This window comes from Pseudanabaena sp. FACHB-1998, from assembly GCF_014696355.1.
Lineage (GTDB): Bacteria > Cyanobacteriota > Cyanobacteriia > Pseudanabaenales > Pseudanabaenaceae > Pseudanabaena.
The window spans coordinates 288,358-338,458 of record NZ_JACJQA010000028.1 but is presented as its reverse complement, the minus strand read 5'-3'; the positions used below and the strand labels follow the sequence as shown (position 1 = coordinate 338,458).

45 protein-coding genes and 1 pseudogene (1 of these 46 cut by a window edge) are annotated in these 50,101 nt (G+C 42.6%); 19 read left to right on the top strand and 27 right to left on the bottom strand.

Going from position 1 to position 50,101, the window contains the following annotated elements:
• The 5 genes and pseudogenes from H6F42_RS12975 to H6F42_RS12955 all read left to right on the top strand — a co-directional run.
• Positions 1-495 (top strand): annotated as a pseudogene (locus tag H6F42_RS12975) (hypothetical protein); the annotation flags it as partial.
• Positions 413-1,021 (top strand): hypothetical protein, encoded by a 609-nt coding sequence (locus tag H6F42_RS12970; RefSeq protein ID WP_190399772.1) that lies wholly within the window; start codon positions 413-415, stop codon positions 1,019-1,021. The pseudogene H6F42_RS12975 and the gene H6F42_RS12970, both read left to right, overlap by 83 nt.
• A 212-nt stretch (positions 1,022-1,233) precedes the next feature.
• Positions 1,234-1,395, top strand: coding sequence for a DUF433 domain-containing protein (locus tag H6F42_RS21910; RefSeq protein WP_347272307.1), 162 nt, complete (start codon positions 1,234-1,236; stop codon positions 1,393-1,395).
• A 140-nt stretch (positions 1,396-1,535) separates the two neighbouring features.
• Positions 1,536-2,690 carry an AAA family ATPase gene (locus tag H6F42_RS12960; RefSeq protein ID WP_190399771.1) on the top strand — a complete coding sequence of 385 codons (1,155 nt, stop codon included), beginning with the start codon at positions 1,536-1,538 and terminating at the stop codon, positions 2,688-2,690.
• Between the two features lie 2 nt (positions 2,691-2,692).
• Positions 2,693-5,056 carry a DUF5682 family protein gene (locus H6F42_RS12955; RefSeq protein ID WP_190399770.1) on the top strand — a complete coding sequence of 788 codons (2,364 nt, stop codon included), beginning with the start codon at positions 2,693-2,695 and terminating at the stop codon, positions 5,054-5,056.
• Positions 5,057-5,146: 90 nt separating this feature from the next.
• Here the strand turns inward: H6F42_RS12955 and clpX are convergent, their stop codons facing one another.
• The 4 genes from clpX to H6F42_RS12935 form a co-directional block, all read right to left on the bottom strand.
• Positions 5,147-6,484, bottom strand: coding sequence for an ATP-dependent protease ATP-binding subunit ClpX (clpX, locus tag H6F42_RS12950; RefSeq protein ID WP_190399769.1), 1,338 nt, complete (start codon positions 6,482-6,484; stop codon positions 5,147-5,149).
• A gap of 17 nt (positions 6,485-6,501) precedes the next feature.
• Complete coding sequence (gene clpP / locus H6F42_RS12945) at positions 6,502-7,173, bottom strand: ATP-dependent Clp endopeptidase proteolytic subunit ClpP (protein WP_190399792.1); 672 nt, start codon at positions 7,171-7,173, stop codon at positions 6,502-6,504.
• 249 nt (positions 7,174-7,422) lie between these two features.
• Entirely contained in the window at positions 7,423-8,832 is a 1,410-nt protein-coding gene (gene tig, locus H6F42_RS12940; RefSeq protein ID WP_190399768.1) for a trigger factor, read from the bottom strand.
• 262 nt (positions 8,833-9,094) lie between these two features.
• On the bottom strand, positions 9,095-9,493 hold the full coding sequence (locus H6F42_RS12935; RefSeq protein ID WP_190399767.1) for an FHA domain-containing protein: 399 nt from the start codon (positions 9,491-9,493) through the stop codon (positions 9,095-9,097).
• 394 nt (positions 9,494-9,887) lie between these two features.
• Here H6F42_RS12935 and H6F42_RS12930 point away from each other — a divergent pair, with 394 nt between their 5' ends.
• Positions 9,888-10,988 carry an FAD-dependent oxidoreductase gene (locus tag H6F42_RS12930; protein ID WP_190399766.1) on the top strand — a complete coding sequence of 367 codons (1,101 nt, stop codon included), beginning with the start codon at positions 9,888-9,890 and terminating at the stop codon, positions 10,986-10,988.
• A 49-nt stretch (positions 10,989-11,037) separates the two neighbouring features.
• Here the strand turns inward: H6F42_RS12930 and H6F42_RS12925 are convergent, their stop codons facing one another.
• Positions 11,038-11,694, bottom strand: a complete 657-nt coding sequence (locus H6F42_RS12925) for a Uma2 family endonuclease (protein WP_242018427.1) — start codon at positions 11,692-11,694, stop codon at positions 11,038-11,040.
• A gap of 204 nt (positions 11,695-11,898) precedes the next feature.
• Between H6F42_RS12925 and H6F42_RS12920 the strand changes: the two genes are divergently transcribed.
• From H6F42_RS12920 to petG, 4 genes are all read left to right on the top strand, one after another.
• Positions 11,899-12,348: a DUF3531 family protein gene (locus H6F42_RS12920; protein WP_190399765.1), complete on the top strand. Its 450-nt coding sequence runs from the start codon at positions 11,899-11,901 to the stop codon at positions 12,346-12,348.
• Between the two features lie 46 nt (positions 12,349-12,394).
• Positions 12,395-12,778, top strand: coding sequence for a lactoylglutathione lyase (gloA, locus tag H6F42_RS12915; protein WP_190399764.1), 384 nt, complete (start codon positions 12,395-12,397; stop codon positions 12,776-12,778).
• Positions 12,779-12,860: 82 nt separating this feature from the next.
• Positions 12,861-14,336 (top strand): SGNH/GDSL hydrolase family protein, encoded by a 1,476-nt coding sequence (locus H6F42_RS12910; protein ID WP_190399763.1) that lies wholly within the window; start codon positions 12,861-12,863, stop codon positions 14,334-14,336.
• Between the two features lie 94 nt (positions 14,337-14,430).
• Positions 14,431-14,529 carry a cytochrome b6-f complex subunit V gene (petG, locus tag H6F42_RS12905; RefSeq protein ID WP_071590170.1) on the top strand — a complete coding sequence of 33 codons (99 nt, stop codon included), beginning with the start codon at positions 14,431-14,433 and terminating at the stop codon, positions 14,527-14,529.
• Between the two features lie 147 nt (positions 14,530-14,676).
• Here petG and H6F42_RS12900 read toward each other — a convergent pair whose 3' ends face one another.
• Positions 14,677-15,018: a hypothetical protein gene (locus H6F42_RS12900; RefSeq protein WP_190399762.1), complete on the bottom strand. Its 342-nt coding sequence runs from the start codon at positions 15,016-15,018 to the stop codon at positions 14,677-14,679.
• A gap of 248 nt (positions 15,019-15,266) precedes the next feature.
• Between H6F42_RS12900 and H6F42_RS12895 the strand changes: the two genes are divergently transcribed.
• A complete protein-coding gene (locus H6F42_RS12895) occupies positions 15,267-16,109 on the top strand; it encodes a photosystem II manganese-stabilizing polypeptide (protein ID WP_190399761.1) in 843 nt (280 codons plus the stop codon).
• 75 nt (positions 16,110-16,184) lie between these two features.
• On the opposite strand, the gene H6F42_RS12890 is transcribed toward H6F42_RS12895, so the two are convergent.
• The 8 genes from H6F42_RS12890 to H6F42_RS12855 all read right to left on the bottom strand — a co-directional run bounded on the left by H6F42_RS12890 (position 16,185) and on the right by H6F42_RS12855 (position 25,412).
• Positions 16,185-16,883, bottom strand: a complete 699-nt coding sequence (locus H6F42_RS12890; protein ID WP_190399760.1) for a DUF3226 domain-containing protein — start codon at positions 16,881-16,883, stop codon at positions 16,185-16,187.
• The gene (locus H6F42_RS12885; RefSeq protein ID WP_190399759.1) at positions 16,876-17,988 is read right to left on the bottom strand and encodes an ATP-binding protein; all 1,113 of its coding nucleotides are present in this window, start codon (positions 17,986-17,988) and stop codon (positions 16,876-16,878) included. Before H6F42_RS12885 ends, H6F42_RS12890 begins: the two co-directional genes overlap by 8 nt.
• An 83-nt stretch (positions 17,989-18,071) precedes the next feature.
• Positions 18,072-20,048: a prolyl oligopeptidase family serine peptidase gene (locus tag H6F42_RS12880; RefSeq protein WP_190399758.1), complete on the bottom strand. Its 1,977-nt coding sequence runs from the start codon at positions 20,046-20,048 to the stop codon at positions 18,072-18,074.
• A gap of 128 nt (positions 20,049-20,176) precedes the next feature.
• Positions 20,177-20,860, bottom strand: coding sequence for an HpsJ family protein (locus H6F42_RS21750; protein ID WP_242018437.1), 684 nt, complete (start codon positions 20,858-20,860; stop codon positions 20,177-20,179).
• 98 nt (positions 20,861-20,958) lie between these two features.
• Positions 20,959-21,684 carry a cyanoexosortase A system-associated protein gene (locus H6F42_RS12870; protein ID WP_190399756.1) on the bottom strand — a complete coding sequence of 242 codons (726 nt, stop codon included), beginning with the start codon at positions 21,682-21,684 and terminating at the stop codon, positions 20,959-20,961.
• A gap of 24 nt (positions 21,685-21,708) precedes the next feature.
• Positions 21,709-22,590, bottom strand: coding sequence for an archaeosortase/exosortase family protein (locus tag H6F42_RS12865; RefSeq protein WP_190399755.1), 882 nt, complete (start codon positions 22,588-22,590; stop codon positions 21,709-21,711).
• Between the two features lie 172 nt (positions 22,591-22,762).
• Positions 22,763-25,132, bottom strand: coding sequence for a ComEC/Rec2 family competence protein (locus H6F42_RS12860; RefSeq protein ID WP_190399754.1), 2,370 nt, complete (start codon positions 25,130-25,132; stop codon positions 22,763-22,765).
• A gap of 4 nt (positions 25,133-25,136) precedes the next feature.
• Complete coding sequence (locus tag H6F42_RS12855; RefSeq protein WP_190399753.1) at positions 25,137-25,412, bottom strand: hypothetical protein; 276 nt, start codon at positions 25,410-25,412, stop codon at positions 25,137-25,139.
• 192 nt (positions 25,413-25,604) lie between these two features.
• On the opposite strand from H6F42_RS12855, the gene H6F42_RS12850 reads away from it, so the two are divergent.
• Positions 25,605-26,723 carry a tetratricopeptide repeat protein gene (locus H6F42_RS12850; RefSeq protein ID WP_190399752.1) on the top strand — a complete coding sequence of 373 codons (1,119 nt, stop codon included), beginning with the start codon at positions 25,605-25,607 and terminating at the stop codon, positions 26,721-26,723.
• A gap of 275 nt (positions 26,724-26,998) precedes the next feature.
• Complete coding sequence (gene acs / locus H6F42_RS12845) at positions 26,999-28,969, top strand: acetate--CoA ligase (protein ID WP_190399751.1); 1,971 nt, start codon at positions 26,999-27,001, stop codon at positions 28,967-28,969.
• A 29-nt stretch (positions 28,970-28,998) separates the two neighbouring features.
• Here the strand turns inward: acs and hemG are convergent, their stop codons facing one another.
• The 9 genes from hemG to H6F42_RS12800 all read right to left on the bottom strand — a co-directional run bounded on the left by hemG (position 28,999) and on the right by H6F42_RS12800 (position 38,177).
• The gene (gene hemG / locus H6F42_RS12840; protein WP_190399750.1) at positions 28,999-30,438 is read right to left on the bottom strand and encodes a protoporphyrinogen oxidase; all 1,440 of its coding nucleotides are present in this window, start codon (positions 30,436-30,438) and stop codon (positions 28,999-29,001) included.
• Positions 30,439-30,587: 149 nt separating this feature from the next.
• Positions 30,588-30,809, bottom strand: a complete 222-nt coding sequence (locus H6F42_RS12835; RefSeq protein WP_190399749.1) for a DUF2811 domain-containing protein — start codon at positions 30,807-30,809, stop codon at positions 30,588-30,590.
• A 510-nt stretch (positions 30,810-31,319) separates the two neighbouring features.
• A complete protein-coding gene (locus H6F42_RS12830; RefSeq protein ID WP_190399748.1) occupies positions 31,320-31,754 on the bottom strand; it encodes an NfeD family protein in 435 nt (144 codons plus the stop codon).
• Between the two features lie 23 nt (positions 31,755-31,777).
• Complete coding sequence (locus H6F42_RS12825; RefSeq protein ID WP_190399747.1) at positions 31,778-33,115, bottom strand: MlaD family protein; 1,338 nt, start codon at positions 33,113-33,115, stop codon at positions 31,778-31,780.
• Between the two features lie 5 nt (positions 33,116-33,120).
• A complete protein-coding gene (locus H6F42_RS12820) occupies positions 33,121-33,867 on the bottom strand; it encodes an ATP-binding cassette domain-containing protein (protein WP_242018426.1) in 747 nt (248 codons plus the stop codon).
• 275 nt (positions 33,868-34,142) lie between these two features.
• Positions 34,143-34,958, bottom strand: coding sequence for a phosphate ABC transporter ATP-binding protein PstB (gene pstB / locus H6F42_RS12815; protein ID WP_190399745.1), 816 nt, complete (start codon positions 34,956-34,958; stop codon positions 34,143-34,145).
• A 114-nt stretch (positions 34,959-35,072) separates the two neighbouring features.
• The gene (gene pstA, locus H6F42_RS12810) at positions 35,073-36,044 is read right to left on the bottom strand and encodes a phosphate ABC transporter permease PstA (RefSeq protein ID WP_190399744.1); all 972 of its coding nucleotides are present in this window, start codon (positions 36,042-36,044) and stop codon (positions 35,073-35,075) included.
• Complete coding sequence (gene pstC, locus H6F42_RS12805) at positions 36,037-36,999, bottom strand: phosphate ABC transporter permease subunit PstC (protein ID WP_190399743.1); 963 nt, start codon at positions 36,997-36,999, stop codon at positions 36,037-36,039. Before pstC ends, pstA begins: the two co-directional genes overlap by 8 nt.
• 77 nt (positions 37,000-37,076) lie before the next feature.
• Positions 37,077-38,177 carry a PstS family phosphate ABC transporter substrate-binding protein gene (locus H6F42_RS12800; protein WP_242018425.1) on the bottom strand — a complete coding sequence of 367 codons (1,101 nt, stop codon included), beginning with the start codon at positions 38,175-38,177 and terminating at the stop codon, positions 37,077-37,079.
• Positions 38,178-38,552: 375 nt separating this feature from the next.
• On the opposite strand from H6F42_RS12800, the gene H6F42_RS12795 reads away from it, so the two are divergent.
• Positions 38,553-38,846 carry a DUF3181 family protein gene (locus tag H6F42_RS12795; RefSeq protein WP_190399742.1) on the top strand — a complete coding sequence of 98 codons (294 nt, stop codon included), beginning with the start codon at positions 38,553-38,555 and terminating at the stop codon, positions 38,844-38,846.
• Positions 38,847-38,862: 16 nt separating this feature from the next.
• Positions 38,863-40,152, top strand: coding sequence for an ATP-binding protein (locus H6F42_RS12790; protein WP_190399789.1), 1,290 nt, complete (start codon positions 38,863-38,865; stop codon positions 40,150-40,152).
• A gap of 176 nt (positions 40,153-40,328) precedes the next feature.
• Here the strand turns inward: H6F42_RS12790 and H6F42_RS12785 are convergent, their stop codons facing one another.
• Both H6F42_RS12785 and H6F42_RS12780 read right to left on the bottom strand, forming a co-directional pair.
• Positions 40,329-41,009: an ATP-dependent Zn protease gene (locus H6F42_RS12785; protein ID WP_190399741.1), complete on the bottom strand. Its 681-nt coding sequence runs from the start codon at positions 41,007-41,009 to the stop codon at positions 40,329-40,331.
• A gap of 2 nt (positions 41,010-41,011) precedes the next feature.
• Entirely contained in the window at positions 41,012-41,965 is a 954-nt protein-coding gene (locus H6F42_RS12780; RefSeq protein WP_190399740.1) for a M15 family metallopeptidase, read from the bottom strand.
• A gap of 264 nt (positions 41,966-42,229) precedes the next feature.
• Here H6F42_RS12780 and ilvN point away from each other — a divergent pair, with 264 nt between their 5' ends.
• Complete coding sequence (gene ilvN / locus H6F42_RS12775; RefSeq protein WP_190399739.1) at positions 42,230-42,769, top strand: acetolactate synthase small subunit; 540 nt, start codon at positions 42,230-42,232, stop codon at positions 42,767-42,769.
• 162 nt (positions 42,770-42,931) lie between these two features.
• Here the strand turns inward: ilvN and H6F42_RS12770 are convergent, their stop codons facing one another.
• On the bottom strand, positions 42,932-44,626 hold the full coding sequence (locus H6F42_RS12770; RefSeq protein WP_190399738.1) for an AarF/UbiB family protein: 1,695 nt from the start codon (positions 44,624-44,626) through the stop codon (positions 42,932-42,934).
• Positions 44,627-44,825: 199 nt separating this feature from the next.
• On the opposite strand from H6F42_RS12770, the gene H6F42_RS12765 reads away from it, so the two are divergent.
• Complete coding sequence (locus H6F42_RS12765) at positions 44,826-45,866, top strand: alpha/beta fold hydrolase (RefSeq protein ID WP_190399737.1); 1,041 nt, start codon at positions 44,826-44,828, stop codon at positions 45,864-45,866.
• 228 nt (positions 45,867-46,094) lie between these two features.
• On the opposite strand, the gene H6F42_RS12760 is transcribed toward H6F42_RS12765, so the two are convergent.
• Positions 46,095-47,477: a hypothetical protein gene (locus tag H6F42_RS12760; protein WP_190399736.1), complete on the bottom strand. Its 1,383-nt coding sequence runs from the start codon at positions 47,475-47,477 to the stop codon at positions 46,095-46,097.
• Between the two features lie 633 nt (positions 47,478-48,110).
• Here H6F42_RS12760 and H6F42_RS12755 point away from each other — a divergent pair.
• Together H6F42_RS12755 and guaD are read left to right on the top strand one after the other, a co-directional pair.
• Positions 48,111-48,740: a ribonuclease D gene (locus H6F42_RS12755; RefSeq protein WP_347272306.1), complete on the top strand. Its 630-nt coding sequence runs from the start codon at positions 48,111-48,113 to the stop codon at positions 48,738-48,740.
• 266 nt (positions 48,741-49,006) lie between these two features.
• A protein-coding gene (guaD, locus tag H6F42_RS12750; protein WP_190399734.1) for a guanine deaminase crosses the window boundary here: on the top strand, positions 49,007-50,101 show its 5' portion. It continues 240 nt past the right edge of the window; the window shows 1,095 of its 1,335 coding nt (coding positions 1-1,095); the start codon lies at positions 49,007-49,009; its stop codon lies beyond the right edge, outside the window.

Here is a 50,101-nt window from a genome sequence, read left to right as displayed (position 1 = left end):
AATTCATCTAGCAATTCTTTGCGAATATTCATCGGTTTTTGTGTTAGTTATTGTGTGGCTAGATTATCTCTCTGCATACATCCCAGACTTTACACATTTCACTTTACACTCTCGTTTTTGAAGGGACTTGATTTTCCTGTCTTAATCACCAAGCAAGTTTTTAAAAACAAAAATCAATCTACAGGGATTTTGTATTTAGCTTGCAGTAATCTCGACCTAACCGCAACTGACATCAACACAATCTATCAAAAACGATGGAAAGTTGAAGAATTTCACAAGTCTTTAAAATCTAATCTGGCTCTTGCTAAGTCGCCCACGGGCATTGCTCATACTCAGAAAAATCATATCTTTGCTTGCTTTTTTGCTTTTGTTAAGCTAGAGCGCCTTCGGATCAAAACTAAACTCAATCACTTTGCTCTCAAGTCTAAACTCTACTTCAATGCTATTAGGGCTAGTTTCTCTCAACTCCAAAAACTGGCTATTCCTTCCACGTAACATCAGTTCTTTATTTGAAACAGGTGAATTTTTAGTCAAACCTTACAAGGTTGTCTGGAAATCGATCGCTACAGAATTGTGTTGTGCTGTGCAAGGTGCGTTTAAACATGAATTGTTGACTAATACAATTGTGATCCCAGATCATAAACTTGTGATTATTCCCTTTGAAGATTCGGTGGAAGCTCATTATGTTTGTGGATGTTTAAACTCTAGTCCTGCTAGATTTGTCGCTAGTACATATATTGTCAGTACGCAAATTTCTACTCACATCCTTGAATATATTAAAGTTCCTAAATTTAGTGAAAGCAATCCACTGCATCTACAAATTGCTGAAATATCTGAGCAATGTCATGAACAAACTAGTAATAGGAATATCGAACAAGTATTGAATTTAGAAGCAGATCTAGATAGATGTGCTTCTAAATTATGGAAACTTACTGATAAAGAATTGAAGGCAATACAAGACGCTTTGATAAATTCACAGAAATCCAAAAATAGTAAACCAAAGATTGTTGATGAAGATTAGGGTAGTTTAGAATGTTTCTAAACATGAAAATCGCTTAAAACTTGAGGAGAGGAAACAGCAGGAAGAAGGCGATCGCTTACGTTCTCTAATCTCTACCAAAAAACAAGAATTTGAAAAATCTCTTTCTATTTAATCCAGAGTAAAATCGTCTCGCCCCATTCAACAAGGAATATCTAAATATGCTATTACAACGCATCACCATAGACTAGAATATCTGTCATGGCAAACCCTGCATCAGAGGTTTGCGCTATCCCGTTGAGATGATCTTAGAACTCCTCAGTTCAGGCATGACCACCGAAGAAATACTAGAAGACTATGACGATCTAGAACGAGATGATATTTTTGCAGTCCTAGCCTATGTCACTAAAACTTAACTAAGTAAAGAGCATCCACAAAGTTCTTGTATGAAATTCTGTAAAGAACTAGAAGCATTGCTCATCATTCCAAACATTTTGTTAAAATGAGTCGGATCAAAAGACTAAAGGGAACTTAATTCCCTTGATCGTATATTTCTATGAGTACGGAAAAACCAGCCAAGACTTCTAAAACCGCCAAGGCAAAAGTAGACAATACCACAGTAACTACCTCAGTATCAAACCTATTGCGCGAACATGCCGAAAATCAATTTGCGGAAGAATTAGCAGAACTAGCCAAGATTGATACGAAACAACGTCCTCCCAATTGGAAGTTATCGCCTTGGGCTGTGTCTACCTATCTGCTCGGTGGCAAGCTAGATAACGGCTTTGAGGTTTCTCCGAAATATATTGGCAACAAACGTATTATTGAAATTGCGATCGCCACTCTCACCACCGATCGCGCCCTGCTACTATTTGGAGTTCCAGGAACCGCTAAATCTTGGGTGTCAGAACATTTAGCCGCCGCTATTTCTGGTGATTCCACATTGCTGATTCAAGGCACAGCAGGAACTAGCGAAGAAGCAATCCGCTATGGTTGGAACTATGCCCGTCTATTAGCCGATGGTCCCTCAATGGCGGCGCTAGTGGCGAGTCCGATGATGCGAGCGATGGCGGATGGCAAAATTGCGCGAGTCGAAGAATTAACCCGCATTCCTTCTGATGTACAGGACACTTTGATTACGATTCTCTCAGAGAAGACTTTACCGATTCCTGAACTTAATTCGGAAGTACAGTCCACAAGGGGATTTAATGTAATTGCCACAGCAAATAATCGCGATCGCGGCGTGAATGAGCTATCTAGTGCGTTAAAGCGGCGCTTTAATACCGTGATTCTACCAGTACCCGATAGCGCCGATGAAGAAGTGGATATTGTCCAACGTCGTGTGGAAAGTCTCGGTCGCGCCCTCGAATTACCCGCCGAACCTCCCGCCCTCGAAGAAGTGCGCCGCATTGTTACCATCTTCCGTGAACTGCGAAATGGCGTGACCAGTGATGGCAAAACTAAGCTCAAATCCCCCAGCAGTACCCTCAGCACCGCCGAAGCGATTTCGGTTGTGAATGGCGGTTTAGCTCTGGCGGCTCACTTTGGAGATGGTTATTTACGGGCTGGGGATGTGGCTTCTAGCCTGATTGGTGCAGTGATCAAAGATCCCGTACAGGATCAGCTTGTTTGGAAAGAATATTTAGAAACAGTAGTTAAGGAACGGGACAACTGGAAGGATTTATATCGTGCTTGTCGGGAGGCTGATTAAACTTGAACAGCGATCGCCAAACCTCCAATTATAGAGAGAAAGTCCATATTTTCGGCATTCGCCATCATGGTTCGGGTTCGGCGCGGAGTTTATGCCAAGCCCTCGATCAACTGCAACCTGATGCCATTCTGATTGAAGCGCCGCCCGATGCTCAGGCTCTGTTACCTTTTGTGATGAGTGAGGCGATGCACCCACCTGTTGCTATCCTCATCTATGAAGAGCGATCACCCGAAAATTCGGTCTATTATCCCTTTGCGATCTTCTCTCCCGAATGGCAAGCGATTCGCTATGGCTTAGAGCGTGATATTCCGATCAAGTTTATGGATCTGCCCCAAGCTCATCGTTTAGCTTTTAAAAAAGAAGAACAAGAAGAACCTAAAGTTAAGCCTGAGTCCATTGAAACAGAGCCAGAAAGAAGTTCTCAAGAAGATATCCAGCTAAATTCTGAAACACCTCTCGAACTAAATCCTGAATCTGATTTAAGACTCTATCGCAAAGATCCCCTCGGTTGGCTGGCAGAAGTGGCTGGCTTTAGTGATGGTGAGCGCTGGTGGGAATATATGGTGGAACATCGGCGCGATAGTCATGAACTGTTTGCGGCGATTTTAGAAGCGATGACGGCTCTAAGAGAAGAATTAGATGCTGCCGAAGATTTTGCAGAAAGTATGGGCGATCGCCTAATCGAAGAATTGCGTGAAGCGTATATGCGGCAAACTATTCGCACCGCTCTATCCGAAGGCAAAGAACGTATTGCGGTCGTCTGTGGAGCTTGGCACGCTCCTGCCCTCGTAAATTTACCTTCTACCAAAAACGATGCCAATCTTCTTAAAGGCTTACCCAAAGTCAAAGTAGAAGCAACTTGGATTCCTTGGACTTACGGAAGATTAGCGATCGCCAGTGGATATGGAGCAGGCGTAGTTTCCCCAGGATGGTATGACCATCTCTGGCATAACTTCCAGCATAGTTCGAGTCAAGTCGCAATTCGTTGGATTACCCGCGTCGCCAGACTCTTACGCACCAAAGATATTGATGCTTCTTCCGCAAGTGTGATCGAAGCAGTGCGCCTTGCGGAAGCATTATCGGCAATGCGCGATCGCCCCTTAGCGGGATTACCCGAACTCACCGAAGCCATTCAATCGGTATTGTGTTTTGGCGATCCCTTACCGATGCAGTTCATTCATCAGGAATTGATTGTCGGCGATCGCATGGGGAGAGTCCCTGACGATACGCCAATGGTTCCGTTGCAACAGGACTTAATCCGTCAGCAAAAGCGGCTCCGTCTCAAGCCAGAGATCAAAGCCCTAGAGTTAGATTTGCGTAATGCTAATGACTTAGAGCGATCGCATTTACTCTATCGCTTAGCCTTGCTCGATATCCCTTGGGGAAAAACTCAGTACAGCAATAGCAAAGGAACCTTTAAAGAACCTTGGCAATTACAATGGGAACCAGAATTTGCGGTCAGATTAATCGAGGCGGGTGTATGGGGACAAACGATTATCGAAGCGGCGACAGCGTTCACCCGTGATAAAGCCAATGCATCGAAGGATTTACCCACGCTCACGAAACTAGTGGATAAAGTTCTACTTGCTAATCTTGGAGAGGCAGCTAGTTACTTGATGGTGCGCCTCCAAGCAGAAGCAGCGATCGCTTCGGATATCTCTCACCTGATGCAAGCCGTCCCCCCCCTCGCTAACCTTTTGCGCTATGGCAACGTCCGCCAGATCGATACTAATATTGTTTCCCAACTGATGGATGGCTTAATTACCCGTATTTGTGTGGGGTTGCCCGTTGCTTGTGCTTCCCTCAACGATGAAGCGGCGGCGGCGATGTATGAATTAGCGATTGCCGTTAATCGGGCGATCCTGCTCTTACAGAATTCTGAATATGCCGCAGCATGGCACGGTGTTCTCTCTCAACTTGCTGATCAGTCAGGACTGCATGGACTGTTGGGAGGTTGCTGTTGTCGCTTGCTCCTTGATGCTGGTATATTTGCGGCTGATGATGTGGAAACGCGCATGGGCTTATTTCTATCTCTCGCCAATGAACCGAGCCAAGCCGCCGCATGGGTGGAAGGTTTACTTAAAGGTAGTGGTTTAGTATTACTCCACGACGATTGCCTCTGGCAAGTGCTTGATAACTGGGTAACAAAACTTTCAACGGATACTTTTGATTTAGTTTTGCCTTTACTTCGGCGTACCTTTGCCACTTTCCCTGCACCCGAACGTCGCCAAATGGGAGAGCGTGTCAAACGCAATCAATCAAATCAAATCGAGGTAAACAGTACTGCTAATTTCTCTAATCTCGATCTTGAAAGAGCCGATGCAATTTTACCTATGATCGCGCAATTGCTGGGAATTAAGATGTAGCGGATTAGATAGAGAGTGGAAGGTGAAGCGTGTAAAATCTGGGATTTATACAGAATACCCCGTCCGCTTGCGACGGGGTAATTCATTTCTTTAGGCTGTTTCAGGTTTTGGCATTGATGCGGGATGTTGCAAAATTTCGGCAGTCGATAGCTTTTCGACCATTTCGCGAGTGATTAAACAACGAGTCACATCCTTCCGTGAAGGTAACTCATACATCATATCTAGCATCAACTGCTCGACGATACCGCGCAAAGCTCTTGCGCCTGTCTTACGTCGGTAGGCTTCCTTCGCGATCGCCTGTACTGCATCCATCTGAAACTCAAGTTGGACATTATCCATCTTTAAGAGCTTTTGATATTGCTTGATCAAGGCACTACGAGGCTCGGTCAAAATTGCCATTAGAGCCTTTTCGTCCAGAGGATCAAGTACGGCGGTAACAGGCACACGACCGATAAACTCAGGAATCATGCCAAATTTTACGAGATCATCGGGCTGAAGATTTTTAAGAATTTCGGCTGTGCGCTTTTCGCGAGGAATTGACTCACCTTGCTGCACAAAGCCCATTGATTTCTTACCAATACGTTGCTCGATCAGCTTTTCCATGCCCCCAAAAGCACCACCGCAAATAAACAAAATATTTTTGGTGTCAATCTGGATGCAGTCTTGGTAAGGATGCTTACGTCCACCTTGGGGCGGCACGTTGGCGATCGTTCCCTCTAGCATTTTGAGTAAAGCTTGCTGTACGCCTTCCCCTGAAACATCACGAGTGATCGATGTATTTTCGCTCTTACGGGCAATTTTATCGATTTCATCAATATAAATAATGCCGCGCTGAGCCTCTTCGACATCAAGATCAGCAACTTGCAATAGCCGCAGTAAAATATTCTCTACATCTTCGCCCACATAGCCCGCCTCGGTGAGGGTCGTGGCATCAGCAACCGCAAATGGCACATCTAGCATTTCCGCTAAAGTTTGTGCCAATAGGGTCTTACCGCAACCCGTCGGACCAATCAGCAGAATGTTCGATTTTTGCAGTTCAACGCCATCTTCAAGTTGACCTTTACTCGTTGAATCAACGAAACTGAGGCGCTTGTAATGGTTATAAACTGCCACGGACAAAACTTTTTTTGCCTCGTCTTGTCCAACTACGTTTTCATCAAGATAACGCTTGATGTCACGGGGCTTGGGTATTTGATTAAGGTTGAGATTTGCCGCAGTCTTGGTTTTACGCTTCTCATTGGCAGGGTCTTTGCGCTGGGTAGCTTGGGGGGGAGCGCTATTAAACAACTCTTCGTCAAGGATTTCATTACATAAATCCACACACTCATCGCAAATGTATACCCCTGGTCCAGCAATTAGCTTGCGTACCTGCTCCTGCGATTTCCCGCAGAAGGAACATTTTAGATGAGAGTCATATTTACTGGGCATAAGCTATCTCGCTGTGGCTAGACTAGGGATAGGACAGATGATTGAGGGCTATTGGCATTAGTTAAAACGCGATCAATTAAACCATATTGTTGAGCTTCGGCGGGAGACATGAAGAAATCGCGCTCAGTATCTTGCTCAATTTGCTCAAGGGGTTTACCTGTGCTAGCCGCTAACATTTCATTAAGCGATCGCTTAATATACAAAATTTCTCTGGCTTGAATTTCGATATCAACAGCTTGTCCTTGAGCGCCACCGAGCGGTTGATGGATCATGATGCGGGCGTTAGGCAAAGACATCCGTTTACCTTTAGCACCAGATGCTAAGAGAAATGCGCCCATGCTCGCGGCTAACCCCATACAAATTGTGCAAACGTCAGGACGAACATGGTTCATCGTGTCGAGAATTGCCATGCCTGAGTAAACGGAGCCACCGGGGGAGTTGATATACAGATAAATATCTTTTTCAGGATCTTCAGCTTCTAAAAATAAAAGCTGCGACATAATTAAGTTTGCCGAGGTGTCATCCACTTGCGAACCCAAGAAAACAATCCGTTCGCGCAGTAAGCGCGAGAAAATGTCAAATGCTCTCTCGCCTTTACCTGATTGTTCGACTACCATTGGTACGACCTGATTTTGGGTCGAGGCGATCGCAAAATTATTTGATGTTAATTGACTAGATAAAGAGAACATGCGTTTTGAATTCACCATGATTTTGATGCACTAGCCCAAGGAAACTTGGAATTTGTCTACCTATCCAAAAGCTATTATGCCTTAAAAATTGTAGTGGTATGTGAGTTAGGTATTTCCGCAACCTGAATTTTTAAAGAATCATATTAAAACCACATTAAATAAGGGGGCTTTAAGCCCCCTTATTTAATGTGGTTTTACCCAATAAAGAAATGGCGTAGCCATTTCTTTATTGGGTATTAGTTTGTATATTTAGGCTTCTTCAGAAGTAGCATCGACGGTAACTACATCGCTGTCGTCTTCTGGGGCGATCGCCTCTAAAGTTTCCGCAGGGGGCGTGAGGGAGCCTTGCTCAACTAGCTCAATCTCTGAATGTTCGATGAGCCACTCCACCGAGGTTTCGGTCAAGATTTCTTCGCGAATTAAGCTCTTCAGTCTGGCGGGATCAATATTAGGATCTTTGAGCTCAGCTAAAGTATTCGCAACTCTCTCGTTTAATGCGGCTTCATCAACGGTAAGGTTTTCTTGCTTGGCGATTTCATCGAGAGCGACCTTGCGTCTGATCCGATTAACGGCTTCAGGTTGATTAAGGCGACGCATTTCTTCAACTAATTCCTTAGTGAAAAGTTGCTTTGCCATCGCGGGATCGATGCGATCTTGCAGATAGCTAGCTTGCTGTCTGACAAGGAAATCTAGTTCTTGCTGGATTAAAGTTACAGGCAATTCAACCTCAAGTTCGGCGGTTAGCGCCTCAAGCACAGCACGCTCTTTATTAGCTTTAGTCTTAGACTCCGCTTCATCGGTAACGCGCTTTTCTAGGAGTTCACGCAATTCAGCGATCGTTTCTTTGTCACTAATCGACTGGGCGAACTCATCATCAAGGGGTGGTAGTTCCCGACCCTTGATCGACTTGATCGTAATTACATATTTAATTTCCTTGCCGACATATTCTTCGGGGTAATAGTCTTGAGGGAAAACAGATTCGACTTCAATAACTTGGTCGATCGCTGCGCCAATGATTGCTTGCACAACTTCAGGGATGAAAGCTTTTTCATCAACATCTAACTGAAAGTCATCTTCGCCTGCTTCGGGGAGTTCTTCGCCTGTAGCGCGATCAAGTACTTTGAGATCGACGGTGACTACATCATCTGCCTCAACAGGACGATCTTCAATGGGGACTAAGGTAGACTTGCGGACTTGAAATTCACGCAGGGTGCGATCGACTTCTGTAAGATCAGGCTTAATTTCTTCAGCTTTAACCGTAAAGCCTTGATATTTGGCAAGGCTAACTTCAGGCTCCACATCGATCGCCGCCTTAAAGGATAGCTCCTGTCCGGGGGTGAAGGTTTGGACTAGGGTTTCAATATCGGTGATTAGTTGAAAGCCGCCCAAAGCCTTTTCTTTAACTTCTTTGTTTTCACTAAGGGCTTCGTTTAAGGTTTTTTCTAGTAGCTCTTCAAGAACATTTGCTTTGAGTCGCTGACTACCAACTTGTCTGAGTACAAGCTGCTGTGGGGCTTTGCCTTTACGAAAACCGGGGACTTGCATCGTCCGTGTCAAGTCTTTGACAATGCGATCGTATATTGCTTGAGACTTTGTCCCTTCTACTTGAATGTCAAAACCAATTTGACTAGCGGGAAGCTTCTCTAGAGTGACCTTCATTATTTAAATATGCCTAGATTAAGTATGCCTAGATTGAATATATCTAGAAATCAAAAAACATTTTTGGGATTTGTGACAACTTCTGTCAACGCTGTCAGCAAGTGTCAAGTTATGCCAAGTCTATAATATTACGATATTGTTGATACTTTAAAACCAAATAATTTTGAGAAAAACTTACAAACTAAGCTTTTCTCAAAACTATTTAGATACCCTCCCAGAAGCTAATTTGCCCTCGTCGAGAGCAAATTAGCTTCTTGAGTGTTTACTTGCGAGCCATAAAAGTGGGGCGACCATCGGTTGGCTTGTGGGGTGTGGCAGGCTGGGTGGCAACTTCATTATGGGAAGGTGTCATCGATTCCGAGCCATCTAGCAAAATTTGCAACTTGGGACCAGTGGTAGCAAGGCGAATAGTTACGCCACTCTGAACTCGTGTTTTGTCAATTTGCTGTTCCTCGATATATGTCCCATTTGCCCCAATATTAACAATTTCCCAATATAAAGAATGACGATGTAGTTCGACATGGTATCGCGAAACAACAGAGCTATATAGAATCACGTCATTGTCGCCAGAGCGTCCGATCTTGATCACAGGCTCCGATTCAAATTTCCATGTTTGGATAGGAATAGCTTCGACAGGATGCAGCAAATTAAGCGTAATCACGATTTTTATGCAAAAATTTTGCGGGTTTAAAAGTTTTTGACTGCAAATGCTACAGGATTTGCATTGATTCAAATCTATGTCAAAAGTTTAATATCAAAAGTCTATCACTGACTTTCGGAAATTGTTAATCGCAGCAATCAAAACCTCAGATAAAAGTTGCGGCGCTTTGAGCCGCTACTTTTATAGCTGTGGTCACTTGCATTAGCACAAATCAAACCCCAGAAGCGAGTTGCGGCGCGAAGCGCCGCAACTCGCTTCTGGGTGTGTGTCTTAACAAGAATGGCAACAGCTATATCTGGGGTTTAAGGGACTTGCAGTAAAATAAGGAACTGATTTTTTGAGGCGCGGCAAGCTACACCTCAAAAAATCAGTTCCTTATTTATTTTAGATATCCATGACGACTGTCACAATTATTGGCTGTGGGGCGATCGGGGCGATGCTTGCCTACGAGCTAAGTAAAGATTTAGATGCTAATGCGCTAGAGGTGACAGTGCTAGAGGCTCAGTCTCAACCAGCGATGCAAGCCACAGGGGCTTCTTTGGGGGTATTGATGGCGGCTTCTAGCTCCAAAGCAAAGGGGGGATTGGTTAGTTTACGCTTGGCTAGTTTGAGGAGATTCGATCGCCTCATTACCGAGTTAACCCAGCAAACTAATCGCCAAATACTCTACAACCGCCATGGCATTTTAAATTTATCGCGATCGCCTGAGGCGGAGATTAAAGCGCGATCGCTGATCGAAATTCGCAAAGCACAGGGCTTTGAATTGCAATGGCTTGAACAAGATGACATGTCTCAACGGTTTCCGCAGTGGTTAGCCGATGGTGGTTTATTTAGTCCTTGCGATCGGGCGGTGCATCCCAAGCAATTAGTTGAGGCTCTAGTGGAAGCGGCTACTCAAAATGGGGTGAAATTTTGTTGGAATGTACCCGTTCAGGATTTGGGAAATATTAAAAGCGATCGCCTTGTAATTACTGCGGGCTTGGGTAGCAATGCCTTAGTTGCGCCTTATTTACCCAAATCAGAGCAAGATTTGTTAATACCTGTGGGCGGTCAAGCTTTATTAGTCAAAGTGCCTGACTTACATCTCCAAAATATTATTCATGCCGAGAATGAGGATAGCTCGGATATAAATTCCGATATAAATATTGTGCCGCTAGGCGGCGATCGCTACTGGATCGGCGCAACGCTGGAATTTGAATATGAGGTATTGCCACGCCCCGCAAATGTGCAGTTTTTGTTAGATCAGGCGATCGCTTGGTGTCCTGCTTTTGCTCAGGCAGAAGTTTTAGAGACATGGGCTGGCGATCGACCTCGCCCCCAGTGTGTAAAAGCGCCAATTTTAGGTTTTTTGCCTAATCATCCCCGCATTTTGCTAGCAACAGGGCATTATCGTAACGGGGTAATGATGGCGGCGGTAACGGCACAAATTACAAAAGATTTACTGCTATATGGTTCTAGCGATCTGCCTTGGCAATCCTTTGCCCTCAGTCCGTAAAGATTTTGCAATTTAACAAAGAAGAAAAAGGGCATAGCCCTTTTTCTTCTTATTCGCTGAAATCAATATTTTCGTAAAGGAGGGACAATCGGAATTGCAAATCTATGCGGGTGATATGAATTAGCGGATCGTTAGCCTCAAAATTTTCTCCATCGATCGCAACGGATACATATTCCCAAGCTCGATCATCACGGCGTTGGTAGATCTCGATTCTGGGACGCTCTGGCGTAATTAATATATAAGTTTGTAATGTATCGAGAAGCATATAACTTTGCTGCTTGATGCCGCGATCGCGTGCTTCGGTAGCAGGAGATAGCACCTCCGCGATCAGGCAAGGATATTGCAAAAAATCATGGGCAAAGCGATCGCGCTCATCGCAAGTAACCACCAAGTCTGGATAGTAGTATTTCCCAGATTCTGTCATTACTTTTGCATCGCTAATAGCAACCTTGCAGCCTTTACCGCGCAATTGGGGAATCAGTAATGCTGAAAAATTTGCGGCAACTTGGCTATGGGGAATGGTTCCTCCCGTCATGGCGATAATTTCCCCATTCTCATACTCATGCTTAAGCTCTTGCTTGGCTTCCCATTCGAGATATTCAGATGCCAACAATATTGGGAAATCGGTTAATTGATCAATTTGCCGATCAATTTGGGGTTGGGCAATCATAATGTAAGCCTCGCCATCTTCAATTTGCCTGAGCATTTGACTGATCTACAAGCAATTTCTGCTCAAAATCGAACCAAGAATTTTTTTGAAAGTGTTGTAAAGCAACACTTTCAAAAAAATTCTTGTGGTTCGTTTGAGCAGAAATTGCTGTAGATCCAAAACGATTGGTAATCGCTATGGACTAAAATTAAGCTGATTAATGTATCCTATCGAGATTTTTGCAAGATCTGCAAGTTGATTATGGAAGTTAGATTTCGAGAATGTGATTGGTTTGACCTGTGGATCTGGATAAAATTTAATGAAACGCCTTCTCAGCAAGAAAAGCAACTATTAGACGAAGTATTTAATTCTTGGTTTTTACTTGGTAAATTGGGTGGTTTCAATGCTTGCAACATGCAAGTTTTAGAATCTGGTATTGACGTTAGCTACTTTGACTATGACAACCAAGCCGCCGATGACGAGATGATGTCGGTAATGCACAACATGACTGACCTAGAGTACGAAAACGATTGGGCAAGGTGTTGGGTTGACCTAGGAACTACCGACGCGATTGCGATCGATACCTTAGTTAATGCTTTGCGCCAGTTTGATAAAGAATATGTGGCGATCGAAGAAGTGATTATCGGTGGTCAAAACTCTGACTGGTTAGTTGAACCCAAGAGTCTGGATGATGAAGATTATGATCGTTAACTAAATATGCTTCGTATATTTCTAACAAAACTTAGAGGAAATCCACATGCGCGTTTTACATACAATGGTTCGGGTTGGTAACTTAGAGCGATCGCTAGATTTTTATACTACTGTCCTTGGCATGAAGGAACTGCGCCGTAAGGATTACCCCAATGGACGCTTTACCCTCGCCTTTGTCGGCTATGGTGATGAATCTAGTAATGCTGTCATTGAGCTAACCCACAACTGGGATACCGAAACCTATGAAATTGGTACTGGTTACGGTCATATCGCCCTAGGCATGGAAAATATTTATGCCGCTTGCGAAGCCATTCGCGAAAAGGGCGGCAAAATCACCCGCGAACCAGGGCCTATGAAGCATGGCACAACCGAGATCGCCTTCGTTGAAGATCCCGATGGATACAAGATTGAATTAATTCAACTTAAATAAAAATAAGAGAGGTCGCAAAGCGCTCTCTCTTATTTGGTAAAAATTGTTATAAGCTAAAAAGCTGCACACCTGTAGCCTCGTCATGCGTAGACCCCGATACACCCCTTCTTGGCATTCCAAACGCAAATCATCTTGGTTGCGAAACACTCTATTACTGATTCTGATTGGTTTACCCTTGCTGTTAATTTTGGCAGAGCTAATCGCACGAGGAGCAGTTTTAGCAACAGGCAGTACTAATCAACTTGCTCCTAACAAAAGTATTGCGATCGCCCAATCCTATGCCTTTAAATTACAGGATGTCAATGGTAATAGCTATCCTGGGCTACCAGATGAAGGTCGCTTACAAGTGCGGCGGAGTCCTCTTTTGGGCTATGAGTTGCTACCTAGTCAAAGTAGCGATTATTGGCAAATCAATGACCAAGGCTTTCGCCAAGATTCTTCAGTACCCATTGATAAATCCGCCAACGAGATCCGCGTATTTATAGTTGGTAACTCCACCGCTTTTACCAACATGGCGGAAAAAAATCAGAAAGCCCTAGCATTTAAAATTGAAAAACTGCTAAACGATCGCGTCCGAGCTCAAAACGCTAACCCTGAAAAGTTTAAGCCCAAAGAAATACCCTACTTTGCCGATCAGGTAGAAGCCATGAAAGCCCTACCTCCACGCATTCGTGATGGTAGCTATCGCGTAATCGCGGCGGCAGTACCGGGTTATAGCTCTGGCAATGAACTCGCGTTAGTAGCCCATCGAGTTACCGCCTATAGTCCCAATGCCTTAATAATTCTTGATGGTTATGAGGATTTGCGACTATCGAGCAATCAGCCAGCCCATGAGATTGGCAATGTTGAGCAGATGTTGCGCGATCCGATCGCTCAATATCGTCAACACCAAACCCAACAATTTAATAATTGGCTAAACTCGCTATACCTAGTCAAAGCTTGGCAAAAATGGGTAGTTCCTGCGGACATCACAACTTTTAGTTCTGATTACCAGATTTTTAATGCCGAGCAGTTTAGCAAAGATCCTAAAGAGTTACAAAAGAGGATCGATCGCTATATCTACAACACCAAGCAAATGACTAAGCTAGTTGCCGATATTCCTTCTCTAATCGTGCTTCAGCCTGAGATTACAGGCAAGCAAAAGTCTTTGACCAAGGAAGAAGAAGGGATTGTGAAATCTTTGGGCAAGGAATATAGCGATCGCCTTGCTAATTCCTACAAGGTTATCGATAGCGCTCTAAATAAAAACTTTCCCAACACTAAATTCCTCAACTTCTATCAGCTATTTCAAGATGCTAATCAGCAAGCCTTTGTAGACCCCATACATTTAACTGAAGCGGCTAACGATATCATGGCGCAAAAGTTATACGAAAATGTTGAACGCCTATTTTCCGTGCAACCCGCACCCAATAGCCCTCAAACGGGTGATGTGCCTCCCCCAGCCCCCGCAGCACCACCCGCCCCAGTACCTTCTGTAACTGCTCCCGAAAAGCCCCCTGAGAATACTCAACCTCCCGCAAGTCTCTCGGAAACCTTACAACGAGTTCAAGGACAATAAGTTTAGGGCGCGGCAAAGCCACGCCTTAAACTTATTGTCTTTTACAGCCCGAACTCAGGCTAAAATATTAAGTTAGTGAGTTTAATAAATCTTTATGGTAGAACCAATTTTGTCAGGCATTTGCCTCGGTCTTATTTTCATTACCCTTGGTGGGCTGTTTTTTGCGGCTTATCAGCAATATCGCCGAGTCTAGAAAATTCACAACAGATTTTCTAACGCTTGATTAAGCAAAAGGGTGGGCAAATGCCCACCCTTTTGCTTTAAGTATCTAAAAACCACCAAACCCTGTGGCGCACGCTGCGCGTGCGCCACAGGGTTTGGTTAATGGCGTAGCCATTTTTTAGGTTGATTCTTCCACATCTTCTTCTTCTTGCTCAAGATATCGGCAAATTTCATGAACTTTCATCCGATAAATATGCGGCCATCCCCCATTTGTCTCGATATCACGAAGTAAATTGAATAATTCATGACGACTGATGGGCAACGCTGGCTGAAACAAATCGTCTCGAATACGTTTATGAGTTGCCTCTAAGATGCGTAAAATTTGCAAAAGCCCCACAGGATTTTCCTGTTGCTCTGTTGCAATTTGCCAAATGCGATCGCTGATGGCTTCAATGTCAGATAAATCGGTAATTTGCTCCTGTTGCGATTGGTTCTGTGATTGGATTTCAGTTTGTGCCAAGCTAAGTACCCTCGTACGCGATAATATTGTGGTTGGAATTTTTATAAATTTAAGTCTTTAGCGTGCTTACCTCTATGGCTAGTCTAAAGCACCACAAACTCCTTAACGATCTCAATCTAAAATACCAAACCAGATCGTATTTTTAGATGCGTTAAATGGTAGTGATTATAGAGGTTAGTCTGAATTTTGCTTCGTTCTAACCAGAGAAGCCCTAAAATACTTCCCGTTAAATTAAGAAGAGGTTATTTATGAAATTTCGTAGTTTTACGAAAGCAATTTTTACATTGTGTATCAGTTTTTGTATGTTAGTCGCAGGTGCTTTGTTTTCTAGCAATGCGATCGCTGCTGTCCCTCCTGGCTTGACTTACGACCAAATTGTAAATACAGGCTTAGCCAACAAGTGTGGCGATATTTTGGGGACTGCTCGTGGCGGACGTAACTTTATTCCCGTTGGCTCAGGTCAGTCTGTCGAAATTACTGAGCTTTGCCTAGAGCCTACCTCATTTTTTGTTAAAGAAGAATCTAACAATAAGCGCAAAAAGCCTGAGTTTGTAGCTAGCAAGTTAATGACTCGCTCAACCTCTAGCCTGGACTTCGTAAAGGCAACCGTTACTGGCAATAGCGATGGTAGCCTCAGCTTGGTAGAAACTGATGGTCTGGACTATCAACCAATCACTGTAAAAATGCCTGGTGGTGAGCTTGTTGCTATTTTGTTCACCATTAAAGGGTTTAAGGCTTCTACAGCCCCTGGTGTAAGTGGCATTACTACCTCCGTTGATTTTGTTGGTTCTACTGATGTACCAACCTATCGTGGTTCAGGTTTTATCGATCCTAAGGGACGTGGTCTAGCGATCGGCTATGACGCTGCTGAAGCTTTACCTGCAAAGCGTAACTCTTTTGACAACAGAAGCGTAAAGGATGACTCTACCTCTAAGGGTACGATGTCATTGCAAATCGCGAAGCTAAACGCTGACACTGGCGAAATCGCTGGTACTTTCGAGACCGAGCAAACCTCGGATAACGACCTCGGTGGTGTTGAACCCAAGGAAGTAATCATTCGCGGCGTATTCTACGGCAAAGTTAACGCTTAATTTTGTCTGCAAAAAGAGCGCTTTCTAATTAGAAAGCGCTCTTTTTTATTTTCTACTTTTAGCCTTGAGTTTGTGTTAGTCAAATAATTTTAAAAACTCTTTGAGTTCATTTAAAGCAGGGTGTTCAAAATTCCAAATATCTAGCTTTTCAGTCATAACGTAACTAAATCCTGACATACTACATTTTCTCTCAGATTGTTTTTTGTCACGATTAGAGCAAGTATCAAACCTTAGATAATTGCTAATCCAAAATTTATCAAAATCTTTTGAAGATACTGGATTTTTACCATTTTGTTGGAGACAAACTTGCCAACTGCCAAGACAATCAGCATAGGTAGAATCTTTAGCTTTTATCTCTTTCAATAATTTTTCTAGCTCTCCTATTCCACTTACATTGACAAAATAACAAGCTATTTGAATGGGATCTTCAAAACTTATTGAATGAATAGCAGTAAAATAATTAATCTTTTCTATTTTCTGATTATTGGGAAATACTTTGGCTAGTGCTTCATTGATTTTATGTAAATTTTTTAAATAAGAATCATCTGCATCTAAAATTATACCTACTTTGTTGATGTAGCTTTTTTGAGCATCTGCCTCTATGGTTTTTAGTTCTCTTTCTAAGGAGACTACACTTAAACCATCTAAGTCTAAATAGTCATTTTCAGTTACCTTGATTTCCAAAATATCTACGTTACTGATATTGAGATATTTGACCATAGCTTGAATGAAAAATTTGTCATTCTTACTCTCAACAATTAGACGGTTACTCACCTCTAACCCCCCTATCATGAGACAAACTATACTCAAGAGTCTCTATGTCGCGTCTGATCCCAATTATCTGATGATCCGTTTTAAAACTTCGAGCCATTTCAAAATGTGCAGCTAAGTCACTAAACTCACTTTCTAATCCAACATTAGTAAATGCTGTGAGCATTTCTAAACTATGCGTAGTAGAAAAGATTTGTACGTTTAGTTCTTTCGATAAACGAAAGATCATTCTCCATAGTTTAGCTTGATTATTATGGTGAATACCATTTTCAATTTCATCTATAAGTAAAATACTACTATGGTTATTTACCATCGAAAGAATAATAGCAGCAACTCTATTGATCGCATCTCCAAATAATGATAATGGGAATCTTTTTTTATCTTCTTTTTGTAGATAAATCATAGGACTACCAATATTAAAAGATTCAACAACTTGTATAGATGGATCAATGATTTGGAATCCATTCAATACTTCTCGCTCTCTATTATTAAATCTAGCCTTATCATATTCATTGGCAAGGTATATATTTAGAAACAAATCAGATGCTAATATTAAAGATACATTTCTAATATTAGGAAACTCGACATTTTTAGGTAGAATTGAAATATTCTTACTGGTAGCAAGTAAGCTAGCTTCAAAATAAGTATTATTATTAACAGTTACACTTATTTGAAGACCAGATCTCTTGGATTTACTATTTAGTAGCGGATCTATATATCTTTTTGCTATTCTACCAGAAGCATTATTTGATTCATCTATTTCTATAAGAGAATCAGCAAGTTCATTGTTAATGAACATATGAACTCTACTAGATTGATTTATTTCCTCATTAATTTGGATAGAAATTTTTTTGGATTTATCTTGATTAAAAAATAGACTATCCCAAGATTTCTCAGGTAAAGCTTGTTCAAATTCTGGCGACTCGCGACGATATCTCTTTAGAGAAATAATTGTTTCTGGTCGTGGTGAGTTAGCTACAAATAATGATTCTAAAAGTGCTGTTTTTCCTGAGTTGTTTTTCCCAGTAATAAGATTTACGTTTCTAAACCCAGAGATTGATGTGTTCTCAAAACATCTGAAATTTTGAATTGAGATATCTGTAATCATAGTTTTTGGCAATTTATTAGAAAAGCATAAAGGAACATCCTAATCTAAAAAAATAGAGAAAAGGTTAGACCAATCTCTAAAGGCTAGTTTTGTAAATGTTTTTTGAAGAAGTCTAGAGTGTAGCCAATTTCTAAGACTTGGTTGCTGCGTTTGCTGGAGCCGTGACCTTCATCGGGGAAGATGACTAATTGTGATGGGATTTTTTTCTGTTCGAGGATTTTTTGGATTTGGATTGCCTCGCCTACGGGGACACGCGGATCGTTTGCGCCTTGGATGATTAGTAAGGGGGCTTTGATGCGATCGCTATAGGTCACAGGCGATAGTTCAATTAAAGCATCGCGATCCTTGACGGGGTCACCGTATTCACTAATTCTCAAGATGCGGCGATAGGGAGCCGTGTTATTTAAAAACGTGACTAGATTGCTAATGCCCACATTCGATACACCAGCATCATAACTACCTGCAAACTTAGACATCCCGATCAGAGCAGCATAGCCGCCATAGCTACCGCCGACAATGCCGATTTTAGGAGTTAGCCCGTTAGCTTGCCAATTTTTGCGAATAAAGATCGATGTGTCTTCGATATCGGTGAGGACTTTGAGGCGATCGCGTCCATTATCGGCATTCAGCCAAGTTTTGCCATAGCCATCGCTACCACGTACATTCGGTTCCACAAAGATAAAACCTGCATTTACAAATAGCTGAGCATAGCGATTAAAGCCTGCGGTACTTTGTCCCTCGGGACCACCATGAAAATGCACAATCACAGGGCAAGGCTTGACCAGAGGATTTTGGGGCGTATTTTCACAGTTTGGCGATCGGTAGACAAACATGGGAATGGATGCGCCATCTCTAGTGGGATAGCTTTCTAGCTTCGCGGTGACAAATTTACTCGTATCGATTTCAGGGGTACTAGGCAATACCCATTGAGTTAATTTCTGAGTTTGCCAATCATAAACATAGCTGAGGCGTGGAGCCTTGGCGGTTTCGACCCCAATAGTGGTGAATCGTCCGTTGCGGGTGGTTAAGCCTGTGTAGATATGGTCGGCGTTAGCGAATTCAGGAAGTTTTATTTCGGTCAGATTATCCGCCGCGATCGCTTTGAGGCGCGTATAGCCTTTGTCGTTGATTGTGTAAAGAATGCGCTGGCGCTGATCGTCAATATCAAAGTTAGCGATATCCACTTTGATATCTGGAGTAATCGGTGTAAATTTTTGATTTTGATAGCGATAGAGGCGGCTAAATTCGTCAAACTTAGGCGTTAGAACTAAATATTCATTAGCCTTAGTTCCATACTGCACACTATAGTCTTCTTTCTCGTTTTGACCGAGCAGTGGTGTAGTTTGGCGAGTCTTCACATCGTATTCGTAATATTCGCGGGATAGACTGCCAGTTGCTTTGCCAAAGAGAAATTTTTCGCGATCGCCTGTTTTGGGATTCACAAACACATCGGCAATCCACCAAATGCCATCCCCACCAGAAATTTGGACTTTTTTCTTAGTTTGCAAATCGTAGCGATAGATGACATAGGAGTCTCGCTTAACGTCATTGGCACTGAAATAAATCGTGCGTGAATCATTGCCAATATATTGCAGCGACGTTTGGACTTTAGGCTCATGCTGAATGACTTCTAAGGCTCCGCCATCCGTAGATTGCAAATATAAGCCGGGGTTTTCTTCGCCTTGGCGATCGCGGGATAGCAATAGATATTTACCATCGGGAGTTATCCCAGAGATCGTGGTGGCATCTTGTCCGCCCGTAACCTGCACAGGAAATTTTTGTGCGCCATCGAGCCGCCATACCTGTACTGTCCCTGAAATTCCCCAAGTAAAAAACATCCGCTTACCGTCTGGGGTCACAGTCCCTAATCCCGGCGATCGCACATCTAAGATTGACTCAATCGGTCTCGTGACGATGGGGGGCAATGCGGGTGGGACATAGCGTTTCAGAACTTGCGGATCGAGGCTATCTTTGCCTAGCCCAGAATACTGTGCAGAAACGGGTAAGGCGGTGAATAGACTGGTGAAAATAATTGACAAAAATAGCGATCGCTTGTTCATAGATTCAATATTTGAAATATGTTAAATAACTCTTTAAGTATCTCGGCTCAATTAAATATAAAGCTCTAAAACCTGTGGCGATCGCTGCGCCATAGGTTTTGTTCTGTTTCTTAATTATGCCCTGTTAATTAATAATCAATGCCTACCCTTGCCCACTTTGATTGCATCCAGATATACAACAGAAATAAGCCAGACAATAAAGCTCCAAATGACCATTTCACTGTGTCTTTCCAGATGGAAGAACTGATTAGACGTTTAGATTCATCCGCTTGGGCTTGCGTTTTGGTAATTGAAGTAGAGATTTCTTCGAGAATCTTTTTCTTAACTTCCTGTGGATTAGAAATTTGAGCTACAGCCGCTTGCTGCTGGGGATTAATGCTTCTTAAAACATTCTTGATTTCGCTATCAGATTGAGCCTTACTTAAGCGTTCCGCAACTTCTTGAACTGGTCCATTTTGCTGTGCAGCTTTAGCAATAACATCACCCTGACGAATATCTTGCACACGAAATGTATTAACAATTCCTAAAGGGATATTTAGAAAGAACAATATAGCCATTCCAATAGTTAGCCAAGAAGCTATTTTAGTAGCAATCTGTTCCCATTTTACCCTTGCGCTATATTCCCCAAAAAAGATAAAAGGGAAAGAAAACAGTAATAAAGGAACTCTCTCGACTATTTGTCCATAAGTGTTTAATTCCCACACTGAATCAGTAAATTTAGGTGGTAATACAATGCTACAAGTATCTAACAGAAATAAAATAAGAGAGCAATATCCGAGTATTCTGATTAAAGAAAATGTTTGTCTACCCATCGCTGGGATTTGAAAGTCTTGCATATTAGTCTCCGATTTATTTTAGTAGCTTGAATTTGTGTGGGTGGTTTTTATAAGTCAATGGAATTGTTGTTTATTTAATTTTTAGGGAAATTTTTCTGCCAATCTTTATGCCAATTAATCCATGTTTTTTCTAGTTTTTGATAACTTTTATCTAAGGAATTAGCCTTTTGAGCATCCAAATTATTACTTTCATTATTATCTTCTAATGAAATTGACATAATTGTAAATAAGCATCTTGTATCTCGGAGATCAGTAGTTCCTAATAGGTAAGAAATTATTCTCTCTGGATTTATATCATAGGTGTTTCGATTTTGCATAAACTGATCTTCAGTAATTGTAGAGCCTCCTCTGGGATTAATACAAGATGATAAATATGCTCTTTTTTGATCTGAGAATAATACATAATGTCCCGTTTCTTGAGCATAACGATTAACCAATCTATTTTTAGAAGAATTTAAACCTAAATCTAATAAGTATTGGGGAACTTTAACTATCCCATTAATATATAAAAGATCAATTTGTAAAACTTCCTCATTAGTAGATTTATAAATGTATCTTTGAGAAGATATCGCTCTGTTTACGTACAATTTATCGAGAGGATTACTAGATTGAAATTTCCACTCAGATAAGCTTATTTGTGGAGGTAGTTGATATTTTGCGCGTAATTTAGAAGAGGGAATAAATAAATAAATACCGATCGCGGTACAGGTTGCTATCAAAACGGTGACTAAGCTAATATTTTTAGTCTTGCTGAATTGGCTTAAGATTAATTTTTTGTCTTTAAATTTAAGAGAACTCATTTAAATATTTATTTAATAATTTTCCTAATGATTTAATCTCAAAGCTTTAGATCGAGATTTAGATTTGTTTTCATTATTGAGTATCTGATAGGTTAGCCCACCAATGGTAAATACAATAATATTAGAGAAAATACCTGCGCCTCCCCCTGTATGCCAATAATCGAAATTAGACATATCACCTCTGTTAATTAAAATAGCTAGCAAAGATAACCTAATCCCATTCACAAAAATAATGGAGAAAATTGTCCCAATATAAATAAATATCTGTTTGATTTTACTGGCTGGATAAATACTTAATAAAACAACTACAAATGGCAACATTGTTAAAATTGGTCCCACACTAGAGCAGGTTCCCATCACTTCAACGGAGCCGTTTGGTAATGAAACTAATGAGCCTTTTCTGACCACACTAAACCCTATATAGTGAAGCATAAATGTAAGTAATTGAGAATCAACATTAACAATGGGACTCAATAGATTATAAATAGAAGCAAAAGGCAGAGATATTAGCGTGGCAATGAGCATTTCTGATTTAAATAAATGCAGCCTTCTGAATCCACTAATGATCATCAATAGCCCTGTGATAGTTATGAGAGGAAAAAATCTTGCAAGTACATCCACAGATGATTCTGCTTGACTTAATCCATGTCTAATAATCATCCAGAAAGTTAATAATAAACCTATGGCTATAGAGATATTCCTCCCTCTAAATTTCACTTTATATTGATGCTTCCATAGCAAAAAGATAATGCTTGCCCATCCCAAAAAATCCAGAAGGGTGGGAATCCTTGAAGTCATTTTCCATATGTAGTAAAAATGTAAAATCGATAAACCAAAAACAGTTGCAAACAACCAAAAAGCTTTGTGATGATAAAAGTTTTTAATTTGTTGTAGTTGCGATTCCATACTGATATTGCAAGTTAGTAGGTTTTATAGCTTTAGGATTGCTATAGCTGTTGCCATTCTTATTAGGACACAAAACCAGAAGATAAGTTGCGGCGCGAAGGGTCGTAACTTGCTTTTGGGGTTTTGATTTGTCCTACTCCAAGTGACCACTGCTATATATCTAGATAGTTAACTAAATTGGCGATCGCGTATCCTGTTGATCGCGTAGGGTATGAAACTCTTTTTCGGGAGTCCATTGAATTGAACCATCACGACCTGTCCAAAATACGCGAATTTTGGCTTCGTATAGCTGATTAACCATTTCTTCGACAACACTAGTTGCGGAAGCGATCGCGATTTTGGGGTTAATGGCTTGCAGGATGGTTGGCTCAATTTGCCCACCAGTCCACCATAAGATATTGGCGGTAAGTTTGGGGAGCAAATCTTTTTTAGAGGCGATCGCCTGTTGAGCTTTCGGATCTGTCGTCGTTAGCAATAACCAAGATAGATCACCTATTTTAATTTTGAGGATATCTGGCGATTGATTGATTAATTCTATTTCTACGGCGTTATTGATTTTGAGGGTTTCTCCTACCTTGAGTGAGGCTAGAGGAATTTTGGCGGCGGCGAGGGCTTGCTGCAAATTTTGATAGGGTTTGGGCGTTACGCCAAGGCTAATATCTCTAAAATTACTGACCGCAATTGAGTTTGAAATCAAGGCATTCCAGCCATCGCTAACATCGGGCTGGGTGTCGGTAGAAATTGCCCAATCCAGTCGATTAACTCCTGATTTTTGTAAAAATGGTTGCATCGTAAAGGACGCAAATTGGCGATCGCCACTATTAATCAGGATCGTTTGATTTTGATTTTTTACAAACATTATAGGGATATCGTTGAAGGCAGGCAATGTCACCTGAAAAGTACTGCTCTGGGCGATCGCGTTCGGTACAAATAGGACGACACAGGCTAATACGAAGGCGATCGTCCAGCGTTGCATCTTGCCAAACCAAGGTAATACCCAAATTGCCATAAATAAGATGTAAGCAAGTAACATCTGCCAAAGATGAATTGCGCCGACATTGGTATTCGCATTGGGCAAGGTGTTAATCCATCGGGCAAAGATGATCGTCCAATGCAAGATGGGATAGAGCAACCATGCGATTGCTGCCCCGACAGGCACAAAAATTAAGCCTAAAAATCCGCTAATCAGCCCGCCATAGGTTCCGATCGCTACGAGCGGCGTAGTAATTACATTAGCGAGCAAGCTATAGGGGGTGAGCTTGCCAAATACAAATAATTGCAATGGCAATGTCCAAATATAGGCGGCGATCGGAACAGAAATTAATTCAGCGATCGCGGGAGGTAGCCATTCTAAACGTTCAGAAATGGGACGAGAGGTCGTAACTAAGCCCAAGGTAGCTAAAAAGCTAAATTGAAAGCCTAAATCCCAAATCCAGAGGGGTTGATAGATTAACAACAATACGGCGGTGATTACTAAACCAATCACAGGACGGCTGCGGCGTTGTACCACTAAACCGATGAGACTACCGAAGCCCATTACGACTGCGCGTAAAATTGATGGACTAGCGCCTGTGAGCAGTAAATATCCCAGTAAACAGAGACTACCCACTAAAAATTTAATTTTTAGCGAATTATGGCGAGTAACAGCGATCGCTGCGCCCAGCACCAAAGTTACCTGAAAGCCCGAAGCCGCTAGCACAGCCGCCAAACCTGCTTGAATAAATAAGTCCTTAAGATCACTCGGTAAATCTACGGCGCGGCTCCCCAAGACTAACGAGCTAAGCAATGAACCTTCTGGCACACCCGCCCCCATCACATGGGAACGGACAATGCGACTCACAAACCACCATTCGCCAAAATTTGGTGGATCACTTTTCACCACCAGCGATCGCCCACTTAAGCCTGCAAATACTCCTTGACGCGCCAAATAAGCCTTAAAGTCAAAAGCCCCAAAATTATCAGCACGGCTGGGCAAATATAATCTTCCTGAAAGCTCGATCGCCTGTCCTGCCCTGAGTCCAGTCACCTCAATTAGCGGCACGGTCACATAAAGCTTGCCAGAAGTGGCTACAAATTTTTGATCCTTCTGATCAGTTTTTTTATCATTGTTATTAGGAGTGGGGTTGGCATTTGCGCTAGTAAGATTGCTCGGACTACTTAAAATCTTAAAATTCAATTTGCCAGACGGATTTATTTCCTGCACCTCTAACAAAAATTTACCCCGCTCGCTCCTTGTCATACTCGGAGCCTCTACCACCACACCCCGCACGATCGCATTAGATATCGGCGCATATTTGGAAATGTCATTATCCGTAGGTTGAGGAGTACGGACTTTTACATAAAAACAGGCAAATACAGCAATTAAAGTTGCTAAAAGATATACCCAACGCTTAGGGCCCATTTTCCAAATCGCAGGGACTACTAGCGCTAGACCAAAACCAATACCAAATACTGTGTAAAAGCCCGTCCAATCTGCTAAAAAACTAGCATAAGCACCTGCCACAAAATACAAAGCCAGCACTAAGGCAATTTGCGATCTCATGGATTCAATTTAAATCTTCGTCATAGGTGGAGCGAATTGCGCGATCGCTAAATTCGGAAGGAGGGCGATCATTGCTCCAAGCCCACCAAGCCGATTGGCATTCACACTTATAAAACTCTTGCCACTTGCGCTGATGGTTCTCAGTATAAACAGGCGATCGGCGGTTAATCCACACGGCTTCAGCTTTGCTAGGCAGATGCCCGCATTTAGGACAACAAAACCCATGCGCGTGTGTAGCCTTTTCGACCCATTCTGGTGGAATCGGATTGAAAGCTTCCATAAATTAGAAGGACAATTAGTTTGCAGCTATTCTATGCAAAGCATGATAACAGCAAATAGCAATTGTCCACGATGATAAAGGCTGCGTCACAAATGGAGTTTTTTGCAATACTACCCCGTGAAAAATTGCATTATTTTCAGGAAATATGGCTTTTATACTAAAATGTCACTCAGGAATAAGGGTACAAATCAGATGTTCCAGATTAATCGTCAGTTTTTAAGTCTTGTATCCGCTAGTTTGTTGCTTGGTTCTGTGTCAATCAGTCCCAGCTTTGAATCTGCTCAAGCAGTCACACCAAGTTCTATTGCTCAATCCAGTGATGCCGAGGCTTTGTTCAAACTGGGGGATGCCATGTATGTAAATAAAGATTATCGAAGAGCGATCGCCGCCTACAACGAAGCGATTCGTCTCAACCCTAACTATGTTGAGGCTTACAACAATCGTGGAATTGCGAAGTATGAATTAGGTGACAAAAAAAGTGCGATCGCCGACTACAGCAAAGCCATCCGTCTCAATCCTACCTATGCCTTTATCTACTACAATCGTGGGCTCGCGAAATATGATTTAGGAGATATACAAGGAGCGAATTCTGACTATACAGAGGCCATAAGAATTAATCAAAACTGGGAAAATATAACCTTAGACAATGCTTACCACAATCGCGGAACTGCAAAGTATGATTTAGGTGACAAAAAAGGTGCGATCGCTGACTACAGCGAAGCCATCCGTCTCAACCCTAATTATGATGATGCCTATTATGGACGCGGAATTGCAAAGGATGATTTAGGCGACAAAAAAGGTGCGATCGCTGACTACAGCGAAGCCATCCGCCTCAATCCTAATTATGCTGACGCTTATTACAATCGCGGAATTGTAAAGGATGATTTAGGTGACAAAAAAGGCTCGATCGCGGACTATAGCGAAGCGATTCGCCTCAATCCTAATTATGCTGACGCTTACTACAATCGGGGGATTGTAAAGGATGGTTTAGGCGACAAACAAGGTGCGATCGCTGACTATAGCGAAGCCATCCGCCTCAATCCTAATTATGATGATGCCTATTATGGACGCGGAATTGCAAAGGATGATTTAGGCGATAAACAAGGCGCGATCGCTGACTATAGCGAAGCGATTCGCCTCAATTCTAATTATGCGGATGCTTACTACAATCGGGGAATTGTTTATATGCAGTTAGATGCAACACAAAAAGCTTTAGCAGATTATCGAGCGGCGGCGCGGCTCTATCAACAGCAAAATAAAATGTCAGACTATGACGATGCACAACAGCGAATTAGAGAATTAGGTGGCTAAGAGGAAGAGTCTTGTCCACTTCTCAGACTTTACACATTTCACTGTACACTCTCCTTAGTAAGTACCTCGGCTTAATAAAACCAAGAACCCAAATAAGCGGATTCGCCCGCTTCGCGGGCGAATCCGCTTATTTGGGTTTTATATTTAATTATGCCTACCTACTTATTTCTCGATTAAATAATCTTCGTAAATTACACTAGGTTTATAACCATATTTAGCTTAAACCTCAATTTTTTCTGATTTAAATTGATTTAACTATAGATTTCGCCATACCTATGTCTCAACCCACAATTGAATCGGTCTTAAATGAAAAGCGCTTATTTGAGCCATCGGCTGAGTTCTCACAAGCGGCTCACATTAAAAGTTTAGAAGAATATCAACAAATATACGATCGCGCTGCTGCCGATCCTGCTGCCTTTTGGGCAGACCTCGCGGACAAAGAACTACATTGGTTTGAGAAATGGCATACCGTTCTCGATTGGCAACCGCCATCGGTGAAATGGTTTGATGGCGGCAAAATCAATATTTCCTATAACTGCCTCGATCGCCACTTGACGACATGGCGCAAAAATAAAGCGGCGCTGATTTGGGAAGGTGAAAATGGCGATTCGCGCACTCTTACCTATGCTCAACTCCATCGCGAAGTTTGTCAGTTTGCCAATGCCCTTAAGCAATTAGGAGTTAAAAAAGGCGATCGCGTTGGAATTTATATGCCGATGATTCCTGAAGCGGCGATCGCCATGCTTGCCTGTGCCAGAATCGGTGCGGTGCATGGTGTGGTATTTGGTGGATTTAGTGCCGAAGCTCTACGCGATCGCCTCGTTGATGCTGAAGCCAAATTAGTGATCACTGCCGATGGTGGCTGGCGCAAGGATGTAATTGTGCCTTTGAAGGAACAAGTTGATAAAGCGATCGCCAACGGCGCAGTTCCTTCTGTTACTGATGTTTTAGTAGTGAAGCGCACAGGTCAGCATATCCAAATGAGTGCAGGGCGCGACCATTGGTGGCATGACTTACAGCAAGGCGTTTCCGCCAAGTGTGAAGCAGAACCAATGGATAGTGAAGACATGCTCTTCGTTCTCTATACTTCGGGCAGTACTGGCAAACCAAAGGGAGTCGTGCATACGACCGCAGGTTATAACCTCTATAGCCATATCACTACTAAATGGATTTTTGATCTTAAAGATACCGATGTTTATTGGTGTACTGCTGATGTGGGTTGGATTACAGGACATAGCTATATTGTCTACGGTCCCCTTTCCAATGGAGCCACCACTTTAATGTATGAAGGAGCGCCGAGAGCTTCCAATCTGGGCTGTTTCTGGGATGTGATTGAGAAGTATCAGGTTACAGTTTTCTATACTGCACCTACCGCCATTCGTTCCTTTATTAAAATGGGTGAACATCATCCTAATACTCGCGATTTGACTTCTCTGCGCCTATTAGGAACTGTAGGTGAACCGATTAACCCTGAATCTTGGATGTGGTATCAACGGGTGATCGGTGGTGGGCGTTGTCCTATTGTCGATACTTGGTGGCAAACAGAAACAGGCGGAATTATGATCACCGCATTACCAGGGGCAATTCCTACGAAACCTGGTTCGGCAACACTTCCCTTTCCGGGAATTATCCCTGATATTGTTGATCTTGATGGCGATCCTGCGGAATCTAACGAAGGTGGATATCTGATTGTGCGCCATCCTTGGCCGGGGATGATGCGAACTGTTTACGGCGATCCAGAAAGATTCCGTAAGAGCTATTGGGAGCATATTCCATCCAAAGATGGTAAATATGTCTACTTTGCTGGTGATGGCGCTCGTAAGGATGAGGATGGTTATTACTGGGTGATGGGTCGCGTGGATGATGTAATCAACGTCGCAGGACATCGCTTAGGCACAATGGAAATCGAATCGGCGCTAGTTTCCCATCCTGCGGTGGCGGAAGCTGCTGTAGTTGGCAAGCCTGATGAAATTAAGGGTGAAGATATTTTTGCCTTTGTGATTCTGGAAGGCGATCGCCAACCTAGCGAAGAACTTGCGAAGGAACTTAAAAAGCACGTTGTTGGTGAAATTGGCGCGATCGCCCGTCCCAATGAGATTCGTTTTGCCGAGGCTTTACCCAAAACGCGATCGGGTAAAATCATGCGGCGCTTACTGCGATCGCTAGCGGCTGGTCAAGAAATCACCAGCGATACTTCCACTTTAGAAGATCGTTCTATCTTGGATAAATTGCGCGAAGGTGCATAAAGAAGGGGGGCGCGAAGCGCCCCCCTTCTTTATGCCTGTAAGAATGCTTCGATTTTGTTAGCTTCTTGGAGACCACGTTTGATGCAATCACCTAACGCAACTCCACCGATAAAGTTAGCGCTGACATATAAACCTTGAGACTTTTGGAGTTCTCTTTCGACGGTAGCGAGACGATCTAAATGCCCGATCGCATATTGAGGAATCGCTTTATCCCAAACATGGACGGCGATCGCTTTCGGTTCTACCTTCGTTCCGACCCGTAATAGAGTCTTTTTTAGATCTTGGTGTACGGCTTGCACAATTTCTGATTCCGAAAGTTTTGCCAGAGCAGGATCGAGAGTACCACCGATAAAATTGAGCAGCAATTGCCAACCTTCGGGAGCGCGTCCTGCAAATAAACTGGATGACCAGATAGTGCCAAGGGTACGGATATTTTGCGTACGGGGAATGAGGTTGCCAAAGCCCTTCATGTCATAGATAAATTCGCTCTTAGGGTAAGCCAACACCACGCACGCTACAGTGGGATAAAAAATTTCGCTAAGCGCTTGGCTAGCGGCTGGTAAATGGTCTTTAAGTAGTTTTGCACTGACATAGGCGGGAGTACTGAGCACCACAGTTCGCGATTGCACGACCTCTTCACCTAGCGGCGTATCAAAAATGGAAGTGTAAATATCGCCTTCTTTGGAGATTGATTGCAGAGTCCATTGCTGCTTGATCGCTGTACCTTGTTCTCGTAATTTAGTGGCGATCGCTTCGGGCAGCATTTTGATACCTTGACGAAAAGAGCCAAGCTCGCCAGATTTGATCTTCGGAATATTCGGATCTTGCAACTTTTGGGCTTTGCGTTCTTTTGCCGATAAGATAGCACCTGCAAGTAAGCCACCATAGCTATTTTCTAGGCAGAAGATTTTAGAAAAAGCGGCTTGAGCGCTAAGTTGTTTAGGATCGCCTGCATAGACTCCCGAAATAAAAGGGGCAACTAATCTTTCTACGGCTTGTTTGCCTAGTAAACGTGAAAAGAACTGATCGACAGATTCTTCGCCTGCCATAGCGGGGCGGGCAAAACCCATCGCTCCCAACGCGAGACGAATTTTTGCGCCCCAATTCAAAATTTGAGTGGCGATCGCCTTGGGCGGACTCATCGGCAATTCATTCAGCTTGCCATTGAGAAAGACAAATCTTGGTAACTTGCCATCCGCTAGCACTAACTCATCTTTTAAACCCACCTGTACCGCAAGTCGTAATAGCTCAGGTGCTGGCTGAAAGCTATTGGGACCCTCTTCCCAGAGATAGCCCTCATCATTTTTGGCACTAGTGATTGCGCCGCCAACGCGATCCTGAGCTTCGGCAACCATCACGCTGTAATTTTTGGCGATCGCTAATTCATGGGCAATCGTGAGTCCAGAAATTCCTGCGCCAACGACAAGAACATCTAATGGTTGATTTGTTGCTGAGGATGGAGCCGTCATAGTAGGGAGAGGGTAATTGAGCAATTCTCAGTCTATTACAACTAAGCGGTTCTGTTGAACACTGTAGTCAGTACAAGCTCAAAGTTTAACTTAAGGAAATCAATAAAAATTCTGCTTTGCAAAATTTTTATTGATTTCCTTAAACAGGTTTATGAGTGCTGGAATAGGGCATTTAGATAGACTTTGGCGGTACTGCGATAGCTGTGGGATGCACCAAGGCGATCGCTACCCCCATTTTGAAGTAGGAATAAAGATAGGGCTGCGGCAAATACACGGTCTTGATCCCAATCAGGATGGGACTCTAGATAATTTTTGAGAGTTTCGTGCAATTCTTCGGGAATTTCGGCAAGGATGCTGACGGTCGTACTCATGCTGAAACCTCAACTTTTAAACAAGTTCTGTAGGGATGTCGCAACCATTTTCAGAGGTCGGGATTTTATTGTGCGTTCAACCTGCCGATCTTGTCAACGTAACGAAAGGTTCAACATAAATGAAGATTTAATGATTTAATTTTGATGGAATCGGCATTATCATAGGTATTTATTTACATATATTCATAGTACGCAACCATTCAAAAGTTTCCCCAGTCTCAGTTCCTTTCTCTTTAACGAATCCTTAACTAGTAAGGCGAAGACATCTCTCAATCTAAAAAGCCCTGTGGAAAACTAACTTTTATCTGTGGAAAAGTCTTTAATATCTGTGGAAAACTCTGTGGAAAACTTTTTTGTCAGATATTTGAAAATTATTTTTTTTTAATGTTTATGGGGGATTAAACCCGCAACAAAAGACGACAATGTCGTCTTTTGTTGTTACTCTCTTCCCACCAAAGAATTAGATATGCGGCGCGAAGCGCCGCATATCTAATTCTTTGGTGGGAAGGCTTAATCTCTAAGCCAATTTTCAGGAACAACGATTAACGTCGTTCCTTCTCTTCGCAGAATAATTACCTTTTGTTGTGAAGCGATCGCTATTTGGGGATCATCACATTTTGCTTTCCACGAAACACCCTCGTGCTGAACCCGTCCCGATTTCCCTGCGGGAATTTCGGCAATGGTAATACCTTCTCGCGCTTCTTGAAGTTGATGAGAATCCTTGGGAATAAATCGACGCGATACATTAACCAAGACTCCAGATATCACCATCCAAGCTAATATCTGGAGCGCTGGTATGGGCAAAATCAAAGCGATCGCCGCCACCACTAAAGCTGCAATTCCCATTGCCCCAGCAATCAAGAACGTCGGCAATGGCACTAGTAACTCTGTAAGCCAAAAGGCTATACCGATTATTAGCCAGACTTGACTAGGCGGTAAATTCATTAGTTACTTGATTAGTTACTTGATTAGTTACTGGGATTATCAACTTTAGTTTTTGGCTCCAAAATTTCAGTACTTGGGTTACCAATTGTCGTACTTGGTGTGGGGCTATTGATTTTTATTTTTTCCTGATTAAAATCCCCAGATTCCAGAGACTTTTCTCGCTTAAAAGGAACGTCTGGAGTTGTCTTCAGATTTTGATTTTGTTTACTGCGATTGACTTCTCCCGATGTAGATGATTTTAGACGCTCGCTTACCTCCGTTGAGCGCGAATTGCTAGCTGTGGGCGGAGCATCAAGATTTGGTGCTGTGGAGAGCAGTCCACCCAAGCCATTAATCAAATTGCGAATGTTACTTCGCAATTTGGGATCGCCCGTTAGCTCATCGAGATCCGCCGTAATTTTTTTTGCATTCGCAAAGGTTGATCGCGCCGAATCTAAGGTTTCTCGCAGCGAAGCGATCGTGGTCGGATCGTTGAGTTCGCCAGAGACTTTGCGGAGATTAGCGGCAGTTTCGGCAGCGTTTTCGGAGAGCTTTTGCAGATTTTCGATAAACTTGCCATCATTCAAGAGGGGTTTAGCGCTGGCGAGTAGTGATCGCGCCTCCCTTGAGGCAGCCGCAATGCCATCAAGGGTTTGGGCTAATTTCTCCCGATTCACCTCGATCAAGTCTTGGGCGCTATTGGCGACACTACCGACTTTAACGGCTGCGCCACTAATTGCTTCAGCAGTATCACCAAATTTAACGATCTGATTTTCAAAGGTTCCGACAACCCGATTAGCGGAATCAGTTAATTTTTGAATGCTACGGGCGGTTGATTTAGTGACGATTAAAGTATCGTTGAGGTTATCAATCAAGCTCTGATCATTGATTTTGCGAAGGGTGACACTCATATCCTTCAGCAAAACCGTAAAGCTCACGCCACGGGTTCCCTCAATTTCTCCGCCTTGACAGACAATCAATTCCCCATTGCACTCTTTGGCGAGGGGATTGAGATTAGCGTCAAGGGCGACTTTCTCCTTAGGCGGAAAAATATCAATATTTGTATTGCCCAAAAAGCCGCTTTGATTAGTTTCGGCGATCGCTTGTTTAGGAATAATCAACTTCGGATTATCAATACCGACCTGCACACTCACACCATCCACCTGTGGTGTCAGCGCCGTTACCCGACCAACTTCGACCCCACGAAACCTCACCACTGAACCAGTATTCAGTCCGCTTGCATCGGGCATTTTGATCGAAAAAGAAAATTTGGAGCTATTTAGTTGCAGACCACGTAGCCATAACAACGCGCCCCCAAGAGCCACTACTCCACCGATGATAAATAAGCCAAGCGCACCGTCGCGTAAGTTTTTTCGCCGCACGAGCCTTATACCTCCTTAGTCAAAAGTTGAATCGGACCTTCAGTACTGCCGCTAAAAAATTGTCTGACATACGGATCGTCTGTCGTATCAATTGTACTCACGTTTCCTGCATATCTCACTAAACCACGATAAAGCACGATCAAGCGATCAGCAGTACGGCGGATTGTGCTTTCTTGGTGGGTGACAACAATGTAGCTATCACAAACCTCTTGCTCTCGGAGCGATCGCATCAGATCCTCAATAATCGTTGAGGCTACAGGATCAAGCCCTGCGGTTGGCTCATCGTAAAGTAATACTTTTTTAGTTTTACTTTTAGCAGATGGGTCATCCATAATTGCACGGGCAAAACTGACCCGCTTTCGCATTCCGCCCGATAGCTCACTGGGATAGCGATCGCCAATGTTTTCTAGTCCCACCAAAGTCAGCTTATGCTCGACTAGCCGATTAATCTCGCGTCGAGACAAGCGGGAATGCTCAAATAGCGAAAACCCCACATTTTCAGCAACCGTCAGCGAGTCAAACAGCGCCGCATTCTGAAACACCATGCCAATGCTTAGTCCGTAGCCATCGTCCTGAATGTCATCTTCGGCTTCAATGAGATTGCCATTGATATAAACCTCGCCGACATCGGGAGTAAGCAATCCACAAACCACCCGCAAAATCGTTGATTTGCCTGTGCCAGAGGGACCAATAATGGCGATCGCCTCCCCACTATGCACAGTCAGATCAACACCATTTAGCACGGCGTTCATGCCAAAGCTTTTTTTTATTCCCCGCAGTTCCAGTAAGGGGGTAACAACATTGCTGCTGTTGCTATTCTTGAACAGTGGTTGGTCTGGCTCCATTATGATTTGCTGATTGAAAAAATCTGCTTTAGAAAAAGCTATCACTTTTTCAGAAACTTTTCCTAAAAACTCTCAAAAGAAAAGGCAACGCTTAGCGTTGCCTTTGAGATTAATTCAAACCCCAAGATGAAAATGGCGGTGCGAAGCGCCGCCATTTTCATCTTGGGGTTTATGTTTTAAAATTAGCCAAACCTACCACTGATATATTCTTCAGTCGCCGTCTGTTTGGGGCTGCTGAAAATTACGGAAGTGCGATCGATTTCGACTAACTTGCCAGTACGCTTACCTGTCTCGCTGAGTTCCGTGTTAAAAAATGCGGTCATATCAGCCGAGCGTGAAGCTTGTTGCATATTGTGGGTCACAATAATCAAGGTAAATTTTTGCTTGAGTTCTTGCATTAACTCCTCGATTCTCAGAGTTGAGATGGGGTCGAGTGCCGAGCAAGGCTCATCCATTAAAATTACCTGTGGCTCAACCGCGATCGCTCTAGCAATACACAAACGTTGTTGTTGACCACCTGAAAGGGCTAAACCGCTTTCTTTGAGCTTATCCTTTACCTCCTCCCAAATCGCCGCCGAGCGCAATGACTTTTCTACTAAGTCATCCATATCACTCTTAGAACCTTTAAACCCATTAATACGGGGGCCAAAGGCAATATTTTCATAAATTGACTTTGGAAAAGGATTGGGTCGCTGAAATACCATCCCAATATGACGACGTACTGCTACGGGATCAATTTTAGGATCATAAAGATTATGACCATTAAAAGTGATCGTACCCCTTACTTTTGCGCCTTCAATCAAATCATTAAGACGATTGAAGCATCTCAAAATTGTGCTTTTACCACATCCCGAGGGACCAATAAAAGCAGTAATTTGATTTTTGAAGATTTCTAAGTTAACTCCAGCAACGGCGGGAGAGTTAGAGTTATAAAAAACATTAACATCTTCAACTTTTAAAACTGATTGACTGTCAGAAGCACTGCTATTGAAGTTCATTGTAAAAAAACCAAGTTCGTGATGTTTATCATGCAATCAATATTCTGGACAAGGTCTATTTTTCTTTTTAAATTTACCTAAAGCAAAGTTGAACCTAATGCCCAGCAAACTAACTTATTTTGTCCGACTGCGTAAAAATATGGCAATTAAATTCATGCCTAAAACCAATAGCAAAAGCACAACAATACCAGCAGAAGCTAGTACCTGAAATTCTGGTTTAGGGTCGCCTACCCATTCATATATTTGATATGGAAGAACTGAGAAAAAGTTATCGTTTGACCATAATGTATCGATAAATACATCTCCTAGTTTACCACTAGTCAAAGCTCCAAAATTAATTGGAGAAAACTTAGGATCGAACAAAACCGTCCCAGCACCAAGCACAACAATTGGAGCAGTCTCCCCAATCCCTCTCGAAGTAGAGATAATCACCGCAGTCAAAATCCCTGGCAAAGCCGCAGGCAAAACGTGATGGCGAATAGTTTGCCACTTAGTTGCGCCAACTCCGTAGGAAGCTTGACGTATTGATTGAGGCACGGCTCGGATTGCCTCTCTAGAAATCACAATAACTGGCGGTAAAATTAGTAATGTAATTGTCAAAATCCCTGTAACTAAGACAGCCCTACCACTATATATACCGCGTACAAACAGCCCTAGTCCTAGCAAACCATAGATAATCGAGGGAATACCAGCCAAGTTATAAATATTTAGCTCAATTAGCTCTGAAAACCAATTTTTCTTCGCATATTCTTCTAAGTAAATGGCTGAACAAACTCCCAGTGGAATTACCAACAGCAATACATAGGCAAGCATCCAAACTGATCCCCAAATGGCTGCTTTGTATCCCGACTCTAGCGGACGGCGAGATGGATATAGTTGAAATAAATCCAAGTTGAGACGAGGAGCAGCATCGCTTATCACGTCATAGATCAAGAATGCAAGGATAATTAGTCCGAGGGATGTCGCAAATATGCAGAACGCTGCAAATATTTTCCCCCACATTTGCCTTGACTCAAGCTTTGGATCAAATTTTGACTCGCTAGGTTGTCCGTCAATATTCTCTAGGATGTCTAACCCTTTACTCATAGGTTTCTTGGAAACGTTTGCTAATTTGCTTACTGATAATGTTGAGAAGAAGCGTGATCAGAAATAGCGTCATCCCAACGGCAAAGAGGGCTTGATATTCAACGCTGCCGACTCGCGAGTCACCTTTAGCAACTTGAGCGATATAGGCGGTCATTGTCCCAACTGTTTGCCTAGGATCGAGGGTTAAAATAGGACGTTGCCCTGCCGCGATCGCTACAATCATGGTTTCCCCAACTGCTCGGGATATACCCAAAATGATGGCAGCACAGATGCCAGACAAAGCCGCAGGAAAAACAATACTCGTAGCAACTTCTTTTTTGGTGGAGCCAAGTCCATAGGCGGCTTCGCGTAAAGACTGTGGTACGGCAATCATTGCGTCAGTGCTAATCGAGGCGATCGTCGGGATAATCATCACACCCATGATCAAACCTGCACTAAGAGCATTAAACCCGTTTAACCCAGGAATGATTTTGGCAAGGATTGGGGTAATAAATGTCAGAGCAAAATACCCATATACAACTGTAGGTACACCAGCTAACAACTCAATTATAGGGCGTAAGAACTTACCTACTTTCGGTGATGCGTACTCTGACAAATAGACAGCGGTTGCTAAACCTAGGGGTGTGGCAACTAGCATCGCAATTAGCGCAACCATTATTGTGCCGTTTACGGTGGGCCAAACACAAAAACCTTTATCAGCAAATTGGGGAGTCCAGCTACAGCTATAGCTGCCATTTTCTAAGGTTTTACCAAATAAAAACTCACCAACGCTGACTTTGCCAAAGAAACTAACTGTTTCTGATGCAAGTACATAGACGATCGCGATTGTGGTCAGTACCGAAACGAAGGCACAAAAAAGCAATGCATAGCCGATCGCACTTTCACGAATATTGCGATCGCGGCGTTGATAAAGATCAAGATCTTCGACGGGAGGGGGAATTACAGGACTTGTCATAAAGGTTCCTAATCAAGTACATCAAAAGTCAAAGCCCTCCAGCGATTAGGAGGGCTTAGCTCAAAACTAACTCAAAATTATTTCAAGTCCTTAGCCAACAATTCAGCGATCGGTACGCCAGCTTCAGCACCCATAAAGGTTGTACCTGCCTTAGCAGAGGTCACACGCTCAATGATCTTAGGCAATGCGTCAGTAGGAAGTGGTACATAACCAACTTCTTTGACAACTTTAATGTCCTTAAAGTAGTACTCAACAAAAGCCTTTACTTCAGGACGAGCAAGGGACTTCTTGTTAACGTAAATGAATAGAGGACGAGATAAAGGTGTGTATTTACCACTGTTAATATTCTCAGCAGTTGGAGCAACGCAACCCTTGCCGCCATCGACTTCAACAGCATTTAAAGTTTTGGCGTTTTCTTCAAAGTAAGCAACCCCAAAGAAGCCCATTCCGCCTTTACCACCTTGCACACCCTTGACGATAATGTTGTCATCTTCGCTAGGTTGGTAATCCTTACGAATCACTTTCTCTTTCTTATTGATAGCTTCGGTGAAGTAGTCAAATGTACCAGAGTCAGCACCAGCACCAAACAGAGCTAGAGGCTCACTAGGGAAGTCAGGACGCACTTGATTCCAGTTGGTGATCTTACCTTCTGACTCAGGACTCCAGATTGTTTTAAGTTCTGCGGTTGTTAAGCACTTTGCCCAAGTGTTTTCCTTGTTAACAACGACAGTCAAACCATCAATAGCAACGGGCAACTCAATAAATTCGACCCCTGCTTTCTTACAATCTTCGGCTTCTTTCGACTTGATCGGACGAGATGCATTGGAAATGTCAGTATCTCCAGAACAGAATTTCTTAAATCCACCGCCAGTGCCACTTGTACCAACAGGAACTTTAACACCAGGATTTGATTTTGCAAAATCTTCGGCAACTGCTTTGCTGATTGGGGCAACGGTGCTAGAACCATCAATGGTGATGTTGCCAGATAGGTTGGAAGGAGCTTTAGCTGGTTCCTTAGCAGGTTCTTTAGCCGCTGTGGTGGTGGTTGCTGCGGGATTAGTTGCACTAGGAGTACTAGGTTTGGTGTCGCTTCCGCTACAGGATGCAAGTGTTGCGGCTAGTGTAACGCCTGCTACAAAAGTTGCGACACTACGATTGATATTCTTTTTGGACATCATAGAAATCTTACTGCGATTATATCTGTTACGGTTGACTGAACATTTAAAACTAGACAAATTTGATACTAAACTGCATCCGTCAACCAAAGGTTAAGGAATGTTAAAGGTGGAGTTAAGTTTGGGTAGCCAATTGGTTTTTGAGTCAAGACTTGACAACAAGTAATAGATTTCTTAGTAGTCCTAAAAACGAAAGAATTTGTGGGGTTAAAGAGGGACGGCGTTTCGCTCCGCTTATCCTTATCTAGTGTAGTCCAGAAAAATTTGGAAAAAGCTCGCTTCGTCAGCTTTTTCCAAATTTTTCTGGCTCTTAAAAAAGCACAAAGCCCTGTAATTTAAATTCTGATTACTGAAAATCTAAAAAGCACTAAAAACCTAATGAGTACTACAGAACGTGTTGAGCAGTTAGCTGCCGCGATCGCTGAGGATGTCTACATTGACATCGCTAAGTGGCATTTGTATCTAAATGATGCCCATCTGCACCGTCCCCTTGCGGAAAAGTTTTATCCCATGCTCTTAGATGGCAATATTACTTCCGCAGATGTTAGTAAAGTTCTCAATGACACTAAGATTTCGGTTGGTGGCGGTAAACGAGAGATTGCTTTGAGCGATTTAATTCCTAGTTCCTGTCAAAATCGCTTGTTAACTATTTTAGAAGAGTTTGAGTACTAATCCTGCCCCTAATCCCGTGTTCCAAGCGATGCGTCGTCGCTTGGCACTTTGGTATGCGATTGTTACCGCAGTTTTATTGATTGTATTTGCTACAGGTTTCTATCTCTATGTGCAGTCAACTTTGATTGATCGCATTGATGACACGATTGACCATGTTGCGGAAGTAATCGAGCGATCGCTAATTCGTTCCAATTTAATTGATTTGGAATCAGATTTTAGTCGGAACTTATCAGTAAATGCTCAAGAGATTGATGCTGATCACATTGATATAGATTGGTTTAGCCCTAGTGGCGAAGTGCTATGGACGACTAATAGTAATTTTGATTCTCTACAACCGAGGGAAAGAGGGATTTTGAAGCCGCTCTATCGCACTGTGCATTTATCGGAAGCAGAACCTCTCCGTCAAATGACAGAACCGATTGTGATTAATGGAAAACTATTAGGATATTTACGGATTAGTCATCCTTGGTTTGAAGTCACTAAGCCAGTTAAGCAGCTATTTCTTGATCTTGCTCTAGGCACTACGCTCATGGTCGGGGTAGTGTCGCTATGTGGCTGGTGGCTAGCAGGCATTGCGATGGAACCTGTCCGCGAGTCTTACCAGCGTTTGAAACAGTTTACGGCGGATGCTTCCCATGAGTTGCGTAATCCGATCGCCGTAATTCAAACCAATGTGCAAGTAGCTCTCAGCGATCCTAATCCTGACTTAGAATTCCAGAAGACTCAACTGGAAACGATTGAGCGAATTACGCGCCGCTTAGGTCGATTAATTGAGGATTTGTTATTTTTAGCAAGGCATGACGGGGGAATTACTAATCAGAAACGCGAGTCTTGCAATTTATCGCAAATTTTGAAGGAAGTTGCTGAAGAACAATTAGCGATCGCCCAGCAAAAGCAAATCACGCTCAATTTGCCAATTGCTGACCCAAATCTTTTTGTATCTGGCGATCGTGATCGGTTAGGACGGTTATTTACGAATCTGGTGAGCAATGCGATCGCCTATACCCCAAAGGAGGGCAAGGTACAGATTACGGCTCAGGCTTCCCAAGGTCAAGTACAGGTAAAAGTACAAGATACGGGTATTGGTATTCCTGAAGCGGAGTTATCCCAAATTTTTGAACGCTTCTATCGCTATCAACCGCAAAAAAGTAGCAAATCTAGTACGAAGTCAGGAAGTGCTAGCACTAGTGGATCGGGATTGGGTTTAGCCATTGCGAAGGCGATCGCGGAGAGCCATCAAGGACAAATCCACGTTGAAAGCAAAGTCGGACAAGGAACAACATTTACCGTTAATTTATCTCAGTAGATAAGTAATGATGCGCGGCAAAGACTTTGATTTTGTTTTTTTAATTATGCCCAGCTACTTATAGCAACGTAAGTTTTGCTTAGGAGATAAAACCCAAAAAGCGAGTGGCGGCGCTTCGCGCCGCCACTCGCTTTTTGGGTTTTGGTTTGTACTGTCTAACTCTTGCTTTGCTCTATTTAGATGGTAGGAACCTTAATCTTAATAGTTTGATAGCAAGCTTCAATCGAAGCTCCACTTTGCATTTGGGCGGCGAGGGATATTAAAATGTCACGGCGATCGCCAAGTAAATTTTTGGCATTTAATAACGCCCAACGTTCTTGAGTCATGGGATTGGGCAGATTAGAAATTGCTTGGCGTAAGCGCTGAATATCATCTAATCCACCTTCCGTTTCACCTTCACACATTAATTGTTCCGCAGCAATTCCCGCCATATAGACAGTGCAATAACGATCTAATAGGTTTGCAGAATTAAAATCTGAGCCTATCTCTATTTCTACACCACCTTCGAGTCCGCTAAAATTTTCGCTAGCGAGAAACTCCCCCAAGGATTGCCCAACCACTCCCGCGATCGCATAGTTCACTACCTTAAACCCCAAGACATGGGCGGCGAGAAAATGTCCTGCTTCGTGATAGCAGACCCGTTGGCGATATTTGGGATCTCTCGCTCTCAACCATACTTGGAAATATGCGCCAAACTTGCCCTGCCAAAAGCCAACGTCAATACCCCACAAACTAAGAAGCGTTATCGCGATCGCGGCAGGTACAACGGGGGATAAACCCACCATCGTACCGACGAGAGACATCATGGTAATCGTAAAAATAGCGATCGCCAAAACATCAGTAGACGTAACATTCATGTCTATCTCTTAATAAAGGATGATCCGCCACGATTTTGCTTTTTATAGAAAGTAATGAGACTGTCATCATCACCTACAAAGCGCCAATGCCAAGGCTCATACATTACCCCTTGAGTGTTGTTAGGAGGAAATGACATTTCAAAGCCATACTTCGCCGCATTACTTTGTAACCATTGAAAAGCAGCCGTCTTTTCAAAACTGGTTGAAAGGGTCGCGCTCGGCACATCTGCATCGCCAATATCTAAAGCATAACCTGTGTGATGTTCGCTATGTCCCGGAGGAGCGCTAACCTTAGCGCGTTGGGCTGGAGTCTGGTTGCGTTGCTTGCTGATTTCAAAAAATAGTTGTTGTTGTTCGGCGATCGTCCGAAAGCCTGAAATTACGACTAGATCAACACCTTCAGCCTTTGCCGCCGCTTGCATATTTAAGAAGTTTTTAGCTGCTACTTCGCGAAGACGAATTTCATAGCCATCACTGGCGCGACCGATAGTGCGTAATTGACTGACAGGAGCTTCTGGATAGGGATGGTGACCAAATAGATCGGGCGGAGTGTCAGCATCTTTATTACTAGCTTCAGGGCTATTAATCGGAGCTTTTGCATTAGTGGCGCTAGCCGATGAAGGATTTTGGGAGCTAGATGGGGAATTGGTAAAGGGGATTAGGTTGGGTTTGTCTGACGACTGAGGTGCTTGCGAATCAGTGGCAACGGTTTGATTAGTTTCCGATGGCGCAACATTCACTTGTGCGGAAACTTGTGCCGAATTCGCCGTATTAAGAGCAAACCAAATCCTTGTGGTGACGATGGGGGACAAAAAAGCGAGGACGGCTAAACCATATCCCCACCAAGGTACAGCCTGTAGCGATCGCGCAACTGGGTTAGCGGTTACTGTTTTTTGGGGTAAACGTTTGGGATCGCTGAGCCTTTGGGCAACGGGGATATCGTTTTGGGTAGGCATAGGTGTTATAAACCTTTAAGTTTTAACCACAGTTAAATATATAGCAGTAAATATCAAAATTAGAATTTGCTTAAGGGGTGAATTGCTATTTTTTAAATTATGTCACCTGACATCAGCGCCCATAATTGCTGGAGGACAAATTCTAAAGCGGTGTAACGCAATACCTTTAGAAAAGCTATGCAATATGTAACTGGATAGTCGTAATAAAGTAACTAAAGTCATTAATATAGTCTACTGTGCTGTTTATTTGCCTTATTTGTCACCATGAAACATACTCTCTCCGTTGTCGTCCAAGATGAGGCAGGCGTACTGACCCGTATTGCTAGCTTGTTCGCCCGCCGAGGTTTTAATATCGAGAGCCTTGCGGTAGGGACTGCCGAGCAAGATGGATTTACGCGCATTACGATGGTTGTCTCAGGCGACGATCATACGATTGAGCAAATCACGAAGCAGTTGCATAAACTGATCAATGTGATCACCATTTTAGACTTTACTGATATTCCTTGTGTTGAGCGCGAGTTGATGCTCGTTAAGGTGAATGCGGCTCCCAATGTGCGATCGGAAATTATTGAAATCTCGCAAATTTTCCGCGCCCGTATTGTTGATGTTGCCGATGATTCCCTAACGATTGAGGTGGTGGGAGATCCCGGGAAGATGGTCGCGATTTTAAAGATGTTGAACAAGTTTGGCATTCGCGAAATTGCGCGTACTGGGAAGGTGTCTCTCACCCGTGAGTCGGGCGTTAATACGGAATATCTCAAAATTGCTAAGAATACGGTCAAAAATCCTATTTCTAACTTCTAATTTTTAGCGATCGCCAGATCTAAAGTAGCCCCGATAGCTTGCTTTGCAAGTTATCGGGGTTTTTAAAAAACGTAAAGCACTGAAAATCAAAACCCAATGATTAATGGTGCGGCGCTACGCGCCGCACCATTAATCATTGGGTGGGAAGGGAGTAGCAGATTTTTAATTTATATTTTGGAAAGCCGCAAAGGGAAGCGCCGCCGCGATCGCTTTAGGCATAGTGCTAGTTACAGCTTTGAGAGCCATATCCCATAACTTCGCTGGCTCAATATCGACGCTGAGCATACTCCAGATTCGCATGATCTCCTCAGTATGGAGGCGATTATCCTCCGTAAGAGCTAGTAAGATGCGGCGACGAATATATTCACCATCCTTAGAAGTTAAGAACTTAAAGCCCATCCTTGCTGTAGGGATGATATCAAATTGACCATCGGACTTAGCGATCGCTAATAAATTCTCTAATCTTGACCATTGGAACTTATCGTCTTTAAACAGAACTTCCAATAATCTTGATCTTAGACTTTCGGACTCATCGGTGAGCAAACGTCTCGCCACATAGGGATAGGCAACCTGCACAATCTGAAATTCAGGGTTAAGGCTGAGAGCCACGCCTTCTTGGGTAATTACCGAGCGAATGATGAGCGCAAACTTCGCAGGTAAGCAGAAGGGATAGTCATACATCACCTTTGAGAAGCGATCGGTCACAACTTTAAAGTTAAAGTCCTTCACTTTCTCAGACATAATATCGCCTAGCACCGATTCGAGGGCATTCACGATCGGCTTCATCTCGATATCTGGCTGTAAAAAGCCAAGTCTTACATAGTCCTGTCCAAGCTCGTCATAGTCTTTATTGAGAAGATGTACCACAGAATCCACTAACTGCTCTTTCGTTTGCAGATCTAATTGATCCATCATCCCAAAATCGATATATGCCATCTTGCCGTCATAGGTAGCAAAGAGATTTCCGGGGTGAGGATCGGCATGGAAAAAGCCAAACTCCAGCAGTTGTCGCAATCCAGACATCACCCCAATTCGCACTAGGGAATCCGTATCGAGTCCTGCGGATTTAATTTGTTCGATTTCGTTAAGCTTGATGCCATTAATCCATTCCAAGGTTAGGACTTTGTGGGTGCTGTACTGACGATAAATGGAAGGAACTTTCACATAGGGGTCATTTTTGAAATAACCCGCAAATCTTTCAGCATTGGTCGCTTCGTGGGCATAGTTAATTTCTTCAAATAACTTCAACCCAAACTCATCCACGATCGCCTCTAGGCTATTACCAAGATTTAAAGGCAAAAGTGGTCCTAACCAACCAGCAAACCATCGGAGAATGAATAAATCGAGGGTTAAAGTGGGGATTAAGTCAGGACGTTGCACCTTCACCGCAACTTCTTCACCAGAATAAAGAGTTGCCTTGTAAACTTGTCCTAAACTTGCCGCCGCGATCGGATCTTCAGAAATAGTGCGATAAACCGTATGCACTGGTTTACCAAGTTCAGACTCGATAATTCCGAAGGCTTGGTCGTTGGCAAAGGGCGGCAACTGATCTTGGAGTTTGGTTAACTCCTCGAGGAAATCGACCCGCACCAAGTCAGGTCGGGTCGATAAAGCCTGACCAACCTTGATATAGGTTGGACCTAGAGCCGTGATAATGCGTCGTAACTGTTCGGCAAGTTTGGGTTGACTTACAGTATTGCCAGTCAATACATCCCAGCCAAAGGCTAAGCCGAAACTCAAGGCAAAATAAATGATTTTTAAAATGCGACTAATCGCTAACCAAGGGCGACGACCGTAATATTCGGCATTGGCTTTAGCATCGTAGCGATTTAGCTCTTCTAGGGGATGCTGACTCACGCTGTTAAATACCTTTTTTATATCCCATTCAACCTATCAGTATACAAAACTACATAATATAGTTGTAATAATTTTTAAAGAGTTGCCGCAATTTCTAACAATAGCCACAAGCCAAAGAGAGGTTGCGGTGCAAAGCGCCGCAACCTCTCTTTGGTTCGTGGCTCGATCTAAGTACGTCAAAATGAAGGAAGGATACTCTATGCTCTACTCACCCCCTTGGCATCTTAGCAATGGCTTGCTGATGACCCTTTACACAGCCCTGCGAGTCAGCAAAAAATGGGAAAACTTTACCGTTGAACCAGAGCCTACTTATCAAGAGCATATTTTTACAGGGGCAAATGGAGTTCCTATTTTTGGCAAGTATGCAATTCCTGCTAATGCTAAAGGCACGATTGTGGCAACCTATGGCATTACGGGGGATTTAGATAATCAATGGTTTTTGAAAATTCTGGGGCGTAAAGCTTTCGATCGCGGATATGCCGTAGTTTTATTTGATTGGCGGGCGCATGGCAAAACCTCAGAACTATCGCCAACGCTTACTTCCGATGGACTTTACGAAGGCGAAGATTTTATTCGGATCGCGAATACGGCTAAACAATTGGGATGTCCGAGCAAATTTTGGGTAATGGGTTACTCGCTGGGCGGACAGTTGGCGCTATGGGCCGTTAAAGCGGGGGAAACGATCGCTAGTTGGGGACAAGATTTGGAAATCACCTCGGCGGATATTGCAGGCGGAGCCGTGATTTGTCCGAGTGTGGACTCCAATAGATCGCTGACCTATTTAGTCAAAGATGAATTAGGGCGCTTTTTAGAAAAAGCGATCGCCCGTGAGCTAAAAAAGCTGGCGCGAAATATGGCGAAAAATTATCCTGAAGCGATCGATCCCGCCGCCGTCGAACGCGCCAATAGTATTTGGGGCTTTGATAATGAGTTAACGATCGCCAAATTAGGATTTTCTAGCGTTGAGGAATATTACGATGCTAGCTGTCCTTTATATTTCATGCCCCACTTGCAAAAGCCCACTTTTGTTTTGTATGCCGCCGATGATCCGATGTTTGACCCGTCAATTATTGCGGATCTCCAAAAGATTGCCGAAAATAATCCTGCAATTAAGCTCGTTGTTACTCAACATGGCGGTCATGTGGGCTATGTCAGCAGCAAAGAATGCCAACTTCAATCGGGCGATCGCGATCGGTGGTGGGCATGGAATCGTATTTTTGAATGGCTTGCCGAAACCTAAAGAATAGGAGTACCTCGCACTCCTATTCTTTATCTACAGAAATTTCCAATCAAACGAACCAAGAAATTTTTAAAAAAGTCTTGCAAAACAAGACTTTTTTAAAAATTTCTTGGTTCAGGTTTAATTGCCTAGTTATTTATGCCAAATCACGAAAGTGTTTCCCCACTTTCGTGATTTAAAAACTAAACCCAGTAAGTTTTTTAATGAAGAAATGGCGTAGCCATTTCTTCATTTGGTATTAGAAGGCGGCAAGGTTTTTGTCGTGTTTTGAGGATCGTTATTTGGGACAATTGAATTTTCTGTTTTTTTTGTTTGAGAGAAAATCCGATAATCGTCTAAATTAGTATCTGAAAAAGCACAGGCATTTTTCTCTTGTTTCATTTTGATCAAGCTATAGTCAGTGTCTTCATCAAAGACAGCTAAGATCACATTTAGCATATCCAGAAAATTAATAAAAGAACGACATTCTGACTCCTCATAGCCACTATAAAACTTAATTAATTCCGCAGTGTAGCTTTCCAAATACAACCGACTATGAGGGCAAATGAGGACAGTTTTTAATAACAAAATTACGGGATTTAGCAAATTGTTATATTCTAAAGACAGTCGTAAAAACTCTGAAGGCTTACGCTTTTCATTCAAGAGTAGGTATTGTAAAACTCGATTACAGGTTACATAAAGTAAGCTCAAAGTCATCGGTTGATCATCGGCATATTCTTGGAAATGTTGCAGCTTCTGCACCACATTTATTCTCATGACCTCGGTAACTTCTAAGTCATCTTGAGATATACCTAAATATGCCAGTAGACTATCTTTAAATTCTTTGAAATTCATTTTATGACTTCTTTTCCGAAAAGCTTTAGCGATATTTCTAAAGTTTTCACCACCTTGTTTACTTAAAATTCTTTTAATTAAAATTAATACCCCATCTCCTAAAGTGGTGGGATTTGGTTGAGTCACATTTGCCTTAGCTTGAGAGTCAAGACGGGCTGTATATAAAGCAAGATCAAACTTAAACTGCTTTTTGAGTTTGCGAGAGACGATCTCCGCATATTGCCTTTGTTCTTTAGATTTATTGAGGTCAATACATTCGGAAGTCAACAAATAGGAAGAAAATCGCTCTGACCAATTGTGATAGGTTTTCCTAACCGAAGGTCTACCAGATAGCGATCGCAAAGTACTATATTCTTCGCTTTGGACAAAACTTTGGAGCCAAGACTTAAGAGTTTTTAGCTTGGTGATTTTAGTGGGAATATTAATATAGTCAGCCAAAAAAAGATCGACTAACTGATGAGAAAATTTAATATTGCCATTGACAACCCAATTGTTATTAAGAATATAACAACAGCGTAAGAGTGTATTTTTAAATTCTATTTCTTTATGGTGAAAAATTATTTCGCCCAAGGCATTATAAGCCGAAATATTATGAATCGCTTCATATTTAATAAAAAGCTTTTCAAATTGAATTAAAATATCTTGGGGACGATAGAATTTGACGATATCCAAGAAAAAATCATAGATATATTGCTGAGCTTTTTCAATGCTTCCCGCAGTAATATCCGTATTATGATCTGAATAATAACTATCATTCTCATTAAAGATTTTAGACATATATTTATTGAATAAATAACAAAATCGTCAAATATCAGAACTCAATTTGCTCAACATTTAAAAGAATTAATTTAGAAAAATTCTAATTTAAACTAATATTCTTAACAAATGGCAAGAAAATTCTTTTGTAAATATCATTTCATCAAAAATAAAATGATAAAAAACTAATAAACTTGACTTGAAATCAAATTTATTGTTTCAGTTTGATCGATAGCAATCCTAAATGTCTTGTAGAACTATTTATCAGTGGCTACTAGTGGCAAGAGCGCTTAAGCTCTCTTGTCTATCGACGCGAGCATTTAGGGATACTCTATCTGTGGTAATAATTTTTGGGACGAGTCTCGGATTAAAGATTGATTTAAGATTTGGATGATCTCACGTACAAGCTCTATTTGCATTATTTAACTTTCCTGCAAAATACTTGCTCAGGGTTACGAAGCTTTTACTTCGATGATTTCATCCAATCTATATCAATTACTAGTTAGTCCCTAATTCTAAGGATTAAAAATCATTTTGTCTATATACAGTAGCTTGCATAACTAAAAGAGATTGTGAAGTTTTTAAAATTGATACTAAGCAGCATAAAGGGGGTATAAATATGGCTGGAGCTAAACTAAAGATTTAATCTCAACGATAAAAATGCCAGCTTTTAAAATTTTTGACAACGATATCGATTTTGACACCCTCCAAGAATATCTGGGTTGTGAGGCGATCGCGGTTGACACGGAAACGATGGGGCTGATTCCCCGACGCGATCGCCTATGCTTAATTCAAATTTGCAACGAACAGGATAGCGTCAGCTTAGTACGCATTGAGCGAGGTATTAATCTTGCCCCAAATCTAAAGATTTTGTTTGAAGCTCCTGATGTAACCAAAGTTTTTCACTTTGCTCGTTTTGATGTTGCCATGCTCGAAGCCCATCTCAGCATTGCCACCCATCCCATTTTTTGCACCAAAATAGCGAGTAAGTTAGCAAGGACATATACCGATAAGCATGGCTTAAAGGAGCTAGTAAAAGAACTGGAGAAAGTAGAACTGGACAAAACCTCACAATCCTCTGATTGGGGCAATGTCCATGTGCTTTCGGAGGCGCAATTAAAATATGCTGCCAATGATGTGCGCTACCTGTTGCCAGTGCAACGGAAGTTAATTGATATGTTAATTCGCGAAAATCGTTACGATCTAGCCAAAGCTTGCTTTGCTCATATTCCTACGCTGATATATCTAGATTTAATGGGTTATGCTGACGTTTTTGCCCATTAACGTTATAAAAAGTGCGCGGCTTTACCGCGCACTTTTTAATTGCGCCCAGCTACTTAGAACGCTTTTAAAAACCTCTGGGCTTAGAATTAACCCCAGCGACGACAGCCATAACTTTAAAAAGATTGTCCCAAAGGGACAATCTTTTTAAAGTTATGGGTTTGTAATTTTTGTGACTACGCTCATTACCAAAAGAGAAAAGAATATGTTTGCTAAAACAAGATAGATGATAAAGATATCTTGACTTCTCTCAAAAATGCCTTCTACCAATGCCAAGCCAAACCATCCAAGGATTTCGAGCCAGCTTTTTAGATACGATCGCTGATCCTTTTTATTTACCTGAAACCGATTGTATTCGATATTTTTCTGATGGCTTGCTGGTAGTGGAAAATGGCAAGGTTAAGGATTTAGGCAATTACCAAGATTTACGAACAAAATATGCCGAGATTCCGATTACAGAGTATCTCCACAATCTGATCGTTTCAGGATTTATCGATACCCATATTCATTTCCCCCAGACAGAAATGATCGCCGCCTATGGGGAGCAGTTATTAGAATGGCTGAGTACCTATACATTTCCTACCGAAAGAAAATTTGCCGATCGCAATTATGCTTTAGAAATTGCCTCCATTTTTCTAGATGAGCTATTACGCAATGGAACTACGACAGCGCTAGTATTTACGTCCGTATTTCCCCAATCAACGGATGCTTTTTTTGAGGAGGCTCAGCGCCGCAATTTGCGGATGATTGCGGGGAAAGTGATGATGGATCGTAATGCTCCAGATTTTTTGACTGACACTGCCGATTCCTCTTACATAGAAACTAAGCAGCTAATTGAGAAATGGCATAAGTGCGATCGCTTGCTCTATGCCGTTACGCCCCGTTTTGCGGTTACGTCTTCTCCTGAGCAATTGAGTAACGCAGGTAAATTATTAGCCGAATTTCCCGATGTTTACATGCATACCCATCTTTCGGAAAATGTGAAAGAAGTGGAATTTGTTGCCGAAGTTTTTCCTGAGAGTGCAGGTTATTTAGATGTTTATGATCAGGCGGGCTTAGTGGGGGAACGATCAATATTTGCTCATGGTGTGCAACTGACCGATCAAGAATTTGCCCGACTCTCGGCGGCAAATTCGGCGATCGCCTTTTGCCCGACTTCCAATATGTTTCTAGGCAGTGGGCTATTTAAAATCGAAAAGGCAAAGTCGCAGGAAACTCCTGTTAAGGTAGGATTGGGGACTGATGTGGGCGCAGGAACTAGTTTCTCAATTTTAAAAACTGCCTGTGCTGCCTATCAAGTTGCCCAATTGCGATCGCAAAAGTTATCAGCTTTTCAGGCGTTATTTTTAGCAACTTTAGGCGGC

Coding starts and splice junctions, on each gene's coding strand:
- H6F42_RS12960 (WP_190399771.1), top strand. CDS start 1,536: ATGAGTACGGAAAAACCAGCCAAGACTTCTAAAACCGCCAAGGCAAAA.
- clpX (WP_190399769.1), bottom strand. CDS start 6,484: ATGCCCAGTAAATATGACTCTCATCTAAAATGTTCCTTCTGCGGGAAA.
- clpP (WP_190399792.1), bottom strand. CDS start 7,173: ATGTTCTCTTTATCTAGTCAATTAACATCAAATAATTTTGCGATCGCC.
- tig (WP_190399768.1), bottom strand. CDS start 8,832: ATGAAGGTCACTCTAGAGAAGCTTCCCGCTAGTCAAATTGGTTTTGAC.
- H6F42_RS12930 (WP_190399766.1), top strand. CDS start 9,888: ATGACGACTGTCACAATTATTGGCTGTGGGGCGATCGGGGCGATGCTT.
- H6F42_RS12925 (WP_242018427.1), bottom strand. CDS start 11,694: ATGCTCAGGCAAATTGAAGATGGCGAGGCTTACATTATGATTGCCCAA.
- H6F42_RS12920 (WP_190399765.1), top strand. CDS start 11,899: ATGGAAGTTAGATTTCGAGAATGTGATTGGTTTGACCTGTGGATCTGG.
- gloA (WP_190399764.1), top strand. CDS start 12,395: ATGCGCGTTTTACATACAATGGTTCGGGTTGGTAACTTAGAGCGATCG.
- H6F42_RS12910 (WP_190399763.1), top strand. CDS start 12,861: ATGCGTAGACCCCGATACACCCCTTCTTGGCATTCCAAACGCAAATCA.
- petG (WP_071590170.1), top strand. CDS start 14,431: ATGGTAGAACCAATTTTGTCAGGCATTTGCCTCGGTCTTATTTTCATT.
- H6F42_RS12895 (WP_190399761.1), top strand. CDS start 15,267: ATGAAATTTCGTAGTTTTACGAAAGCAATTTTTACATTGTGTATCAGT.
- H6F42_RS12885 (WP_190399759.1), bottom strand. CDS start 17,988: ATGATTACAGATATCTCAATTCAAAATTTCAGATGTTTTGAGAACACA.
- H6F42_RS12880 (WP_190399758.1), bottom strand. CDS start 20,048: ATGAACAAGCGATCGCTATTTTTGTCAATTATTTTCACCAGTCTATTC.
- H6F42_RS21750 (WP_242018437.1), bottom strand. CDS start 20,860: ATGGGTAGACAAACATTTTCTTTAATCAGAATACTCGGATATTGCTCT.
- H6F42_RS12870 (WP_190399756.1), bottom strand. CDS start 21,684: ATGAGTTCTCTTAAATTTAAAGACAAAAAATTAATCTTAAGCCAATTC.
- H6F42_RS12865 (WP_190399755.1), bottom strand. CDS start 22,590: ATGGAATCGCAACTACAACAAATTAAAAACTTTTATCATCACAAAGCT.
- H6F42_RS12860 (WP_190399754.1), bottom strand. CDS start 25,132: ATGAGATCGCAAATTGCCTTAGTGCTGGCTTTGTATTTTGTGGCAGGT.
- H6F42_RS12855 (WP_190399753.1), bottom strand. CDS start 25,412: ATGGAAGCTTTCAATCCGATTCCACCAGAATGGGTCGAAAAGGCTACA.
- H6F42_RS12850 (WP_190399752.1), top strand. CDS start 25,605: ATGTTCCAGATTAATCGTCAGTTTTTAAGTCTTGTATCCGCTAGTTTG.
- acs (WP_190399751.1), top strand. CDS start 26,999: ATGTCTCAACCCACAATTGAATCGGTCTTAAATGAAAAGCGCTTATTT.
- hemG (WP_190399750.1), bottom strand. CDS start 30,438: ATGACGGCTCCATCCTCAGCAACAAATCAACCATTAGATGTTCTTGTC.
- H6F42_RS12835 (WP_190399749.1), bottom strand. CDS start 30,809: ATGAGTACGACCGTCAGCATCCTTGCCGAAATTCCCGAAGAATTGCAC.
- H6F42_RS12830 (WP_190399748.1), bottom strand. CDS start 31,754: ATGAATTTACCGCCTAGTCAAGTCTGGCTAATAATCGGTATAGCCTTT.
- H6F42_RS12820 (WP_242018426.1), bottom strand. CDS start 33,867: ATGAACGCCGTGCTAAATGGTGTTGATCTGACTGTGCATAGTGGGGAG.
- pstB (WP_190399745.1), bottom strand. CDS start 34,958: ATGAACTTCAATAGCAGTGCTTCTGACAGTCAATCAGTTTTAAAAGTT.
- pstA (WP_190399744.1), bottom strand. CDS start 36,044: ATGAGTAAAGGGTTAGACATCCTAGAGAATATTGACGGACAACCTAGC.
- pstC (WP_190399743.1), bottom strand. CDS start 36,999: ATGACAAGTCCTGTAATTCCCCCTCCCGTCGAAGATCTTGATCTTTAT.
- H6F42_RS12800 (WP_242018425.1), bottom strand. CDS start 38,177: ATGATGTCCAAAAAGAATATCAATCGTAGTGTCGCAACTTTTGTAGCA.
- H6F42_RS12795 (WP_190399742.1), top strand. CDS start 38,553: ATGAGTACTACAGAACGTGTTGAGCAGTTAGCTGCCGCGATCGCTGAG.
- H6F42_RS12785 (WP_190399741.1), bottom strand. CDS start 41,009: ATGAATGTTACGTCTACTGATGTTTTGGCGATCGCTATTTTTACGATT.
- H6F42_RS12780 (WP_190399740.1), bottom strand. CDS start 41,965: ATGCCTACCCAAAACGATATCCCCGTTGCCCAAAGGCTCAGCGATCCC.
- ilvN (WP_190399739.1), top strand. CDS start 42,230: ATGAAACATACTCTCTCCGTTGTCGTCCAAGATGAGGCAGGCGTACTG.
- H6F42_RS12765 (WP_190399737.1), top strand. CDS start 44,826: ATGCTCTACTCACCCCCTTGGCATCTTAGCAATGGCTTGCTGATGACC.
- H6F42_RS12760 (WP_190399736.1), bottom strand. CDS start 47,477: ATGTCTAAAATCTTTAATGAGAATGATAGTTATTATTCAGATCATAAT.